51 protein-coding genes and 1 pseudogene are annotated in these 54942 nt (G+C 33.3%); 12 read left to right on the top strand and 40 right to left on the bottom strand.

Annotated features, from left to right (window positions below):
• The first annotated feature begins 89 nt into the window (after positions 1-89).
• Positions 90-2510, top strand: coding sequence for a phenylalanine--tRNA ligase subunit beta (gene pheT, locus B3L86_RS11555; RefSeq protein ID WP_291119227.1), 2421 nt, complete (start codon positions 90-92; stop codon positions 2508-2510).
• 262 nt (positions 2511-2772) lie between these two features.
• Here pheT and rpsA read toward each other — a convergent pair whose 3' ends face one another.
• Positions 2773-4551 (bottom strand): 30S ribosomal protein S1, encoded by a 1779-nt coding sequence (rpsA, locus tag B3L86_RS11550; RefSeq protein WP_291119224.1) that lies wholly within the window; start codon positions 4549-4551, stop codon positions 2773-2775.
• A 359-nt stretch (positions 4552-4910) separates the two neighbouring features.
• Here rpsA and B3L86_RS11545 point away from each other — a divergent pair, with 359 nt between their 5' ends.
• On the top strand, positions 4911-5792 hold the full coding sequence (locus B3L86_RS11545; protein WP_291119222.1) for a L,D-transpeptidase: 882 nt from the start codon (positions 4911-4913) through the stop codon (positions 5790-5792).
• A 2-nt stretch (positions 5793-5794) separates the two neighbouring features.
• Here B3L86_RS11545 and B3L86_RS11540 read toward each other — a convergent pair whose 3' ends face one another.
• The 22 genes from B3L86_RS11540 to B3L86_RS11435 form a co-directional block, all read right to left on the bottom strand.
• Positions 5795-6373 (bottom strand): porin family protein, encoded by a 579-nt coding sequence (locus B3L86_RS11540; protein ID WP_291119219.1) that lies wholly within the window; start codon positions 6371-6373, stop codon positions 5795-5797.
• A 111-nt stretch (positions 6374-6484) separates the two neighbouring features.
• The gene (locus B3L86_RS11535; protein ID WP_291119217.1) at positions 6485-8362 is read right to left on the bottom strand and encodes an alpha-amylase family protein; all 1878 of its coding nucleotides are present in this window, start codon (positions 8360-8362) and stop codon (positions 6485-6487) included.
• Positions 8363-8425: 63 nt separating this feature from the next.
• Entirely contained in the window at positions 8426-9022 is a 597-nt protein-coding gene (gene hisIE / locus B3L86_RS11530) for a bifunctional phosphoribosyl-AMP cyclohydrolase/phosphoribosyl-ATP diphosphatase HisIE (RefSeq protein WP_291119214.1), read from the bottom strand.
• 5 nt (positions 9023-9027) lie between these two features.
• Positions 9028-9783, bottom strand: a complete 756-nt coding sequence (gene hisF, locus B3L86_RS11525) for an imidazole glycerol phosphate synthase subunit HisF (RefSeq protein ID WP_291119210.1) — start codon at positions 9781-9783, stop codon at positions 9028-9030.
• A gap of 37 nt (positions 9784-9820) precedes the next feature.
• Positions 9821-10549 carry a 1-(5-phosphoribosyl)-5-[(5-phosphoribosylamino)methylideneamino]imidazole-4-carboxamide isomerase gene (hisA, locus tag B3L86_RS11520; RefSeq protein WP_291119207.1) on the bottom strand — a complete coding sequence of 243 codons (729 nt, stop codon included), beginning with the start codon at positions 10547-10549 and terminating at the stop codon, positions 9821-9823.
• A 32-nt stretch (positions 10550-10581) separates the two neighbouring features.
• Positions 10582-11163 carry an imidazole glycerol phosphate synthase subunit HisH gene (hisH, locus tag B3L86_RS11515; protein ID WP_291119204.1) on the bottom strand — a complete coding sequence of 194 codons (582 nt, stop codon included), beginning with the start codon at positions 11161-11163 and terminating at the stop codon, positions 10582-10584.
• Between the two features lie 83 nt (positions 11164-11246).
• Entirely contained in the window at positions 11247-12383 is a 1137-nt protein-coding gene (gene hisB / locus B3L86_RS11510; protein WP_291119201.1) for a bifunctional histidinol-phosphatase/imidazoleglycerol-phosphate dehydratase HisB, read from the bottom strand.
• A 1-nt stretch (position 12384) separates the two neighbouring features.
• The gene (gene hisC, locus B3L86_RS11505) at positions 12385-13446 is read right to left on the bottom strand and encodes a histidinol-phosphate transaminase (RefSeq protein ID WP_291119198.1); all 1062 of its coding nucleotides are present in this window, start codon (positions 13444-13446) and stop codon (positions 12385-12387) included.
• A complete protein-coding gene (gene hisD / locus B3L86_RS11500) occupies positions 13439-14728 on the bottom strand; it encodes a histidinol dehydrogenase (protein WP_291119195.1) in 1290 nt (429 codons plus the stop codon). The genes hisC and hisD overlap by 8 nt, the downstream gene beginning before the upstream one ends.
• A gap of 83 nt (positions 14729-14811) precedes the next feature.
• A complete protein-coding gene (hisG, locus tag B3L86_RS11495; protein ID WP_291119192.1) occupies positions 14812-15669 on the bottom strand; it encodes an ATP phosphoribosyltransferase in 858 nt (285 codons plus the stop codon).
• Between the two features lie 238 nt (positions 15670-15907).
• A complete protein-coding gene (locus B3L86_RS11490; RefSeq protein WP_291119190.1) occupies positions 15908-16726 on the bottom strand; it encodes a prohibitin family protein in 819 nt (272 codons plus the stop codon).
• Between the two features lie 57 nt (positions 16727-16783).
• Positions 16784-17284, bottom strand: a complete 501-nt coding sequence (locus B3L86_RS11485; RefSeq protein WP_291119188.1) for a hypothetical protein — start codon at positions 17282-17284, stop codon at positions 16784-16786.
• 32 nt (positions 17285-17316) lie between these two features.
• Positions 17317-18018: a VIT1/CCC1 transporter family protein gene (locus tag B3L86_RS11480; protein ID WP_291096003.1), complete on the bottom strand. Its 702-nt coding sequence runs from the start codon at positions 18016-18018 to the stop codon at positions 17317-17319.
• Between the two features lie 38 nt (positions 18019-18056).
• Positions 18057-19169, bottom strand: coding sequence for an efflux RND transporter periplasmic adaptor subunit (locus tag B3L86_RS11475; protein WP_291119186.1), 1113 nt, complete (start codon positions 19167-19169; stop codon positions 18057-18059).
• A 7-nt stretch (positions 19170-19176) separates the two neighbouring features.
• Positions 19177-23514 (bottom strand): CusA/CzcA family heavy metal efflux RND transporter, encoded by a 4338-nt coding sequence (locus B3L86_RS11470; protein WP_291119184.1) that lies wholly within the window; start codon positions 23512-23514, stop codon positions 19177-19179.
• A 73-nt stretch (positions 23515-23587) separates the two neighbouring features.
• Positions 23588-24967, bottom strand: a complete 1380-nt coding sequence (locus tag B3L86_RS11465; RefSeq protein ID WP_291119181.1) for a sensor histidine kinase — start codon at positions 24965-24967, stop codon at positions 23588-23590.
• A 14-nt stretch (positions 24968-24981) separates the two neighbouring features.
• On the bottom strand, positions 24982-25644 hold the full coding sequence (locus B3L86_RS11460) for a response regulator transcription factor (protein ID WP_291119179.1): 663 nt from the start codon (positions 25642-25644) through the stop codon (positions 24982-24984).
• Between the two features lie 40 nt (positions 25645-25684).
• Positions 25685-27283 (bottom strand): hypothetical protein, encoded by a 1599-nt coding sequence (locus B3L86_RS11455; RefSeq protein ID WP_291119177.1) that lies wholly within the window; start codon positions 27281-27283, stop codon positions 25685-25687.
• Positions 27284-27346: 63 nt separating this feature from the next.
• The gene (locus B3L86_RS11450; protein ID WP_291119174.1) at positions 27347-28657 is read right to left on the bottom strand and encodes a DUF3570 domain-containing protein; all 1311 of its coding nucleotides are present in this window, start codon (positions 28655-28657) and stop codon (positions 27347-27349) included.
• A gap of 15 nt (positions 28658-28672) precedes the next feature.
• Complete coding sequence (locus B3L86_RS11445; RefSeq protein ID WP_291119173.1) at positions 28673-28882, bottom strand: DUF4266 domain-containing protein; 210 nt, start codon at positions 28880-28882, stop codon at positions 28673-28675.
• Between the two features lie 6 nt (positions 28883-28888).
• Positions 28889-29878, bottom strand: a complete 990-nt coding sequence (locus B3L86_RS11440; RefSeq protein WP_291119170.1) for an FAD:protein FMN transferase — start codon at positions 29876-29878, stop codon at positions 28889-28891.
• A complete protein-coding gene (locus B3L86_RS11435) occupies positions 29879-30313 on the bottom strand; it encodes a thioredoxin family protein (protein WP_291119167.1) in 435 nt (144 codons plus the stop codon).
• A gap of 138 nt (positions 30314-30451) precedes the next feature.
• On the opposite strand from B3L86_RS11435, the gene B3L86_RS11430 reads away from it, so the two are divergent.
• Positions 30452-31186: a YoaK family protein gene (locus B3L86_RS11430; RefSeq protein ID WP_291119163.1), complete on the top strand. Its 735-nt coding sequence runs from the start codon at positions 30452-30454 to the stop codon at positions 31184-31186.
• Here B3L86_RS11430 and B3L86_RS11425 read toward each other — a convergent pair.
• The 15 genes from B3L86_RS11425 to B3L86_RS11355 form a co-directional block, all read right to left on the bottom strand.
• A complete protein-coding gene (locus B3L86_RS11425; protein WP_291119161.1) occupies positions 31183-33210 on the bottom strand; it encodes a hypothetical protein in 2028 nt (675 codons plus the stop codon). The genes B3L86_RS11430 and B3L86_RS11425 overlap by 4 nt on opposite strands.
• Positions 33211-33242: 32 nt before the next feature.
• On the bottom strand, positions 33243-33449 hold the full coding sequence (locus B3L86_RS11420) for a gliding motility protein GldL (protein ID WP_291119157.1): 207 nt from the start codon (positions 33447-33449) through the stop codon (positions 33243-33245).
• Between the two features lie 14 nt (positions 33450-33463).
• Positions 33464-34210, bottom strand: a complete 747-nt coding sequence (gene fabG, locus B3L86_RS11415; RefSeq protein ID WP_291119154.1) for a 3-oxoacyl-[acyl-carrier-protein] reductase — start codon at positions 34208-34210, stop codon at positions 33464-33466.
• A gap of 118 nt (positions 34211-34328) precedes the next feature.
• On the bottom strand, positions 34329-35477 hold the full coding sequence (locus B3L86_RS11410; protein WP_291119152.1) for a hypothetical protein: 1149 nt from the start codon (positions 35475-35477) through the stop codon (positions 34329-34331).
• A 14-nt stretch (positions 35478-35491) separates the two neighbouring features.
• Positions 35492-36370, bottom strand: a complete 879-nt coding sequence (locus tag B3L86_RS11405) for a pirin family protein (RefSeq protein WP_291119149.1) — start codon at positions 36368-36370, stop codon at positions 35492-35494.
• A 99-nt stretch (positions 36371-36469) separates the two neighbouring features.
• Positions 36470-37003 (bottom strand): DUF1697 domain-containing protein, encoded by a 534-nt coding sequence (locus B3L86_RS11400; protein ID WP_291119145.1) that lies wholly within the window; start codon positions 37001-37003, stop codon positions 36470-36472.
• A gap of 46 nt (positions 37004-37049) precedes the next feature.
• Positions 37050-37478, bottom strand: coding sequence for a hypothetical protein (locus tag B3L86_RS11395; protein ID WP_291119142.1), 429 nt, complete (start codon positions 37476-37478; stop codon positions 37050-37052).
• 79 nt (positions 37479-37557) lie between these two features.
• Positions 37558-38430 (bottom strand): succinate--CoA ligase subunit alpha, encoded by an 873-nt coding sequence (gene sucD / locus B3L86_RS11390; protein ID WP_188362207.1) that lies wholly within the window; start codon positions 38428-38430, stop codon positions 37558-37560.
• Between the two features lie 100 nt (positions 38431-38530).
• On the bottom strand, positions 38531-38893 hold the full coding sequence (locus B3L86_RS11385; RefSeq protein WP_291119139.1) for a nuclear transport factor 2 family protein: 363 nt from the start codon (positions 38891-38893) through the stop codon (positions 38531-38533).
• Position 38894: 1 nt separating this feature from the next.
• A complete protein-coding gene (locus B3L86_RS11380) occupies positions 38895-39824 on the bottom strand; it encodes a UDP-3-O-(3-hydroxymyristoyl)glucosamine N-acyltransferase (protein WP_291119137.1) in 930 nt (309 codons plus the stop codon).
• 56 nt (positions 39825-39880) lie between these two features.
• Complete coding sequence (efp, locus tag B3L86_RS11375) at positions 39881-40447, bottom strand: elongation factor P (protein ID WP_291119133.1); 567 nt, start codon at positions 40445-40447, stop codon at positions 39881-39883.
• Between the two features lie 88 nt (positions 40448-40535).
• Positions 40536-41321 carry an acyl-ACP--UDP-N-acetylglucosamine O-acyltransferase gene (gene lpxA, locus B3L86_RS11370; protein ID WP_188362203.1) on the bottom strand — a complete coding sequence of 262 codons (786 nt, stop codon included), beginning with the start codon at positions 41319-41321 and terminating at the stop codon, positions 40536-40538.
• A 10-nt stretch (positions 41322-41331) separates the two neighbouring features.
• Entirely contained in the window at positions 41332-42720 is a 1389-nt protein-coding gene (locus tag B3L86_RS11365; protein WP_291119128.1) for a bifunctional UDP-3-O-[3-hydroxymyristoyl] N-acetylglucosamine deacetylase/3-hydroxyacyl-ACP dehydratase, read from the bottom strand.
• 11 nt (positions 42721-42731) lie between these two features.
• Positions 42732-43751 (bottom strand): UDP-3-O-(3-hydroxymyristoyl)glucosamine N-acyltransferase, encoded by a 1020-nt coding sequence (lpxD, locus tag B3L86_RS11360; protein WP_291119125.1) that lies wholly within the window; start codon positions 43749-43751, stop codon positions 42732-42734.
• Positions 43752-43778: 27 nt separating this feature from the next.
• Positions 43779-45020: an HD domain-containing protein gene (locus tag B3L86_RS11355; protein WP_291119122.1), complete on the bottom strand. Its 1242-nt coding sequence runs from the start codon at positions 45018-45020 to the stop codon at positions 43779-43781.
• A gap of 232 nt (positions 45021-45252) precedes the next feature.
• Between B3L86_RS11355 and B3L86_RS11350 the strand changes: the two genes are divergently transcribed.
• The 4 genes from B3L86_RS11350 (at position 45253) to B3L86_RS11335 (ending at position 48963) form a co-directional block, all read left to right on the top strand.
• The gene (locus B3L86_RS11350; protein ID WP_291119119.1) at positions 45253-46806 is read left to right on the top strand and encodes a bifunctional response regulator/alkaline phosphatase family protein; all 1554 of its coding nucleotides are present in this window, start codon (positions 45253-45255) and stop codon (positions 46804-46806) included.
• A 23-nt stretch (positions 46807-46829) separates the two neighbouring features.
• Positions 46830-47234 (top strand): tRNA (adenosine(37)-N6)-threonylcarbamoyltransferase complex ATPase subunit type 1 TsaE, encoded by a 405-nt coding sequence (gene tsaE / locus B3L86_RS11345; RefSeq protein WP_291119116.1) that lies wholly within the window; start codon positions 46830-46832, stop codon positions 47232-47234.
• A gap of 86 nt (positions 47235-47320) precedes the next feature.
• Positions 47321-48514, top strand: coding sequence for an alanine dehydrogenase (locus B3L86_RS11340; RefSeq protein WP_291119113.1), 1194 nt, complete (start codon positions 47321-47323; stop codon positions 48512-48514).
• A gap of 62 nt (positions 48515-48576) precedes the next feature.
• A complete protein-coding gene (locus tag B3L86_RS11335; RefSeq protein ID WP_291119110.1) occupies positions 48577-48963 on the top strand; it encodes a DUF4258 domain-containing protein in 387 nt (128 codons plus the stop codon).
• 53 nt (positions 48964-49016) lie between these two features.
• On the opposite strand, the gene B3L86_RS11330 is transcribed toward B3L86_RS11335, so the two are convergent.
• Together B3L86_RS11330 and B3L86_RS11325 are read right to left on the bottom strand one after the other, a co-directional pair.
• Positions 49017-50189, bottom strand: coding sequence for a proline dehydrogenase family protein (locus tag B3L86_RS11330; RefSeq protein ID WP_291119107.1), 1173 nt, complete (start codon positions 50187-50189; stop codon positions 49017-49019).
• Between the two features lie 142 nt (positions 50190-50331).
• Positions 50332-50802, bottom strand: coding sequence for a DUF6252 family protein (locus B3L86_RS11325; RefSeq protein WP_291119103.1), 471 nt, complete (start codon positions 50800-50802; stop codon positions 50332-50334).
• A gap of 172 nt (positions 50803-50974) precedes the next feature.
• Here B3L86_RS11325 and aroB point away from each other — a divergent pair, with 172 nt between their 5' ends.
• From aroB to B3L86_RS11300, 5 genes and pseudogenes are all read left to right on the top strand, one after another.
• Complete coding sequence (gene aroB / locus B3L86_RS11320; RefSeq protein ID WP_291119101.1) at positions 50975-52042, top strand: 3-dehydroquinate synthase; 1068 nt, start codon at positions 50975-50977, stop codon at positions 52040-52042.
• A 57-nt stretch (positions 52043-52099) separates the two neighbouring features.
• A complete protein-coding gene (locus B3L86_RS11315; protein ID WP_291119099.1) occupies positions 52100-52279 on the top strand; it encodes a hypothetical protein in 180 nt (59 codons plus the stop codon).
• A 55-nt stretch (positions 52280-52334) separates the two neighbouring features.
• Positions 52335-53735 (top strand): arginine decarboxylase, encoded by a 1401-nt coding sequence (locus B3L86_RS11310; RefSeq protein ID WP_291119097.1) that lies wholly within the window; start codon positions 52335-52337, stop codon positions 53733-53735.
• A 90-nt stretch (positions 53736-53825) separates the two neighbouring features.
• Positions 53826-54800, top strand: coding sequence for a deoxyhypusine synthase family protein (locus B3L86_RS11305; protein WP_188362190.1), 975 nt, complete (start codon positions 53826-53828; stop codon positions 54798-54800).
• A gap of 11 nt (positions 54801-54811) precedes the next feature.
• A pseudogene (locus tag B3L86_RS11300) lies at positions 54812-54942 on the top strand (DNA primase); the annotation flags it as partial.

Raw genomic sequence — 54942 nt, 5'->3', positions numbered from 1 at the left:
TAGTATTGAGACGGCTTCTTTTTTTATGCCTTAGCTTTCGTTAACCAAAAGGCATTTCCTATATTTGCATCCTATAAATATAGATCCCTATGCGTATTTCCTATAATTGGTTAAAACAATTTATAAAAACTGAGTGGACATCTGAAGAAACAGCAACTTTATTAACCGATTTAGGTCTTGAAGTGGAAGGAATTGAAAAATTCCAATCCGTTAAAGGAGCACTTGAAGGTGTTGTAGTTGGTGAGGTGCTAACTTGTGAAAAACATCCTGATGCAGATCGGTTAAAAGTTACTATGGTTAACATAGGTGAAAGCACTCCTATTCAAATTGTTTGTGGTGCCAGTAATGTAGCTGCAGGACAAAAAGTACCCGTTGCAACAATTGGTACAAAACTTTATGATAAAGAAGGTGTTGAATTACTCATCAAAAAAGGAAAAATTAGAGGTCAGGAAAGCAACGGAATGATTTGTGCCGAAGACGAATTGGGATTAAGCGATAATCATGATGGTATTATGGTTTTGGAAGATAGCTTAGTTCCCGGAACGCCATTAGCAAAAATTCTGGAAATAGAAAATGACGAAATTTTTGAAATCGGATTAACACCCAATCGTGCTGATGCCATGTCGCATTTAGGTGTTGCTAGGGATTTACGAGCTGGAATGACTTTAAAAAATGTACACCCCGAACTCATCACTCCTTCTGTGACCAATTTTAGAGTGGACAAACGCACCTTAAAAATCGATGTTGAAGTAAAAGATACCAAATTGGCTCCACGATATTGCGGCGTTACCATTTCCGGAATTACTGTAAAACCATCGCCAAGTTGGCTACAAAATAGATTGAAAGCAATTGGAATCACACCAAAAAATAATATTGTTGACGTAACCAATTATGTGCTTCATGAATTAGGTCAACCTTTACATGCTTTTGATGCTTCAAAAATAAATGGTAAAATTGTAGTAAAAACAGTTGAATCAGGAACAAAATTCATCACTTTGGATGATATTGAACGTACTTTACATGAAGATGATTTAATGATTTGTGATGAAAAAGGACCGTTATGCATAGCCGGTGTTTTTGGTGGAAAAAATTCAGGAGTAAATGAAAACACATCTAGTATCTTTTTAGAAAGTGCTTATTTCAATCCGATTTCAATTAGAAAAACGGCAAAACGTCACGGTTTGAGTACAGACGCTTCATTTCGTTTTGAAAGAGGAATTGATCCAACAATTACAGAATATGCTTTAAAAAGAGCTACAATTTTAATTAAAGAATTAGCCGGAGGTGAAATAACTTCTGACATCATTGATATTTATCCCAAAAAAATTGAAGATTTTTCAGTTGTTTTGAATTATAACAATGTCAATAAAATTATTGGTCAGGAAATTCCAAAAGAAACCATTAAAAAGATTTTAGTTTCACTTGAAATTAAAGTAAATAGTGTTTCTGATGCCGGCTTAGGATTAACTATTCCTTCTTATCGCGTTGATGTTCAAAGGGAAATTGATGTTATTGAAGAAATCCTACGTATTTATGGCTATAACAACATTAATTTCAGTAAAAAATTAAACGCAACCGTTTTTAACTCTAGTAGAACCGAAGATTATAAAATTCAAAATAGTATTGCCACGCAATTGAACTCCTTTGGATTTCATGAAATGATGGCCAATTCATTAACTAAACCCGATTATGTTAAGCTTTCTGAAAACTTAAGAGAAGAATTTAATGTTTTGATGCTAAATCCATTAAGTTTGGATTTATCAGCAATGCGACAATCGCTTTTATTTTCAGGACTTGAGGCTGTTTCTTATAATATCAATAGAAGAAATTCCGATATAAAACTTTTTGAGTTTGGAAAGAGCTATCATAAAATGCCATCAGGTTATGAAGAAAACAAGCATTTATCGCTTTTTGTAACCGGAAATGACAAACTTGAAAGTTGGACATATTCTCAAAAACCTTCTGATTTCTTTCTATTTAAAGGATTGGTTGAAACAATCGTAAATCGATTAGGTATTCAAAAATTGGAAACAAAACCCGTAATCTCTGACGTTTTTGGCGAAGGAATTGCCTACTATTTCGGTAAAGATTTAATAGTAGAATTGGGAACCGTTAAAAAGCCCATTTTGAAATATTTTGATATAAAGCAAGACGTTTTTTATGCTGATTTTAATTGGAATTTTATTTTAAAATTGATTTCTAATAAAATTAAATTTCAAGAATTACCCAAATATCCTGAAGTTAGAAGGGATTTAGCACTTTTATTAGATGAAAATACCATGTTTGAAAGCATCTATAAAATTGCACGACAAACTGAAAAAACGTTAGTCAAAGAAATAAGTCTTTTTGATGTTTATCAAGGTAAAAATCTTCAAGAAGGAAAAAAATCATATGCTTTAAGTTTTATACTTCAAGATCAAGGAAAAACGTTAACCGACGAGCAAATTGATAAAATCATGACCAAACTACAATCTAATTTTGAAAAGGAATTAGGTGCTACTTTAAGATAAATTGAACACATACACAAATGAGAAAACCACGCCAATAAGCGTGGTTTTTTTTAAACAAACAAAATAACAACTAACATGAAATCATTAAATATAATCGGCATAATCTTATTTACGATTAAAAATGATTCATAGTTTTATTTCGTTTATTATTTTGAAAATCAATTTTGTAAAGAATAAAATCAACACGTTTTCATTTAATAAAAATGAATAAAAAAATCCCCTCAAAGATTTGAGGGGATTAGTATAATAGAGAAACAAAAGATTATTTCTTTTCTCCTTTTTCCATCTTAGCTTTTAAATCAGCTAAAATTTGGTTATTTTCTCCAAGAGTTTGAACAGGAGCATTTGTGTTATTATTAGCAGCAACAGATTCTGAAGCAGCTTTTACATTTTTCTCTTCTTCTTCTCTGAAAATAGCCGTGTGAGAAGCTACAACTCTTTTAAATTCTTTATTGAATTCAATTACTTTGAAGTCAGCTGTATCACCTTTTTTCAATTTTTTACCATCTTCTTTTTCTAAATGACGTGTTGGAATAAACGCAACTACATCATCACCAAAATCAACAGTAGCTCCTTTGTCAACAATCTCAGCAATAACACCGTTATGAACAGTTCCTACTGCATATGCATCTTCATGTTTGTCCCATGGATTTGCTGTAGTTTGTTTGTGACCCAAAGATAATTTACGTCCGTCAACATCCAATTCTAAAACAACAACCTCTAAGTTTTCGCCAACATTAACGAATTCAGATGGATGTTTGATTTTCTTAGTCCAAGATAAATCAGAAATATAAATTAAACCATCGATACCCTCTTCTAATTCTACGAAAATACCAAAGTTTGTAAAGTTTCTAACGATACCTGTGTGTTTTGAACCAACAGGATATTTAGCTGTAATATCAGTCCAAGGATCTTGAGTCATTTGTTTGATACCTAAAGACATTTTTCTTTCGTCTCTGTCTAAAGTTAACACAACTGCTTCAACCTCGTCTCCAATTTTCATGAAATCTTGAGCCGAACGTAAATGCGTTGACCAAGACATTTCAGAAACGTGAATCAAACCTTCAACACCTTCAGCAACTTCAATGAAAGCACCGTAATCAGCGATAACTACTACTTTACCTTTCACTTTGTCACCAACTTTCAAGTCTGCATTTAAGGCATCCCAAGGGTGAGCGTTTAATTGTTTTAAACCTAATTGGATTCTTGTTTTCTCATCATCAAAATCAAGAATTACAACGTTTAATTTTTGGTCTAATTCAAGAACTTCGCTTGGATGATTGATTCTTGACCAAGAAAGGTCAGTAATGTGGATTAATCCATCAACACCACCTAAATCAATAAACACACCATAAGAAGTAATGTTTTTAACAACACCTTCTAATACTTGTCCTTTTTCTAATTGACCAATGATTTCTTTTTTCTGAACTTCGATATCAGCTTCGATAAGAGCTTTGTGAGAAACAACCACGTTTTTGAATTCATGATTAATTTTTACCACTTTAAACTCCATCATTTTGTTTACATATTGATCGTAATCACGGATTGGTTTCACATCAATTTGTGATCCCGGTAAGAAAGCTTCGATTCCGAAAACATCTACAATCATACCACCTTTAGTTCTGCATTTAACAAAACCGTTTACAATCTCTCCTGTGTCATGAGCCGAAATAACACGATCCCATGCTTTGATAGTTCTTGCTTTTCTGTGAGATAATACCAATTGACCTGTTCTGTCTTCACGAACGTCAATTAATACTTCTACTTTGTCACCCACTTTTAAGTTTGGGTTGTAACGGAATTCGTTAAGAGAAATAACTCCTTCAGATTTCGCGTTGATGTCAACGATAGCGTCTCTGTCAGTAATACGAACAACTGTTCCCATAACTACTTCTTCGCTGTCAGTTGAAATGAAGGTCTTAGCAACTAACTCTTCAAATTCTCTTAGGTTTTTTTCATCTACTACATCAATTCCTTCTTGGAAGTTATGCCAGTTAAAGTTTGCTAAAAACGCTTCTTGTTCTTTTAAAATTTCAGACATGCTGATAAAAAATTTGTATTCTGTATTTTCTTGAGTTTCTGAAAGCGATAGAAAACAGCAGAAGTTGTTTACATAAATTGTTTATACCCAATGGAAACTCTTCTTCGCCAAAAGGTGTGCAAAATTACGAAGCTTTTTTGTAATTACAAAACTATTTTTGAGGGAATTACAACAAAAATGGGTTGTCTTTTAAATCTGTTTAAAATAAAATGAATTTTTTAAAATAGAAATAGAAAATTTCCAATGAGATTTTCATGATAAAAGTTAAAGTATGTTTAAAAGAAAGGTGATAAAAATAATTTCAAATTCAAATTAACTACATTTATAATTATTCAAAATTCCCCAAAAAATTAAAACCTATGAATAGTTTAAAACATACAGTATTCCTTATAATCATTTCACTTTTTATCTCTTGTCAAAACGAAAAAGCAGTCAAAAAAGAACACCCTGTTCCTGAGAGAAAGTATACTAAATCTCAAGAATTTACGTATTCCATTTGGTCTTTAAAAAACGATTCCATTCGTAAAATTTTTAAATCTAAATTTTCAGGAAGTGAAATAACAACCATTGTCTCTTTAAACCGAATTGATAAATCAAGATTGTCAAAAGCCGACAGTTTAATTGTACCCAATAAATTTGACGATGATTTTTTGGCCTATTCCCCTTTTCCATATACCATAAAAAATCTATTTGATGTGCCGAAAATTGCTATTTTCTCCTATCCCATTCAAGCCTATGGTTTGTATGAATATGGGGAATTAGTAAAATGGGGACCCACGAGCTTAGGCACAAAAGCAAATAAAACCCCAACAGGATTGTTTTTTACCAATTGGAAAGGTGAAGAAGTGCAAAGCACCGTGGATGATGAATGGATTTTGCGTTGGAATTTCAACATCGAAAATCATGATGGTGTGGGTTGGCATCAATACGAATTGCCGGGTTATCCTGCTTCACACTCTTGTTTGCGATTATTGGAAAACGATGCCAAATGGATGTATGATTGGGCGGAAGAATGGATTTTGAAAGATGCCAACACAGTTTCGGCAAAAGGAACTCCGGTTATTGTTTTTGGCGACTATGATTTTGAAGGAAAATCGCCTTGGTTGAATTTAATTGATAAACCAAAAGCGAATGATATTTCGGAAAAAGAATTGGAAAATTTAGTTGAAAAACACCTTGCTGAAATTATAAAAGAGCAAGAAAACAGAGAAAAAGTGTTAAACGAAAAAACAATCAAATAAAACTACTTTTTAAAGAAATATCCAACAGATAAATTGATGGTAGAATTTTTATAATCACTTCCATCAACTAGTTTGGAGAGTCCATACGTATATCGAGTTTGAATGACTAAACCACTGTAAAATTGAAAACTAAAACCCGCTGAAGCTCCTAAATCCAATGACTTAATTTTATCCAAATCTTCAAAATTACCTATAGTATTGGTTGATTTTGAAAGTAAAAAACCAATTTCGGGGCCCAATTCAAAGGTAACATTATTGCTCAAATAGGTTTTTCCCATAAGCGGAATGCTCAAATAATTCAATTTAACTTCTGGATTAGAATCTGAAAAAGGTATTTCGAAAATTCCTCCTTTTTGATTAAACACTACTTCAACTTGAGCTGCAAAATTTCGATTAAAATTTATCACTCCAATAGCTCCAACTTGTAGTCCAAAAACGTCGGTGTTCAAAAAGTCATTGGTAGTAAATCCACTTAAGTTTCCTCCCGCCTTTAAACCAACGTAGAAATCTTTTTGAGCAAAACCGGTAGTTGCTACTAACAAAAAAAATAGAATTGAAAATTGGGTGATGGTATTTTTCATAGTTTTCTTTTGATGATGATTTTTTCAAAGATACAATCCTATCTTTTCTTAAGAATATTTAAACTAAAAATAAACCTGACAGGTTTCAAAAACCGGTCAGGTGTTTTAAATTTAAATTTTAAAAATAAAACTTTCGTTTGGAGTAATCTTCAAAACAAACTTCCCTACTCCTTTTACAACTTGCATTTTGGTTGTAGTTTTCCCGTATAATTGATCTTTTAAGGAATAACTACCATCTTTAAGATTCATTTTTTTTATTAGATCAGATGGCACAATAACCATGCATTCTACTGGAGTATTTTGATTGAAATTCGCGATAATAATTAGTCGTTCGTCATCACTCCATCTGGCATACGAGTACAATCCAAAATCGTAACCTAAACCTGCTTCGAGGTTTGCATCGTGAATTTGCTCGAATTCACCCATTAAAGCACTGCTTTTTAAAGTAAAATTCAACAAGCGTTTGTAAAAATCACGCAATTCTTTTTCTTCCGGATTTAATTGTCCACCATCAAATTTTCCGTCATTCATCCAACGTTGATGATGCGGAACGCCCACATAATCAAAAATTGAGGTTCGTGAATTTTTTCCAAAACCGGCATCAAGAGCACCCGGTTCTCCTACTTCTTGACCAAAATAAATCATCGTTGGCGACGAACTGATTGTTGCCGAAACGACCATTAATGGTTTTCCTTTTTTCGGGTCTCCTGCAAACTGCGGACTCGCCAAACGTTGTTCGTCGTGGTTATCCAAAAAGTGTAACATGTGGTGTTCGATGTCTTTCAAATCTTCTCGAATACCTGAGATATTTTTAGGTAAACCGCGACCTTGCACGATGTTTTTTAACGTGTCATACATTTGCACTTTATCATACAAATAATCCATTTTTCCGAAGTTGATATAGTTTCTATATTCAGCCGGATTATACACTTCTGCCAACAAAAACGCATTTGGATTTTTTATTTTGATGGATGAATTCATATAACTCCAAAATTCTACCGGAACCATTTCGGCCATATCATATCGGAAACCATCCACACCTTTATCTATCCAATAATGGGTGATGTCTTTAAACTTTTTCCAAGAATCCGGCACGTCTTTTTCTTTCCAAAAATCGGCGTGTGCTTTGTAATCTTTTTTATCAAAACCTTCTGGTAATGATGGAAAATCTTTGCTTCCATCCGGTTTTACGCCATAATTAATTTTGACAGTTTCATACCAATCATTAATGTCCGGTTTAGCTAAACGAGAGCCATTTCCGGTCCATTTTGCTGGGATTTCTTCAAATTTCCCATCAGCTAATAGATGTTTTTCTCCACCTAAAGGTTTGTAATTGGCATCGGTTGGAACTTCAAATTTTGAATTTGGAATGTAATAGAAATTATTATTTCGTTTGTATTCAACCGATTTATCATCATCCGAACCAAAATCTTTCACACCTTTCGGATTCGTTTTTCCTTCATATTTTCTGGCGATGTGATTGGGAACAATATCGATTACGACTTTCAAACCGTTTTTATGTGTTCGTTCAATCAACGCTTCAAATTCTTCCAATCGTTTTGCGGGATCAACAGCCAAATCAGGGTTTACATTATAATAATCTTTTACAGCATATGGCGAACCGGCACGACCTTTCACAACATCCGGATCATCGTTAGAAATGTCATATCTTTTGTAATCATTTATTAATGCGTGATGCGGAACACCAGTGTACCAAATGTGCGTCACGCCCAAATCCTTTATTTCCTGAAGAGCTTTATCAGTAAAATCATTGAACTTTCCAACGCCATTTTCTTCGATTGTTCCCCACGGTTTATTAGTAGTATTTGTGTTTCCAAATAATCGTGTAAAAACTTGATATACAACAATTTTATGTTCTGAATTGGATTCAGTTACCGTTTCTGTTTGGGCCTTCATATTTTTTTGTTCGCAGGATAAAGTTGAGAATAAGACGATGGTGCTAAGAGCAACTGCTGATTTTTTGAGCATAGAATTTACTTTTTAAAGGTCTAAATATACAAAAAATAGTGAATAGCGATTAGTAATTAGTGATTAGCCTCTTTCTTTCAAAATTTCCACAACATCATTCAATTCAAAACCTTTTGCGTTCAATAAAATTAAATAATGAAACAGCAAATCGGCACTTTCATTCAAAAATAAATCATCGTTAGAATCTTTGGCTTCAATGACCATTTCGATTGCTTCCTCGCCTACTTTCTGGGCAATTTTATTGATTCCTTTCGCAAATAAAGATGCAACATAACTTGTTTCAGTTTCGCCATTTTCTTTACGAAGTTGGATCGTATTTTCTAAATCTGATAAAAAACCAAACTTTGTTTTATTTGGTTGTTGCCAACAAGTATCGGCTCCCGTATGGCAAACCGAACCGATTGGGTTGACTTGAATTAAAAGTGTATCGTTATCACAATCAGCTTCCATTGAAACGAGATTGAGAAAGTTTCCGCTTTCTTCTCCTTTTGTCCATAACCGATTTTTTGTTCGACTGAAGAACGTGACTTTTTGCGAAGAAATGGTTTGTTGATAGGCTTCTTCGTTCATATAACCCAACATTAAAACGGTTTTAGTTGTTTCATCTTGAATGATGACTGGGATTAATCCGTCGCTATTTTTTGTAAAATCAAGTTTCATAAGTATTAAATTCTTACCGGAATTCCGGCTGTTTTTAAATATTTTTTTAATTCCGGAATTGAAATTTCATTGTAATGAAAAACACTAGCTGCCAAAGCTGCATCAGCATTTCCGATGGAAAAAGCTTCTTCAAAATGTTGCATTGTTCCTGCTCCACCCGAGGCAATTATGGGAAGATTAACTGTTTTGGATAATTGAGCCAAGGCTTCATTTGCAAAACCATTTTTTGTTCCATCATTGTTCATTGAAGTAAATAAAATTTCGCCGGCTCCAAGTTGTTCAACTTCTTTTACCCAATCAAATAAATCCAATTCTGTGGCGACTTTTCCGCCAACTAAATGAACTTTCCAATTTTCATTAATTAATTTCGCATCAATGGCAACCACAACGCATTGACTTCCGAAGTTTTTAGCAATTTCTGAGATTAATTTGGGATTCTTAACTGCAGAAGAATTAACGGAAATTTTATCTGCTCCGTTTTTCAACAATAATTCGACATCTTCAACAGATGAAATTCCGCCACCAACAGTAAACGGAATGTTGATGGTTTGAGCCACTTTTTGAACCAGTTGAACCAATGTTTTTCGGCGTTCTTCCGTGGCAGAAATGTCTAAAAAAACCAATTCATCGGCACCTTCCAAACTATATTTCAAAGCTAATTCTACCGGATCTCCGGCATCTTTCAATTCTAAAAAATTGATGCCTTTTACGGTTCTTCCGTTTTTGATGTCGAGGCAGGGGATTATTCTTTTTGTTAGCATGTTTTTTGTTTTAAACCTGACAGGTTTCAAAAACCTGTCAGGTTTGTTGTGTAATAAATTTTTCTATCTGTTTTAGAGAAATTCGGTTTTCATAAATCGCTTTTCCGATGATAACGCCTTGACAACCTAACTCAGCTAACTTTGGTAATTCATCAAAAATTGAAATTCCGCCGGAAGCGATTAATTTTATGTTTTTAATTTCGTTTAAAATTGTTTTATACAATTCAAAACTTGGTCCTTGCAACATACCGTCTTTTGCAATATCAGTGCAGATGACGGACTGAATTCCTTTGGTTTGATAGTTTTTTATAAATGGAATTAGCTCTTCCGAACTTTCTTCCTGCCAACCGGAAACAGCAATTTTTCCATTGGAAACATCGGCACCGAGAATGATTTTTTCATTGCCAAAACGCTGAATCCATTCTTCAAATAAACTAGGGTTTTTTACTGCAATGCTTCCTCCGGTAATTTGATTCGCTCCACATTCAAAAGCGATATCGACATCTTTATTGGTTTTTAATCCACCACCAAAATCGATTTTTAAATTAGTATTTGAAGCAATTTTTTCTAAGACTTTATAATTAATAATTCGTCCGGATTTGGCACCATCTAAATCAACCAAGTGCAAATATTGAATACCGTGAGCTTCAAATGATTTGGCAACTTCTAACGGATTTTCGTTGTATATTTTTTTGGTATCATAATTTCCTTTGGAAAGTCGAACGCACTTTCCGTCGATGATATCTATTGCTGGGATTATTTTCATTCGTAATATGGTAAAAGGTTATGGGTAATGGTTTATAGATTGAGGAAATTTTGCAATAGTTTTTCACCGACAAGTCCACTTTTTTCAGGGTGAAATTGAACGCCATAAAAATTATCTTTTTGCAAAGCCGCTGAAAAATCAGTTAAATAATGTGTCGTGGCGATGGTTTCTTCGCAGATTTCAGCATAAAAACTGTGCACGAAATACACAAAACCTGTTGAAGTTCGGCAGAAAAACTGCTTTTCGTCGGCAGTTTTTATGTCATTCCATCCCATATGTGGCACTTTGACTTGGTTTGAAAATTGAACAACATTCGTATCAAAAATCCCTAAACCTTTGGTATCGCCTTCTTCTGTGTGATTGCACATTAATTGCATTCCTAAACAAATTCCTAAAACCGGTTGGGTTAACGTGGGAATTAATTCATCTAAACCTGAGCTTTTCAATTTTTTCATCGCGGAACTTGCTTCTCCAACACCGGGAAAAATAACTTTATCCGCAGAACGAATTTCGTATGGATTGTTTGTCAAAACGCCATCAAAACCTAATCGATTTAGAGCAAATTGAATACTTTTTATATTTCCGGCACCGTAGTCTATTATGGCTATTTTCATTTATTTTTTGTTTCAGGTTTCAGGTTTAAAGTTTCAGGTTGTTCAACAAAAACAACTTGAAACTTTAAACTTGAAACAAATAATTACAACATTCCTTTTGTGCTTGGTAAAATCATTTTCTCCGAATCTCTTTTAACCGCAGCTTTAATTGCTTTAGCGAAAGCTTTAAAAATCGCTTCAATTTTATGGTGTTCGTTAAAACCTTCTGCTTTGATGTTTAGGTTGGCTTTGGCACCATCGGCAAAAGATTTGAAAAAATGAAAAAACATTTCTGTTGGCATATCACCAATTTTTTCACGTTTAAAAGGAGCTTGCCACATCAACCACGAACGTCCGCCAAAATCAATGGCTACTTGAGCCAAACAATCATCCATCGGGAGACAAAATCCGTAACGTTCGATGCCTAATTTGTTTCCTAAAGCTTTCGCAAAAACTTCGCCTAATGCAATGGCCGTGTCTTCAATGGTGTGGTGTTCATCCACTTGTAAATCGCCTTTTACCTGGATATCCAAATCCATTTGACCGTGTCTGGATAGTTGATCGAGCATATGATCAAAAAATGCTAATCCGGTTCGAATGTTGCTATTTCCGATTCCATCTAAATTTAAAGTGATGGCAATTTCAGTTTCATTCGTTTTTCGATAAATTGAAGCCGTTCTGTTTTCCAATTTCAAAAACTCATAAATTTGCTTCCAATCATTTGTTTCTAATGAAATAATTGAATTTAATTCTTCCCGTTTAACTGAAATTTCATTCGTTCCCAAATTGGTATTATCATTAATAAAAATTGCTTTTGAGCCTAAGTTTTTTGCCAATTCAGCATCAGTCAAACGATCACCAATTACAAATGAATTTTCTAAATCATAGTCAGCCGAAAAATACTTTTTCAACAAACCAATTCCAGGTTTTCGAGTAGGAGCATTTTCGTGAGGAAACGTTTTATCAATTAAAACTTCATCAAAAACAACCCCTTCATTTTCAAATGTTTTCATAATAAAATTATGAACCGGCCAAAATGTTTCTTCAGGAAAAGAAGCAGTTCCCAAACCATCTTGATTGGTTATCATCACTAATTCAAAATCTAATTCTGAGGCAATTTTACTCAAATAAACTAACGATTTTGGATAAAAAGTCACTTTTTCAAACGCATCAATTTGTTCATCAGCAGGTTCTTTGATGATGGTTCCGTCACGATCAATAAATAGAATTCTTTGTGCCATTTTACAGTGATTTTAAAGTGGTAATTAACTGATTGTTTTCTTCTTTTGTGCCAATAGTAATGCGAAGACAGTTTTCACATAATGGCTGATTACTTCGGTTTCGAACCACAATTCCGGCTTGAATTAGTTGGTTGTATCGCAACGTTGCATCATCTACTTTTAATAAAATAAAATTCGCATCAGAAAGAAAAACTTTCTCAATAAATGCAATTGATTTTAAAGAATTGATTACGATTTCCCTCTCCGAAATAAGCTTTTTCAACTGAGCAGTTAAGGTATTTTGATTTAATTTTTTGAGAGCAATTTCTTGTGAAGCTGTATTCAAATTGTAAGGGGGTTTGATTTTGTTTAGAATTGAAATAATTTCCTCAGAAGCATAGGCAATTCCAACTCGAAGTCCGGCCAATCCGTATGCTTTTGATAAGGTTTGAATGATGACTAAATTGGGAAAATCACTCAACTCCGACAACCAACTTTCTTTGGAAGAAAAGTCGATATACGCTTCATCCAAGACTACCAAACCATTGAAATTCTTCAGCAAATACAAAATACTTTCATCTGAAAATGAATTACCGGTTGGGTTATTTGGTGAACATAAAAAGATGATTTTTGTGTTTTCTGAAACAGCACTCAAAATTTCATCCACATTAGGTTCAAAATCAATGGTTAACAAAATTTCTCTGTTTTCAATGGCATTCAAATCGGCTAGAACGCCATACATTCCATACGTTGGTGGCAACGTGACGATGTTGTCTTGATTGGGTTCGCAAAACGCACGAAAAAGTAAATCGAGTACTTCATCACTTCCATTTCCTAGTAAAATTTGGTTTAAAGAAACCTTTTTCTGTTTCGCCAAAAGTGTTTTCAATAGCTTTTGTTGCGGATCTGGATAACGATTATAACCATTGGAAAACGGATTTTCATTCGCATCCAAAAAAATCAAGTTGGTTTCAAATTCCTTGAATTCATCGCGAGCAGACGAATAGGATTTCATATTCAAAATAGTCTTTCTAACTAAATTTTGAATTGAAAACGAGCTGTTTATTTCTATATTTTTATTCATTTTGTAAAGCATTTAGTCGTAATGTAACTGCGTTTTTGTGCCCTTGTAATCCTTCGGCTTCCGACATAATTTCAATTGCATTTCCGATGTTTTTTAAACCTTGTTCAGAAATTTTTTGAAACGTAATAGCTTTTGAAAAACTATCGAGGTTTACACCGGAATAATTCTTTGAGAATCCGTTTGTTGGTAAGGTGTGATTGGTTCCTGAGGCATAATCACCGGCACTTTCAGGAGTGAAATTTCCAATAAAAACAGAACCTGCATTTTGAATTCCGTTTACAAAATAGGCTTCGTTTTTGGAACAAATAATGAAATGTTCAGGAGCATATTCGTTGATAAAATCCAATGCATCGCTCTCCTTTTCAATAAAAATTAATTTCGAATTATCGATAGCTTTTTGAGCAATTTCTTTGCGAGTTAAAACTTGAATTTGGTCGTCAATTTCCTTTTCTACTTCGTCAATTAATTTTTGAGAATTGGAAACCAAAATTACTTGACTATCGGTTCCGTGTTCGGCTTGACTCAATAAATCAGAAGCAACAAAAGCCGGATTGGCTGAATCATCGGCATAAATCAATAACTCACTTGGTCCTGCCGGCATATCGATGGCTGTTCCGAATTGCGTTGCTACTTGCTTCGCCACCGTGACAAATTGATTTCCGGGACCGAAAATTTTATAAACTTTCGAAATTGTTTCAGTTCCAAAAGTCAATGCCGCAACGGCTTGAATTCCGCCCACTTTAAAGATTTTTGTCACACCACACAAATTGGCAGCGTACAAAATAGCGGGATTTACTTTTCCGATTTTATCCGGTGGTGAACATAAAATAATTTCTTCGCAACCTGCAATTTGAGCGGGAATGGCCAACATCAAAACTGTTGAAAATAGCGGAGCTGTTCCTCCCGGAATGTATAATCCTACTTTTTGAATGGGTCGTTTTTCTTGCCAACAAAAAACGCCTTTGGTCGTTTCAACTTCAATTTTACTTGTTTTTTGAGCGGAATGAAATTTGTAGATATTTGATTTTGCTAAAGCAATCGCTTCTTTTAATTCGGATGGAACTTGTTTTTCTGCTTCTTTGATTTCATCATCTGTGACGAGAAAGTTATCCAATTTTATTCCGTCAAACAACGAAGTATATTTTGCAACTGCGGTATCGCCTTTGGTTTGGATTTCATTAAAAATTGCCTTTACCGTTTGTTCGATTTCGTCGAATGATTGGGTTGGTCGTTGGGTTAACATTGACCATTGGGATTGGGGTGGATTTTTATATTTTTTCATTTTTTTGTTTTTTTGACATTAAGGTATTAAGGGGAATCTCATTAAGGTTCATTAAGACTATTCACTAATTACTAATCACTTTTTCACAAAACCATCTTTTCAATCGGGCAAACCAAAATTCCTTCGGCTCCGGCGGATTTAAGTTGATCGATGACTTCCCAAAAAGTGTCTTCTTCGATGACGGAATGAAGGCTACTCCAACCCGATTCTGCTAACGGCATGATGGTTGGACTTTTTAATACCGGAAGAATTTGGCTGACTTCTTGAATTTTATCATTCGGAACATTCATTAAAATGTATTTTGATTTTCTGGCTTTGAGTACGGATTGAATTCGGAATTGAAGCTTGTTTAAAATTTCTTGATTTTCAGTTGAAATGGTAGGAGAAACAGCTAAAACTGCTTCGCTTTTCAGAATAACTTCTACTTCTTTCAGGTTATTTTTGAATAAAGTACTTCCACTGGAAACGATATCTACAATTGCATCTGAAAGTCCAATATTCGGGGCAATTTCAACCGAACCGGAGATTTGGTGAATGTCGATTGAAACATTTTTCGACTTAAAAAAGTTTAAAACCGTTGTAGGATAAGATGTCGCCACTCGCAAATTATTCAAATCTTGAATGGAATTGTATTGAAACGTTTTGGGAACCGCCACTGAAACGCGGCATTTTGAAAAACCCAATTTCTCAGCAACGGTGATGTTCTGACCTTTTTCAACCAAAAGATTGTCGCCTACAATTGCCGCATCTACCACTCCATCGATGAGATATTGCGGAATATCGGAATTACGAAGAAACAAAATTTCTAATGGAAAATTAGAAGCTTCGGCTTTGAGTTGATCATTTCCGTTGTTGATGGAAATACCGCAATCTTTGAGAATTTGAAGACTTTCTTCATTAAGTCTTCCTGATTTTTGAATCGCAATTTTTAAGGTGTTCATTTTTTGTTTTTTTTAAATGAGTACACCAAAGCGGATAACAACAAAAAACCCGTTTGATGTACTCAAACGGGTTTTAGATATATGAAATACTTACATAGCATCATTACTTCGCTTGAGCGGAGGTGTGATGATGATGATGTAATTGAATTGAAAACATTTTATTATTTTATGATGTTGCAAATGTAATGACTTAAATTTTTAGAAAACAAAAAATTTAGAAACTTTGTGATTTGTTGAACTACTGATTCCCCAAAATAATCGGCATTCCATCCTTACCTGAACCAATAACAATTACTTTTGAATTAGCTGATTTAGACAATTCAATGGTGGCTTGAATGCCTTTTTCTTGTAAAATTTTATCAGTTAATGAGGCACTTAAAATTTGATTAGCACGGGCTTTACCTTCGGCTTCAATACGTTGACGTTCCGCTTCTTTTTGAGCTTTTTCTAAACGGAATTCATATTCTAAACTTTCTTGTTCTTGTTTTAATTTGGTTTCAATGGCCGTTTTGATTGTAGAAGGCAACGTAACATCACGTACTAAAATTTCGTTCAATTGAATGTATTGATTGGCTAAAATCTTCTTGGTTTCCGTGAAAATCTCATCTTGAATAGCATCTCTTTTGGTGGAATACAGTTGTTCAGGCGTATATCTTCCCACCACACTTCTAGCGGCAGAACGAATGGCAGGACGAATCACTCTTTCGATATAATTTTCACCTTTTTCCTGATGTAATTTTCCTGTAAATTCATATTGCGGATGAAACCAAGCCGTAGCATCTAATTTGATTTCCAAACCATTAGAAGACAACACTTGCATTTGCTCCGACAATTCTTGCTGACGAACTTCATAAATAAACACTTTATTCCAAGGAGCTACAATGTGAAAACCTTCACCCAATGGTGGTTCATCGGTTACAACTCCTTTATCAAAAGTTTTGTATAAAACTCCGGCTTCTCCCGATCCAATCGTAACAGTTGATTTAAAAAGAAAAATAAGTAAGACGATTATTCCAATAATCATTGGAATCATTTTAGGATTGAATTCTTTGTTCATAATATTTTTTTGATTTTGATAAAGATACAAAATCAAACTCAATCCTAAAAGTCTTGCTTAATCATCATCTGATTTAATTTCTTTTTCAACAGAAATTAGATCATTTTGAAATGTAGTATTTTCTCTAATCTCTGTATGACGAATTTCGCCTCCGGTTGTTCCGGTTTGTTGAGCAAAATATAGAGCTATGATTGCTACTAATAATGTGAAATAACCAACATATTTTTCTTGAGGTTTTTTAAATACCGCTAATAATAAGGATATTAAAGAAAAACCGCCAAGAAAATACATAATAAGTGAAAATTTTTCAGCCATTTCTTCATGTGTTTCAATAATTTGATCGGTTACTCCCGGCAATTTTTCTGCAATTTCTTCTGCTCCTTCTCCAGTGTTCATACTTATTGCAGCAAAAATGGCAGAAATGATAAAAAGAAAATAAGCAATATTTCGAGCTGAATTATTTTTCAATACTATTCCAGCAATTAGAATTCCTACTCCAAAAATCGTCCCGATAATTGGAAAGTGGTTTACTACCATGTGTAAATGTGCGTCGTTCATATATAAATGTTTTAAAAGTTTATTAGTTTTTGTTATACTCTAACCCCAAAAAGATAGCCAACAAGTGCTGATAAAACCATTGCAATTGTTCCCCAAATTGTTATTCTTAAAATTGCTGTTTTAATACTTGAGCCTCCTGTTTTTGCAGCAATACTTCCTAATACTATTAGAAAAATAATTGTAAAAGCATACAACCAATATTCCATGTTTTTTATTGGTGTAAAAAGTATCACTAGTAATGGCAAAACACCACCAACGGTAAATGCTGCACCAGATGAAATAGCTGCTTGTATTGGATTTGCTTGGCTTATTTCATTAATTCCTAATTCATCTCTAATATGAGCGGCTAATGCATCTTTTTCTGTTAATTCAATGGCAACTTGCATTGCTGTTTCCTTTTTTAAACCTCTTTTTTCATATATTTGAGCTAATATTCTTAGCTCTTCTTCAGGCATTTCTGCTAATTCTTTAATTTCTCTTTCAATATCTGCTTTTTCTGTATCTGTTTGCGAACTAACCGAAACATACTCGCCAGCAGCCATTGATAATGCTCCTGCAACTAGTCCGGCAACTGTTGCTAATAAAATTGGTTCTCTAGTTGAACTTGCAGCTGCAACACCAATTGCTAAACTGGAAATAGAAATTATTCCATCGTTTGCTCCCAAAACTGCAGCTCGTAACCAATTGCTTCTGTGTATGTAATGATTGTCTAAATAATTATCTATTGTTATCATTTGATTTGATTTTAAAATTTATAATATAAATTGAAATTTTAATTAATTATATCAAAAACACCTTTTGTGAGTAATTTTGTTTCAGCATTAACATTATCATTAGGCATAATTTCAATGAATTTTTCTGATTTTTCTCCTACCGTAACAGCAACTTTTTTGAATTTATATTCAGTTGTTTTATTGCTTAAAACCAATACATAATGTTTGTCATTTTCTGTAATGATAGCATCAGAAGGAACTCCAAATCCTTTTTTAGTATCTGTAATTATGTTAGCCTCTACAAACATTCCAGATAACAATTTTCCTTTTATTTCTGGTGATAGTGTACCAAAAACCGAAATGGTTCTGTCTTTACTTTCTATCGATTTTCCAACTAATTGTACGTTAGAGCTGAAACTTTCTTTACTTGCTTCTGGTACTTTAAAAGTGATTTTTTGACCTTGTTTTACATGTAAAATATCTTTTTCAAAAATGCTTAAATTCAGGTGTAAATAATTAGTGTCGACAATTTCTAAAATTACATCTGAAGGCGACATAAACATGCCAACATTTGCATTCATTACTGTTACATCACCAGAAATTGGTGCCGAAATTGTAATTTGTGAGGTAAATTTTCCACGCTCAACATTAGTTGGATTGATGTTTAATAACACTAATTTTTCACGTAAACCTTGATACATTCCTTTCGCTTGGCGGTAATCGCTTTCTGCTTTTAAATAGTTTTTTTGTGAAGTAATTTTTTCATTGTACAACGTTTTCTGGCGTTCATATTCTGATTTCAAATAGTTAATTTGTTCAGCAACTTCTACATAATCCTTTTGTAAATCAAGATAATCGGTGTTTTCTAAGGTAATTAGAGCTTGTCCTTTTGCAACTTTATCGCCAACTAATAATTTGGTGGCTTTTACATAACCGCCTAAAAACGTAGTTACTTTAGCTCGATATTGTGGTGGAACATCAATTTTTCCGGATGATTTGACTATAACTTCAAAATCTTGTTCTATAGGTGAACCTATTTCCATTTTTGAAGATTGAAATTGAGCTTCTGTTACTGTAATCAATCCGTCATCAATTACTTTTTCTTCAGCAACTTCTTGTTTGCATGAAAATAAAAGTGATGCTATTGTTGCTATGTAAAATAGTTTTTTCATTTGTAAATTATTGTATATTAACATATTGTAAGTCTAATTGTGTTTTGTTGTATTGGTTTACGGCATCTAAATAATCAACTTGAATAGTGGTTGCATTTTCTAAACTTTGTATGAATTGAAAAAAATCAATTTCACCATGTTTGTAACTCATGTTGGCTACTTTAATAATCTCTTGAGAAACTTTTTTCCCATATTGATTATAGTAATCAATTGCTTGGTTATATTGCTCTAATTCACTGTTTTTCTGGTTGATATGTGCATCTATTTTAATTAGTTCATGTTGTTTTTGTTGTTCCCATGCTTGTGTTTCTAATTTGGCAACTTTAGATTTTGCAACATTCCCATTAAACAATATTGGAACAGCAACACCTACTTGAAATCCATATAAAGATTGCGAAATTCCGCTATTTCTTCCTTGAAAATATTCCATGTTTAAATCAGGTAGCCAGTTCTGCTTTTGGAGTTTTTCATTCGATTTATATTTATTTGTAACACTTTCTAAATAAGAACTATAAAGTTCTTTACTTGAAGTATTTAATGTATTGTTGATAGGTTTAATTTCATTCGATTTTATACTGATTTTTTCCTCCGATTGTACTAAAGCCTGTAATACTTCTAATTGTGCTTTTTTCTCTTTATCTAATTGCGAAAGTTTGGTTCTAATTTGTCTAAATTTAGCTTCAGCGGTTATTTTTTCCAAGTAATTGGTTTCGCCTAATTCAAATCTTCGGTCGCTTGCTTTAGAGAAATTTTGGTACAAACTATCTAAATATTTATATAACTTTTCCTGATGTTGCACATAAACAATTTGATGATATACTTTTGAAACTTCCAATTTGAGTTTGTTTTTCTGCAATTCGAAAGAAGCCTTTTGACTTTCTAATTCGGCTTTATAGACCTTTTTTTGAGCACCATAAACCGTGGGGAAAGCAAATGATTGTTGCACTCCAAATACTTTTAAAGGTACGTTATTTAGGGCTAAGTTATTTTGGTCATAACTGTAATACACACTTGTTTTATCAAAAGAATATGCCGTTTTTATTGTTTCATTTGCTTTGTCGATTTGCAATTGCCCAGCTTTTACTAATTTATTGTTTTGCAAAGCTTTAGACATAATTGAATCTAATTCAGCATTATTCTCTTGTGCAAAACCAAAGCTTGTACCCAATAAAAATATCAAAATATAAGTTCCGCTTGCATGTTTTTTGAATTTTGGTTTTTTGAATTCTTTCTCATCAAAAACTTTGAATAAAATTGGCAATACAATCATGGTTAAGAGTGTTGCCGTGAACAATCCGCCAATAACTACGGTAGCTAACGGGCGTTGAACCTCTGCTCCTGCCGATGATGAAATTGCCATTGGTAAAAATCCTAAAGCGGCGGCGGCGGCGGTTAATAAAACTGGTCGAAGTCTATCGGTGGTTCCTTTTAAAATTAGTTCGTTCATATCTTTCATGCCACTGTGTTTCAATTCTTTAAAATGTTCAATTAGTACGATTCCGTTTAGCACTGCAATTCCGAATAATGCAATAAATCCAACGCCTGCTGAAATACTAAATGGTAAATCTCGCATCCATAAAAATAACACACCACCAACTGCTGATAAAGGAATTGCAGAATACACCATTAAAGCTTCTTTGATGGAACCAAAAGCAAAATGCAACAAGATAAATATCAAAAATAATGCAATTGGCACGGCAATTAACAATCGGGCTTTTGCACTTTGTAAGTTTTCAAATTGACCACCATAAGTAACACGATAGCCTGTTGGTAAATCGATTTTAGTTTCAATAATTTGCTGAACATCATCAACAACACTTTGTAAATCACGGTTTCTTACGTTGATTCCCACAATAATTCTTCGATTGGTATTGTCTCTTGAAATTTTAGCCGGACCTTCTGTATATTCGATAGACGCTAATTCTCTTAGCGGAATTTGCTCGCCATTTGGAGTGGAAACATATAAATTTCGTAAGTCTTCAATATCGGTTCTGTTGGTTTTATCTAATCGAATGACCATATCAAAACGTTTTTCACCTTCAAATACGTTCCCAACGGTTTTTCCAGCGAATCCTAAAGCAATCATTTCGTTTAAATCGGCAATATTTAAGCCATAACGAGCAATTTTACTTCGGTCGTATTGGACGAACATTTGAGGTAAACCTTCCGTTTTTTCGATGATAATATCCGATGCACCTTCCACATTTTTAATTGCTTTTTCGATTTCGTGTGCTTTTTTGGCTAAAATATCTAAATCTTCACCAAAAATTTTAATGGCCACATCGGAACGAGAACCTGAAATTAATTCGTTGAAACGCATTTCAATAGGTTGTGTAAATTCGATTTCCATGTTTGGAATTTTCTCTTCTAAAGCCGCTTTTATTTTATCTGCTAATTCATCTTTGGAATCGGCAGAAACCCATTCTGATTTTGGTTTTAATTTTACGATAATATCACTTTCTTCCATACTCATTGGATCGGTTGGCACTTCCGCAGCACCAATTCTACTGACTACTTGAGAAACTTCTGGGAAATTTTTAAGAATTATTTTTTCAATTTTAGTCGTAGTTTCAATGGTTTTAGAAAGTGATGTTCCTGTTTTTAGAACGGGTTGAATTACAAAATCACCTTCGTCTAATGTTGGAATAAATTCTCCTCCCATAGTTGCAAACAATCCAATAGCTAAAAACAATAAACCAACAGCTCCATAAAGTACTTTTTTAGTATTGCCTAAAGCCCAAGTAATCACAGGTAAATACCATGAATTCAATTTATTAATTAAACGATTTGAAATTGATTTTGGGTTTTCTTCTTGCGGTTTTAAAAACAATGAAGCCGCAACAGGAACGTAAGTAAAACAGAATAACATCGCACCAACTAAAGCAAAACTAAATGTCATTGCCATAGGTTTGAACATTTTTCCTTCCACACCCGATAAAGAAAGAATTGGAATAAATACAATAAGAATGATTAACTGACCAAAAATAGCCGAATTCATCATTTTAGAGGCACTTTTATAGGTAATTTGGTCAATTTCTAACTGACGTTCCTCTTTAGTTAAACCTACTAAATGTCTTGATTTATGAGCAATTTGAAAAGCGATGAACTCGACTATAATTACGGCTCCGTCGATGATGATTCCAAAATCTATCGCCCCTAAACTCATTAAATTGGCATCAATTCCGAAAATATTCATAAATGAAATCGCAAATAACAAACAAAGCGGAATTACGGAAGCCACAACCAATCCTGAACGCCAATTTCCGAGTAATAAAACCACCACAAAAATTACGATTAAACAACCTAAAATAAGGTTTTCTGCAACGGTAAACGTTGTTTTTCCTACTAATTCACTTCGTTCTAAAAATCCGTTGATATAAACGCCTTCTGGTAATGTTTTTTCAATTTCGGTAACTCTATGTTTTACATCGTCAATTACTTGTTTTGAGTTGCCCCCTTTTAGCATCATAACTTGACCCAAAACCTTCTCGCCTTCTCCATTTCCAGTAATCGCACCAAAACGGTTGGCATGACCAAATTGTACTTTGGCGATGTCTTTAATGTATATTGGCAAACCAGAATCGTTTTTAACGACAATATTTTCGATATCTTCAATTGAATTTACTTTTCCTTCGCCACGAATGAAATAACTTTGATTGGTTTTTTCAATATACGAACCACCTGCAATGCTATTATTTTTTTCTAACGCTGTAAAAATAGCAGCAGTAGAAATATTCATTGCCTTTAAACTTGATGGATTGATAGCGATTTCATATTGTTTTAAATAGCCACCCCAAGTATTGATTTCCACCACACCTTTGATACCGGATAATTGTCTTTTTACGACCCAATCTTGAATCGTTCGCAAATCGGTAACCGAATATTGATTTTTGAATTCGGGTTTTACTTCTAAAGTATATTGATAAATTTCGCCTAAACCAGTAGTAATGGGTCCCATTTCCGGTGTTCCAAAACCTTCTGGAATTTTTTCGGTAGCGGTTTTAATTTTTTCAGCGATCAGTTGTCTAGGCAAATACGTTCCTATTTCATCCTCAAAAACTATGGTTACAACAGATAAACCAAATTTAGAAATTGAACGAATTTCGGTTACACCAGGCAAATTCGCCATTTCAATTTCTACAGGATAGGTAATATATTGTTCGATATCTTGAGTAGATAGATTTCGAGACGTTGTAATTACTTGTACTTGATTATTAGTAACATCAGGCACTGCTCCAATTGAAATTTGGAAAACTGAGAACAAACCAAATCCTACAACACCAAGTGTAAACAAAAGGATTATAAGTTTATTTTTTAAACTAAAGGCAATGATTTTCTCAAGCATTTTGGCAACTTTTAATTTCAGTAAAATTAATCTGAAAATAAAGAAATTGCCTTAAGATTGACTTAGGAATACATTAGTTAAACCTTAATTCTACTATAGTTTCAACGTTTAATTTACTGTTTATCTTAAAGTCAATATTCAATAAATCAGTAAGTCGTTTTACGATAGATAAACCTAAGCCTGTGCCTTTTGTATTGGTTTGAAGAACGGATTGAGAACGATAAAACCGATTTCCTATTTTGTTCAATTCTTCCGAAGAAATACCAATTCCGTTGTCTTGAATTTTACAAATAATTTGGTTGTTTTCTTTCCATAAAGCAATAGAAATTTTACCATTTGGATTGGAATATTTAATTGCATTGGATACTAGATTACTAATGATGATAGAAACCAAATAATTATCAGAATCAATGGTAAAATCATCTGCAAATGAATTTTCAATTTTAATATTCTTATCATTTATTTTTTGCGAAAATCGAGCTAATACATCTAAAATCAATGCGTTGAGAAAAACAGGCTCTTTTTTAGTATTTTGTTTTTGATTTTCAAAACGAGCCAATAACAATAATTCGTCAACTAATTGATTTAATCGGTCTACTTCTTTGATGCTGTAATTGATTTTTTCTTCATATTCCGATTGATTGCGAGGTTTACGCACTAAAACTTCTAACGTACCTTTGATTACAGCCAAAGGTGTTCGCAATTCATGAGAAGCATCAGATGTGAATTGTTTTTCGCGTTCTACGGCATTTTCAATTCGGTCTAACAAGTCATTAATTGTTTTTGAAAGTACGAATAATTCGTCTTTATTATGTGGTAAATTTATTCGCGAACTTAGGTTTTCGCGACTAATTTGTTTAGATGTTTCAATAATTGTTTTGATTGGTTTGATGCTTCTTCCCACAATAAATCGAGCGATGAGAAATAAACTTATTAAAATTAATGGAAATGCAATCGCTAAAATGTTTCGCAAATTCGACAAAACCATAATAGCATCATCCAACGACATAGCTACGACGAGATGACCAATTACTTTTTGATTATCATAAAGCGGAACCTGAATCTGACGAATAGGTTTTTTGTTTAAATACGTATCAATAAATTCGTTTTTTCTATTTTCCGGATAAAGCTTTAAATTGAGTTTTTTTAAATTGGGTGATTTATCAATTAGTTCGTTGTTGCTATCAAAAAATTGAACAAATACAGGGTTAACATCCACTGTATTATGTTCTCTTTCACGCCATTCATCTACTTGAATGAGATAAGTGTTATTATGATCTATTTCAATTTCTTGTAAATGTTTTTCAACTTCATTTTGAATATCATCATTAATGTGGTTGTAAACGCTTAGACTCACCATTTGATAAATTACTAAAAAAACTATGGTTATCAGCAAAGCAGTGCTAATAATATAGTAAAAAGCAATTCTATTTCTAAAAGAGAATTTAAGCATAAATTGTAACTACCTTAATCATTAGCAATATAACCAACACCTCGAATGGTTTTAATACTTTCATCTTCTTTAGAAAGATTGAGTTTTTTCCTGATAGCATTCATAAACACATCAATTACACCGGTATCATATTCAAAATGAATATCCCAAACATCTTCAATAATTTGATTTCGAGTGCATACTTTTCCTTTGTTTTTGATTAAATATATCAAAAGTTCGTATTCTCTTTGCGTCAATGAAATTTCATTATTTTCTGAAAAAACCTGGTGTTTTGATTGGATAATTTTAATCTTTCCTAAGGTCAAAACATCAACTTCCTTGGTGGCTCTAAAATGAATTTTTATTCGTTCTAACAATTCATCAAAACTAAAAGGTTTTTTGATGTAATCATTGGCTCCAGCCTTTAAACCTTCAATAGTATCCTGAACGGTATCTTTGGCTGTTAAAAAAATAATTGGCGTTGTAGTATTGGTTTTTCTAAAGGATTCACAAACCTTTAACCCAGAGAGTTTAGGCAACATCCAGTCTAATAAAATTAAATCGGGTTTATGGCTAATTGCCATTTCTAATCCTGATTGACCATCATTAGCAACCAACACTTCATAGCCTTCTTCTTCTAAACCTTGTTTTAAAAAGGAAGCTATTCCAATTTCGTCTTCTACAATAAGTATTTTCATTGTCTAATTATCACAAAACTGAAATAGTTTTATGAAGATATTACTGTGTTAGTATTTTGTGCGAACTATAAAATCGATTATCAAAAATGAAAGTTAAAATAAAAGGTTCTTTCATTGTTTGGTTTAATTGAAAAGTAAAGATATTATCACCTATTTGAAAATCAACCACCTCACCTTCAGTCACAATTTTTCCATCTAAAGTTGTTATAAAATAACTGATATCTCCAGAATATGGGATATAAAATTCTACTTTAATTTTTCTTCCTTTTATGGGATTTGGAGCAACTTTAACTACAAAAGGGTTACTGTTTGTAATAACAGAAACGGATAATGATTCTTGTTTGATTAATTTAACTTCATAAACCGTAGGACTTGCCGAAGTTGTATTGGATTGATTAGCAGAAAATGGATTTAGAGTAGGACTATGAATACCTCCTACCAAATGACCAATAACAAATTCATTCTCAATAATATCATCCAATTTTATCACTTCGTTTGAATAATGAGGTAAACTTAAATTTGGAATAAATTCTGCTCCAGCACCACTTAGTAAAGGCATTTCAATAGGCAACTGAAATTCGTTTAAACTACCGTTTGCTTGACGCGTAACTCTACTAATAGTTTTTACAAAAGGCACTAGATTATCTTGAATTAAAATGGTGCCATTAAAATAATATTGGCTCATCCCTCCAAAAAATAAACTGTGCATTTTATTATTCACTTCTTCATACAAACCTACTTTTCCACTGTGATAATTGCTTAGGTATTGATTGAATCCTGTTTGAGGAAAATGGCCTGTTGACTTAATATCAACAGGATACAAAAAAGGTAAATCTTGATTGATTTGGAAAACACCTGAAGAAATGGTATAACCTAACTCGCCATTAGGAAAAACCTGTGGTACTAAATTATAATCTCTTCGATGTAAATGAATGGGATCCGTAATTTGCTCAACCAAAGTATAACTGAGTTGACTCCCTGAATTATCAACTGTAAATTTTCGAATTTGATTGCTATAGGTTTGAGTAAAAGTTGGATTCCCAACGGGATTGTATCGACCATCAAAACGATGACCACCAACCAAATAAAACACATCACCAATTTTACCTAATTGACCACCTGTAATAGCAAAAACGGGACTACTAATTTGTTTAAAATAAGAAGTAATAGGAGAATTACTCACAATTGCATTTATTAATCCAGGTACATCAACAGCTGTAAATTTATCAAAAGAGATATGATCATCAGCCGTTGCTGAAAAAGCATACCCCCCAATGATATACAAGCTAAATCCATCCTGATAAAAGTTCATATTAGTTGACTGTAATTGTTCTTTTATTCCTGTTGGAAGTGAATTGAGTGACACCGACCAACTCTGAAGCGTCACTTTATCAACTACAAAAATAGAAGTGTTATTGTTTGAAGCCGGAAAAGCATTAAATGGTTGTCTGGCATGAAGTCCATCTAATCGTCCACCAATTATTAACCATTTATCGTTAGCTTGACCAAAAGCAAAGGAATGCAATCCCGGTAATCCTGATACTGTTACAGGATTCAATTCCAAAGTATAATTAAATTCACTTTGAGAAAAAATCAATTGAGAATAAACGAATACTAGAGATAAAATAAAGGTTTTCATGATGTTAATTTTATCCAAAAATAATCAAGTAACTACTAATTCTTAGTAACATTTGTTACACAATTATTGCATTACAAATTTAATTCCGAAAGATACAATATTTGCTTCTAATCCATCACTTCTGGAATAATGATTATATCTGAAATCGATGTTTTTTATGCCAAATTTCCAGATTTTAGCGGCTGTAAAAATATCGGTGTAATTCACTCCAAATCCATATTGATGAGCATCAAATGTTGACAAATCATAATCGGATGTATAATATTTTTCTGTTGAAAGATGCTGTTCGTGTGGAGCAAAATACTTCGATTCAGATTGCGTATAAAAACGATACATTGGAAAAATGGTAAAACGATCTGTTATTTTATAAGGTAATTCAATACTTGCCGTGTGCGAACTAATTCCCCAATTATCTGTATAAAAACGATAATAGGTTCTGAACACAAATTTTTCATTGATATAATAATTCAAACGAGCTCCAATTGGCAATTTAAATCGACTATCCGGTAATCGTTCAATATCATCCGCTAGCTGAAATTCGTTTATAAATGAGTCATTTACATCAGCAAAATAAACCCGTTGATACGGTGCTGAAAGTAAGCCTTGTTGATGTAAAATATCTGCAAAAATGGATAATTGTGTTTTCTTATTCAGCACTTGCGAAAAACTGAAAGAAAGAGCAAAAGAATTTCTATTTTTTTCCGATTGAAAAACAAAATTGGTGGGGTTGTAATTAGTATTTCCTGTGATTGAAAAATCATCAAAAATTCCACCATTCAGAGTATTTCCATTATCAGCAAAATCTTGTAATTCTTTAGGATAAATGGGCTTCCAAGTATCTAAATAAACATTGGCGGCAATGCCAACTTCGGTATTTTTATCGTTAAATAATTTGGTTAAACCACCACCAAAACCAATGGAAGAATAATCATATTCTACTGATCCGGAAATGTGTGCATTCCAAATCGTATTTCGATCATCGGAACTATGACTGTAATTGATTACTAACGTAGTTAAAACATCTTGAGCAGAAGCACCGGAACTCGCTTGCCACGGACTGGGAGTTGCACTATCAAACGGATTTATGTTTCCTGAAGAAGCCGAGGAATAGGCAGAAATTCCCATATCCACCGTTAAAACATCGTCGTCGTTTAGTGGAACGGCTACAACAATAGTTGGTGTAATATCTGTTAATTCTTCCATTCCTTTTCCACCAGAAACCGCCGAATGAATTCCGTCTTGTTTATAATAGCTCATTAAAAAATCAACTTCAGTTGATTCTAGTACTCGTTTTTTGAATACGAGTGTAGAATCTTGCTCTTGAGCAAAAAGCGAGAAAGAACAAAGAAAGAGTAAAAGAAAATAATTTTTCATTTTTGATTTGAGTAATTAGTTACAACCGCAACCACCACCCGTTTTGCCACCATTGGCTCCGGCTGCTGCTTCGCGATAGACTTGAAAATTGGTTTCAAAACGTTCGGAAGAACGAGATGCTAATTTCATATCAGGATCATTGATTTTTTCTTTTTCGTATTCTTTTACGGAGTTGCAGGATTGAAGTGCGAAGAGAATTAGGGCAAGAATTGTTATATTTTTCATTTCAAATTATTGTTTATCAAATTTCTTTAAGTTAATATTTTTAGAGTTGTGCACTACTCCTTTGTCATCCACAATAATGCATTCGATTCCTTTGATTTGGTTTACTAAATCGAGTCCGACGTCAATGCCGAGAACGAAAATTCCGGTAGCCAGTGCATCGGCAAGCTCTGTGGTTTTTGCAAAAACCGATACACTAACAATTCCGGTGGCAGGATAACCTGTTCTTGGATCTATAATATGTGAATATCTCTTTCCGTTGAAAGTGACAAATTTTTCATAACTACCGGAAGTTTCTACTGCACTGTCTTCTAAAGGAAAAGTGGCAAATACTTTATTTTTATTAATCGGATTCACGATGGCTACTGTCCACGGTTTTCCATCAGGTTGTTTACCCCAAGCAAAGATGTCACCGGAGACGTTGACAATTCCGGATTTACAACCGTTTTCGATTAATAACGTTTTGACTTTATCTGCAATATAGCCTTGACCAATGCCGCCTAAACCGAGTTTCATACCTTTATTTTTCAAAAAAATGGTTGTTTCATTTTCGTTTAGGATAATATTTTGATAACCTACTTTGGCAACTGAATTTTTGATAGCTTCTTCTGTTGGCATTTCTTTCATACTACCGTCGAATTTCCAAATTTTATCCATGGATGCATAGGAAATATCAAAAGCTCCGTTTGTTAGTTTAGAAATTTTAATGGCTCTTTCAATCAATTCAAAAACTTCTTTATCCACTTTTACAGGAGCAATTCCTGCATTTTGATTGACTTTAGAAATTTGTGTGGTTGGAATCCAATCAGAAATTAAATTTTCAATGCGTTTAACTTCATCAATAGCTTGGTTGATAAACTGATTTCCTTGAACGGTATCAGTTGCAACTACAGTCATCTCAAAAGGACTACCAAGCATAAATGTCTTTTTGGTATGAACAATTTGTGCGGAAGAATTCCATAAAAAGAAAAGACTACAATATAGAAGAATCGATTTCATTTACTTTTCGAATTTTTTAATCATCGCTATGTATTCTGCAGGTGAAACATTTTTGAATCCAGTCATTCCGAGTACTTTTCCGTTTTTATCTAACAGAACTACCAAAGGAAAACTTCCTCCTTTGTTATACTTTTCAGCTAAATTTTTGTTTTGTTCTGTTAGTTCAGGAGTCAATTGATTGGCTTTTTTCTTTGGGAAATCGGCTTTATAAGTGACCCAACTTTTATTTATTTCAGCTTTAAACTCATCTGACATCCAAATGTTCTTTTCTAATTTCATACATGGAGCACACCAATCTGAACCGGAAAAAACCAATACAATATTTTTGTCTTCCTTTATAGCAATAGATTTTGCTTCTTCAAAATTAGTTTGCCAGTTTTGGGCTTGTAAAAATGGACCTGTTATAAAAAAAATAATTAAAACTAACCTTTTCATATCTTGAAATTTATACAAAAATAACAGCACAATTTTGAATAAATTACATGGTAAGTCACATCTTAAGCAAATCTTAAATTACTAAAAAGGTTAATGCTATACGTTTTTACACTTATACATTTTATCTTTGTTAAAAAAATGTTCCGACACCTGGGAAATAGCCGAACTTTTAAACACAACTTGCGATTAGCCACAACCCTCTCTATGGTTGCAGGAATTGTAAACGTTTGTGGATTATTGGCTTTTGGTGTGTTGACAACGAATGTTACAGGACATTTTGCTTTTTTTTCTGAAGAATTATCAAGGAAGGATTATGCTACCGGATTTGTATTTTTGCTATTCACATTGTGCTTTTTAGTTGGTGCTTTTATATCCAATTTTTTGACAGAATTAGCTTTAAAAAAGAAAAGTAAAAATCCGCACTTTTATCCATTATTGCTAGAAATTTTACTGATTACGTTAGTAGGTTTGGCCTTTTTTGAAAAAAATTTAACCGTCTTGAATAGTCAATTTTTTACGTATGCCTTACTATTAGCTATGGGAATTCAAAATGCTTTGGTTACCAATGTTTCCAAATCTGTTGTAAGAACAACGCACCTTACGGGACTTTTTACTGATTTAGGAATAGATTTGTCGCAACTTATTTTTAGAAAAAGTGAAGGTGAAAAAGTAGTTTTAGAAAAGAATATTACACTACGAATTTCTATTATTACTTTCTTTTTTGCAGGATGTCTGATTGGTGGAATCTTATTTCACTACTTCCAATTAAAAACGCTTTTAGTAGCTAGTGTTTTATTGATTATGGCACTTTATTTTGACTTTTTACGCTTTAGATACTATATATTGAAACGAAAAATTTTCAGAAGAAATTAAAGCAATCCGTTATATTTTCGAATAAACCACTCTGAAGCTAAGGCTAAGGCAATGATGATTAACAACCAAATCCAATCAATGATTGGCGTTTTTTTGACTATTTCTTTTTGGATGGGTTTGTAGTTTTCGTTCGCTAAAAGTGATTTAATTAATTCATCAACTTGATTGGCTAGATACGTTTTTCCGCTAGTTTGATTTGCTAATTGATTTAATTTAGCATAATTCGGATTGACAAATTGCTTTTCGATGTCAAAATCTAAGACTTCAAAAAAACCGGAATAAGAAGTTTTAGAATTATTTTCGGTTACGGTAAACGAGTAATTTCCGGCAGAGAGTCCGTCTAAATTTACTTTATACGAATTGGTTGATTTCAGTAAATCATAAGATTTTGTTTGATTGGTTGCTTTGTTTTTTACAGTAATGGATAAACGAGCATTGTCGTCAAACTCATAGTTTTTATTGAAATATTGAGCATTAATTTCGATGGCATCACCGGAATTATAAAAGTTTTCGTGAGTAACAACCAATGATTTTCGAGCATTGTTAGAAGCTAAAAACTGAATCGTTTTATCAATAAAAACATCAAATTTTTCAAAACTTTGTTGGTCGATATGACTTTGTAAACGCCATTTCCAAATATTTTCACCTAATAAAAAAGCGGATCGTTTTCCTTGATTTTCGGTGTAGGCTAATAAAGGTGAATCGAGTTCTACGTTTCGAATTCTGGCTCCAAGTAATTCTTCAAAAGCCGACTTAGAAGTAATTGTTCCAAATGGATTTTGCAATGGTGGAAAATTATCAATGCCGATATTATCGGTTGCAAACAGATTAAATTGCGAAGAAAAAGTTGCCAAATAATCCTCGGGTTGCCCACTCATTTTGAATTCAAAAGCGAGCTGGTTTTGATTCAAGAAATTAAAATCAGTATGCAATCCTGTTATAATCCAAGTGTTTAAATTGGCTAAATTATTCTTTTCGAAAACTGATTTGAATTCGGAGGTAGGTTGGTATAAAATCAATACATTAAAATCTTGTAACGAATTGATTTGATTGGGCTTTACTAGCGTTACCTTACGTTGTTGATTAGATTCAATCGCTCGTTTTAAAGCTCCAATGTCAGGATGATTAATCGAAGAAACTATGGCAATTTCCGATTTTTGATCGATGATTTCTACTGCAAAATTCTTAGTGTTGTTGTATGTGTTTTTTTCCGGTTCTGAGGATGAAATGGTTGCTTTAAAAACTTGAACACCAACTTTTTCGGCAGGCAATAAAACAGTGATTAGTTGTGATCTTTGACTATTGGAAAAACTAACATTCTGTTTACTTAAAACCGTACTTCCCTGAGAAATAGAGAAAGTGGCATTAACATTTTTGTTTCCGGAATAATTAACAAAAACTTCTACAGGAAATTTATTTTTGAGAAACGCATATTTATTAACGTTGAGCTGACTGATTTTTAAATCCAGAACTGAAGTCGTGTCGCCCAAAACGATTGGGTAAACGGCTTTATTCTCGTCAAAGGAATAAATATAATCGCTTCCTTGGGTTTGGTTACCGTCTGTTATTATTACTGTGGGATGATTGACACTTTTGTGAATGCTTTTCAGCCCTTTTCCTACTCCATCGATTCGAGTTTGCATTCCTTTGAAATCATAGGATTCAGAGGACTCCAATTCGCTTGAAAATTGATAGGATTGTACTTCATATTTTTCTTGCAATTCAGAATTAGAAGTCAGTTTTTTGTAAACTTCTAAAGCAGATTCGTTAGAGTTTAATTCGATTACAGAAGACGAATTATCGACTACAATTGGCAATGGAATTTTGATGGTTTCAAATGATTTTCGGGTGAGAATCGGGTTAATTAACAATACCAATAACCCGAAAATAGCAATGAAACGCAGAAAAGCCAAGAACCAATTTATTTTGGAATTGGAATTGGCTTTGTAAAAATAGTGATAATACGAAATAAAACCAGCTATTAAAACTGACAAGAGCAAAAGCAATACGGTGGAATTATTCATATTATTGTAGAAAATTATTATCTACCGGTTAACTATTTATTCAAAAAATCATTGCCATTATTACTGAGAAGCTTAACTATAAAAATAATTCCAGCTATAATTTTTGTAAACATTCCAATTGTCAAAATGAGATTTCCCGTTAATGGACCAATTTCAAAATGAATTATTTTAAGTAATGCACCAAAAATGGTTATGATTACACCGATGACGAAAAGAATTATAATATATTTATACTTCATTTTTTATAAACTCCCTAAGTCAACATTCCACCATCCACATTCATCACTTGTCCGGTTACGTAGGCACTCAAATCTGAGGCTAGGAAAAGACAAGCGTTTGCAACGTCTTCCGGTGTTCCGCCACGTTTTAGAGGAATGGAATCTCTCCAACCTTGCACTACATCTTCGTTTAATTTTCCGGTCATTTCGGTTTCGATAAATCCGGGAGCAATGGCGTTACAACGGATGTTTCGCGAACCCAATTCTAACGCAATTGACTTAGTAAAACCAATCATACCAGCCTTTGAAGCGGCGTAATTAGCTTGACCGGCATTACCTTTCACACCTACTACCGAACTCATGTTTACGATGGAACCTTTACGGTTTTTCAACATGATTTTTTGAACCGCTTTGGTCATATTGAAAACCGATTTTAAGTTGATTTCGATTACTTTATCAAAATCTTCTTCAGACATTCTCATCAAGAGGTTGTCTTTGGTGATTCCGGCATTGTTGATTAATATATCGATGGTGCCGAACTCAGCAATTACATCTTCGGCTAATTTTTGAGCATCGTTAAAATCGGCTGCGTTTGATTTGTATCCTTTGGCTTTGATTCCTAAAGCATTTAATTCGTTTTCTAAAACCAAAGCAGATTCTGCAGACGAACTGTAAGTGAAAGCCACATTTGCTCCATGTTGAGCAAAAACTTTAGCAATTCCGCTACCAATTCCACGACTGGCTCCGGTGATGATGGCTACTTTTCCTTCTAATAATTTCATACAATGTGAGTTTGTTTTGTTAGATTTAAACCACAAATATAGGTAATTCTATTGGCAGAATAGAAAGCTATAAGCGAGTTTTGTTGTTAAATGTAATTTAAAGTTTCTAGTAATGATACTACTCAGATGTACTATTAGTAATGTTTTGAGTGATTAAATAAAAAACAGTTACATTCTTGCCCGACCTTTCTGAAATTTTCTGGATTACATATTTCTCATTTTCATATTGAGCCAAAAGCATACCTTGATTTTCAACAACTCTTCTAAATTTATTTTTACGTATATCATGATCCAGAGACATAATAAGTTCTCGCTTAGGAATATAGAAAATTGCTCCTTCAGATTTTTTTATAAAACATTGTCTGCTCGCATTAATCCAACCCTGTTGTTGTTTATCATAAACCCATCCTGTTGAAACTTTATTTAAATTGTCTTGAATTTGTTTATCTGACAATTCTAAAAATGTGAATAAATCTTTAAAAATGACTTCACGTTCTTCTGTTTTATAAACTTGTTTTAAACTTTCTTTTGAATTGAGAAGCTTGATGTTATTTGGGTTTTCACTTGAATAAATAATGTCAATTTGCTGTCCTTTATAAAAATATTTAAATTGATACGAAGGAATCTCGATTGTTCTGCTAATGATTAAATTCTCTTTTGTTCTAAATTTTATCGTTATTTCAGCATCATCGGGGCGTTTTCGTCTTATTCCGCCTCCTTCATAATAATTTCCGTTTACCACTATTGCTTTTGTTTCTACTTTAGTGGCAATTAATTTTTTTTCGGCACCACTTTCGATGAGCCAAGAGATTAAAAAATAGAAAATTACAGCCGGAATAGCTGCTAATAAACCAAAAAAGGAAAAGAAATTTCCTAAGTCGAAATCCAAAGTAGGGTTTTCATCAATTTTTTCGGGTTTCCATGAATTGTAAAAAAACAGCATGCAATAGAGTCCTAAACACAATAAAAGTGCTCCTAAAACGGAAAGAATGCCCACATTTAGAACTATATTTTGAGTTGGAAGTAAGAAAAAGAAAATAAAAATCGTTAGCACAGTTAGTATTGTTGCGGAAATAAACGCAATTTTATTTCTTTTGATGATGAATTCTCTTTTGTATTGAGCATATAACTTATTGGCTTCTTGTTTGATATGTATTATTTCCTCTTCTGTTAAATTACTGGAATTTAATAATTTATCAATTTGATAGTTTAGGGTTTTACTTTTTTGTAGTTCGAAAACCTTTTGGATAAGTTGCTTGTTGTTCATTTAATTTATATGTTTTAAAATCCTTCTGGTAAAGAAACATAGGTTTCATCATTTTGCACCATGGGAAACGTTTTATTTCTCCAATTTTCTTTTGCTTTTTCGATGGTTGATGGATCAGATGCCACAAAATTCCAAAAAATTTGACGTTCTTGTTCAAACGGTTGTCCGCCAAAAAGAATGATATGCGAATTGGGATGGATGGTGAGCGAACACGCATCTTCTGCTTTGGAAACTAGCATATTTCCTTTTTCTACGTGATTGTCGCAGGCTTGAATGGAACCTTCAACGATGCAAATTCCTATTTCACCACGCACTTGTGCGTTGATTTGAAGTTGGTATTCTTCCTCAGTTTTAATTTCCACCATAAACATATCTGAAAATACGGGAACGGGCGAAGTTTTTCTGAAAGCGGTTCCGGCAACGAGTTTAAAATGGGTACTTCCCTCCTGCCAATGTGGTAATTCGTTGGCATCAAAATGATGGAATTCGGGTTGCATAAATTCTTTTTCTTTTGGAAGAGCGACCCAAATTTGATAGCCGTGCATCGTAAAAACGTTTCCGTTTCTGAGTTCTTGTGGTGTTCTTTCTGTGTGTGTGACGCCGCTTCCCGCAACCATCCAATTCACTGATCCGGGTTGGATTTTGACTTTCGTTCCTAAGCTATCCTCGTGCATAACGGCTCCTTCTAACAAAAATGTCAGTGTTGCGAGACCGATGTGTGGATGCTGATCAACATCCATATATTTTTCGGGACCTAACTCTGTTGGCCCCATGTGGTCGATAAAAATAAACGGGCCGACCATTCTCTTTTTACGAAAAGGGAGAATTCTGCCAACTAAAAAGTCGCCTATATCACGGCTACGTTCTTCTATAATTAAATCGATGTTTGACATGATACAAGTTTTTTATAAAAATAAAGAAAAGTTATGAGATAAAAAAAGCTCTAGCAACGCAGAACTTTTAAACCTATAAACTCTTAAACTTTTAAACCCCTAAAATAGTTCAATCAACTTATTCACCGTATTCCAATTTCGACTTGTAGCCGTTACATTTAACTTTTTTTCGATGTATTTTTGAGTCAATTTTGTATTTCCTGCACCGGTTTCTAATTTCATATAGATTCTGTTTCCATCTATGAAGGCTTCGTCGGGTTTAAATTGACTTATTTTTAATTCGTTCAATGCAGAATTGTTTAATTCTTTTGAGATAAAGGCAACATATAGTTTTTTAGTATCAACTCCTTTTTCATTAAAAAAAGGATTATTAGTCAGGCATTTTTCTAAGTCAGTTTTACTGATTACAATAATAGGAACATCTAAACCTAATTGTTTTGCAATTTCTTGTTTAATAGTAAAACCAACACTTTGTGGGTTTTCATCCTCCGTTTCTAAAAAAACATTTCCGGATTGAACGTAGGTTTCCACATTTTGAAATCCACTATTTTCAAGGATGATTTTTAAAGTATCCATTTTAATCATATTGTGACCGGATACGTTGATGCCTCTTAATAGTGCTAGGTGTTTCATTTTGTTGTTTGTAGATTTATTAAAAATAGTAATTTACTTAATCTTTTTAAAAAGCCACATTCCACCTCGGCAACTTTCCATTCTCCTTTAAAAACAATTGCAAAATTTGTCCTTCAACAAACGTTGGAATTACTTTGGTTTTGCTGTTATAAGTTTCATACCAAAAAACCTCAACCGCTTCAATTTTTTCTAGTTTTAATTGTGTTTTCCAAGAATATTTTCGAGCGGTTTTAGCAAACTGCTGTCCGTTAACGATTTTATCATACAAGCCACCATTTTTGGCTTTTAACGTACCGTCATTTTGAACAGTTCCGGTAGATCCTACCATAATTAATTCTTTATTATCTTCTTCAACATTATAAACCAAAAATACACCACTGGCATCATTTGGTGCATTACAAACCACTTCCAAGTCATCGTTTGACGAAAATTGAAAATTTCCACTATTTTTAAATTTGCTACCTTCTTTATACATTTCTATTCTTCTATTTTATATTTAAAAAAAATAAGCCCTGACTAATCAAGGCTTATCATAACTTTATATTTTTGGATGATTATCCTAAAACTTCTTTTACTTTTTTACCAATTTCAGCTGGTGAATCAACAACGTGAATTCCGCTTTCTCTCATAATTCTTTTCTTCGCTTCTGCTGTGTCATCTGCACCACCAACGATAGCACCTGCGTGACCCATTGTTCTTCCTTTTGGAGCCGTTTCACCTGCGATAAAACCAACAACCGGCTTTCGATTTCCGTCAGCTTTAATCCATTTTGCAGCATCGGCTTCTAATTGTCCTCCAATTTCACCAATCATTACAATACAATGCGTTTCAGGATCATTCATTAATAATTCTACTGCTTCTTTGGTTGTGGTTCCAATGATTGGATCACCACCAATCCCGATAGCTGTAGTAATTCCTAATCCTTGTTTTACAACTTGGTCTGCCGCTTCATAGGTTAACGTTCCTGATTTTGAAACGATTCCAACATTTCCTTTTTTGAAAACAAAGCCTGGCATAATACCTACTTTCGCTTCTTCAGGCGTGATAACACCCGGACAGTTTGGACCAATTAAACGACAACCTTTAGTTTTTATATAAGCATATGCTTTAATCATATCAGCTACAGGAATTCCTTCTGTGATTGTAATAATTACTTTAATTCCCGCATCAGCAGCTTCCATAATGGCATCAGCAGCAAAGGCAGGTGGTACAAAAATAATAGTGGTGTCAGCACCGGCTTGTTCTACAGCATCTTTCACTGTATTAAAAACAGGACGGTCTAAATGGGTTGACCCACCTTTTCCGGGAGTAACTCCTCCAACAACATTGGTACCATATTCAATCATTTGTGAGGCGTGAAATGTTCCTTCACTACCTGTAAAACCTTGAACAATTATTTTGGAATCTTTATTAACTAAAACGCTCATGATATTTTTATTAAATTATATTTAAAATGGTGATGCAAAAGTAGGTTTTTGACGCGAAATTCTCAAGTAAATTTTTATTAATTAAACATTTAATTTCAACTTAAGGTAATTGACTCATTTGATAACCTTTAAAAAGTTTACCGTCTTGAACTTCCCATACAACAAAAAAATTAGCTAAGACATTGATGTGATTTGGATTTTCAATGGTTGTGGCAAAATGAGTATATCGAACCGCCACCTCATTGTTTTCTGCTATAATATGATGAATTTGTACAATGGAAGAAACATAAGCAATTTTTAATTCTTCAGCCAATGCAAGTAAATCCTCTCGTGATTTTTTTACAAAACCTTTACTACTATTCCATTCTAAAACTACATCAGGATGCAAGAAAGAATCCATTAATTCGGGATTAGATAAAGCATCTGAATTATAAAAATCTAATACAATTTCTTTAGCATTCATCTTATTTCAATTTTTCTAAAATTTCTGGTATCCTTTTTACGTAAGCCAATTCTTTTAACTTTTCTCTGGATTCTTCAATTGGTGTTCCAAAATATGTTTTCCCTCCGGGAATCGATTTAGTTACACCGGTTTGCCCCATAATTACAGCTTTGGTTCCTATAGTTATTCCACTTGTAGTACCAACTTGTCCCCAAAGTGTTACCTCATCTTCAATTATTACGCAACCGGCAATTCCGGTTTGAGCAGCAATTAGACACTTATTTCCGATAACAGTATCATGACCAACATGCACTTGGTTGTCAATTTTTGTTCCGGCTCCAATTGTAGTGTCACCTGTAACACCTCTGTCTATGGTACACAAAGCTCCTATTCCAACATTATCCTCCACCACTACTCTTCCTCCGGATAACAATTGATCAAAGCCTTCAGGACGTTTTTTATAATAAAAAGCATCAGCTCCGATGATGGTTCCGGCTTGAATAATTACGTTATCACCAATTATACAATGGTCATAAATAGTAACATTAGCATGTATAAGACAATTAGACCCGATTTTCACATGATTTCCAATGAAACAATTGGGTTGAATTATTGTTTCCGCACCAATTTGAGCTGAAGGTGCAATGGATACATTAGAATAAGTAAACGGTCTGAAATGATTGGTCAATTTATTAAAATCACGAAAAGGATCATCAGAAATCAACAATGCTTTTCCCTCCGGACAATCAACTTGTTTGTTAATTAAAACGATTGTTGCCGCAGATTTTAAAGCTTTATCATAATATTTAGGATGATCAACAAAAACAATATCACCGGGCTCCACCACATGAATTTCATTCATACCTTGAACCGGAAAATTTTCATCTCCAACAAATTCACTACCAATAATTTGAGCTATTTCTTTAAGCGAATGTGTTTTTGGAAATTTCATAAAACTTGAAATTTGTTATTGAAATTGATTTTTGTAATTGAAATTGATTTTTGAAATTATTCTTTTACACGCTCCATGTAATTACCCGATGCAGTATCTATTTTAATTTTATCTCCTTCATTGATGAACAAAGGCACATTTACAGAAGCTCCTGTTTCTACTTTTGCTGGTTTTGTAGCATTGGTAGCTGTATTTCCTTTAACTCCAGGTTCTGTATAAGTTACTTCTAAAATAATTGAAGCCGGCATATCAACAGATAATGGTAAATCAGTTTCTGTATTGATTTGAACCATTACGTTGGTTCCTTCTTTCAATAAATCCGGTGCATCTAAAACATCTTTATTAAGAGTAATTTGTTCAAAACTTTCGGTATTCATAAAATAAAACTCATTTCCTTCTGAATAAAGAAATTGAAAAGTATGCGTCTCAACACGAACTACATCAATTTTATGACCGGCAGAAAAAGTATTGTCTAACACTTTTCCGTTGGTTAAACTTTTTAATTTTGTTCTAACAAATGCAGGACCTTTACCCGGTTTTACGTGAAGAAATTCAATGATTTTATAAATATCGTGGTTGTGTTTGATGCATAATCCGTTTCTAATATCTGATGTACTTGCCATTACTTTTTTATTTTGAATTTTAAATTTTATTTTTTTTGAACGTAGAAAAAACGTTCCTATTACCCATTGCCTTTTACCAATTAACTCATTAATAAACCCCGGTATATCCTTTCATAACTCCTCTTGATGAGTTTCGGATAAATTGAAGAATCTCATCACGCTCAGGAGAAGCTGCCATTTCGGCTTCTATAATGCTTACCGCTTGTGATGTGTTATAATTTTTTTGGTATAATATTCTATAAATTTCTTGAATCTCTCTAATTTTTTCAGAGGTAAAACCTCTTCTTCTCAAACCAACTGAATTGATTCCCACATAAGAAAGTGGTTCTTTTGCTGCTTTTGTAAAAGGTGGAACGTCTTTTCTGACTAAGGAACCTCCCGAAATCATAGCATGATCACCAATATTTATAAACTGATGCACTGCTGCTAAACCGCCGATGATTGCAAAATTTCCAACGGTAACGTGACCTGCCAAAGCAACTCCATTTACAATTATAGCATTATCACCAATGTGACAATCATGAGCAACGTGAGCCGTTGCCATAATTAAACAATTCTTCCCGATGGTTGTTTGACCGGAAGCGACTGTTCCTCTATTGATGGTAACACATTCTCTAATTGTTGTATTGTCGCCAATTATGGCCAGTGAATCTTCACCACCAAATTTTAAATCTTGAGGCACCGCAGAGATTACGGCACCTGGAAATATATTGCAATTCTTTCCAATTCTTGCACCTTCCATGATGGTAACATTGGAGCCAATCCATGTGCCTTCGCCAATTATTACATTATTATTGATAGTAGTAAAAGGTTCGATTACTACATTTTTTGCAATTTTTGCTCCTGGATGGACGTATGCTAAAGGTTGATTCATACTTACTTTATTAGTTCTTTTTTGCTATTTGTGCCATCAATTCTGCTTCAGCAACTAATTTTCCGTTCGCATAAGCATTGGCTTGCATGTGACAAATACCTCTACGAATAGGTGATATTAAATCACATTTAAAAATTAAGGTATCACCGGGTAATACTTTATGTTTGAATTTCACATTATCAATTTTCATGAAATAGGTCAAGTAATTCTCCGGATCCGGTACTGTGCTTAACACCAAAATTCCACCGGTTTGAGCCATCGCTTCAACAATCAAAACGCCAGGCATTACTGGAGCATCCGGAAAGTGGCCTATAAAAAACGGCTCATTCATTGTTACATTCTTCAAACCTACAACATGTTTATCTGATAATTCAAATATTTTATCAATCAATAAAAATGGTGGTCTGTGAGGAAGCATTGCCATGATTTTATGAATATCCATCAAAGGTTCTTGATGTAAATCATAGGTTGGCACTTGATTGCGTTGTTCTATTTTAATAATCTTAGATAGTTTTTTTGCAAACTGTGTATTGACAAAATGTCCGGGTTTGTTTGCAATTACCTTCCCTTGAATTCGGGTTCCAATCAAAGCTAAATCACCAACCACATCCAATAGTTTATGACGAGCGGCTTCGTTTGGATAATGTAAAGTTAAATTATCTAAAATTCCATTTGGCTTGACCGATATTTTATCTTTTCCAAAAGCAACTCTTAAGTTTTCCATTGTTGATGGCGATATTTCTTTATCCACATAAACAATAGCGTTATTTAAGTCACCACCTTTAATTAGTCCGTTTTCTAAAAGGGTTTCCAATTCATGCAAAAAACTAAACGTTCTGGCATTGGCAATTTCTTTTTTGAAATCAGAGACACATTTCAAATTAGCATTTTGTGTACCTAATACTTTCGTGCCAAAATCTACCATTGTAGTAACTTGATAAGTATCGCAAGGCATCACTAAAATTTCACTTCCTGTAGATTCATCGGTATAAGAAATAACTTCTTTTACTACATACACACTTCGTTCGGCATCTTGTTCAACAACTCCGGCTGTTTCTAATGCTTCTACAAAATATTTTGAAGAACCATCCATGATTGGTGGCTCAGATGCGTTTAATTCAATTATCAAATTGTCAATATCACAACCCACACAAGCAGCAAGAACGTGTTCGGAGGTTTGAATTTTAACCGCATTTTTTTCTAAATTAGTTCCTCGTTGTGTATTTACAACATAATTAGCATCAGCCTCAATGATTGGACTTCCTTCTAAATCAACACGAACAAAAGTAAAGCCGTTATTTACTGGTGCCGGTTTGAATGTCATAGTAACTTCTTTACCCGTATGTAAACCAACACCTTTTAAAGTGATTTCGTTTTGAATGGTTTTTTGCTTAACCATAATTTTAAATTTTATTTTATATCTTTTTTAATTTGTTCTAAGTCATTAATCAGTTTTGGTAAGTTCTTAAAATGAACATAAGACTTGGAAAAGTCACCATAATTGAATGCCGGAGAACCTTGTACTGTTTCTCCTTCTTTTAAATTTTTACCAATTCCCGATTGAGCTTGTATCCTTACACTATCACCGATAACAAGATGACCTGCAATTCCTACTTGTCCGCCAATTAAGCAATTCTTACCAATTTTTGTAGAACCTGCAATACCGGTTTGAGCAGCTATCACTGTATTCTCCCCTATTTCAACATTATGAGCCACTTGAATTTGATTGTCTAATTTCACTCCTTTTCTAATGATGGTTGACCCTAAAGTTGCTCTGTCTATTGTGGAACAAGAACCAATCTCTACATTATCTTCAATGATAACATTACCTATTTGTGGCACTTTATCATAAGTCCCATCAGGTTTTGGTGCAAAACCAAATCCATCAGAACCAATAATTGTTCCCGAATGAATGGTGCAATTGTTTCCTATTTCGCTTTCTGAATAAATTCGAACACCTGCAAAAAATATACAATTATCACCAATAGTAACATTATCACCAATAAAACTATTGGGGTAAATTTTTACATTTTTACCAATTTTTACATTTTTACCTATATAACTGAAGCTACCCAGATACAAACCATCACCATAAGTCACTTCATCAGAAATAACAGTGGGTTGCTCAATTCCTGACTTCATTAGTTTTACCTGATTGTAATATTCTAACAATTTAGAGAAGGATTTATAAGCATCTTCTACCCTGATTAAAGTAACCGATAAATCAAACTCAGGAATAAATGTTTTATTTACAATAGCAATGGAAGCATTTGTAGAATAGATGTAGTTATTATATTTTGGATTAGCCAAAAAAGTCAACGAACCTTCTGAGCCTTCTTCAATTTTTGACAGTTTATAGACTTCTGCGTTGGGGTTGCCAACGACATCGCCTTCTAAAATGCTTGCTATTTGAGTTGCAGTAAATTTCATCTTGACAAAAATATAAAAATCTACCTATTATTTACTACTTTCTGTAAGTACTTTTGGAAAACAACTGTAGAATTTAGTCACAGGCTTAGAAAAAGCCTTTGAATTTAATTGATCCGAAGCGACAACAACATCTTCAACTTTTCTATCTTTCTTCACAATTTTAATTGGTTCAATTGCTTTATTATAACCCAATGTTTTAATCTTTCCCTTAAAAATAAAATAATCAGTCTCAGCCAATGAAATAGGATAAATACTTACAAGTTGTTGTTTTAAAGTGGTAAGTGATTCTTTTTCGAACTTATCATTACTCACCTTTATTTTTAATAAATCACGATGAAGTAGCATTCTACTCAATGAGCTTAAAATAAAATCCGATTCATGTTGCCAAACTTTAATGGCACTTATGATATCAAAATCGTCCAGTTGAGCAAATTGATCTAATGTATCATTATTAAAATCAGAATATTCAATTCTATTTTGCAAAAAGAATTTTAACGGTTTGCTACACGATAAATCTGTCCCCTTCTGTAAAAGTTCCTTGGCTCGTTTAAAGACTCTAATCAACATGAGTTCTGCTACCAAACTGGTTTTATGAAGATAGGCTTGCCAATACATCAAACGTCTGGCCATCAAAAACTTTTCAATAGAATAAATTGCTTTTTCTTCCAAAACCAATTCGTCATTTACTACATTTAGCATTTGTATCAATCGGTCTGAATTGATATTTCCCTCGGCAACACCTGAATAAAAACTGTCTCGTTTGAGATAATCCATTCGATCCATATCTAACTGACTTGATATCAATTGAAGCATAAACTTTCTGTGATAATCTCCTTTAAAAATTTGAATTGCCAATGATAATTTTCCTTCAAATTCAACATTCAAACGATTCATAAACAACAACGAAAGTGCTTCGTGGTGTAAATTTTCAACAATACTTTGTTCTAAAGCATGTGAAAAAGGGCCATGTCCAATATCATGTAACAAAATCGCACAATACAATGCCGTTTCTTCGTCTTTGGAAAGTGCAACACCTTTAAATCGTAGTACCTCAACCGCTTTTTGCATAAGATGCATGGCACCTAAAGCATGATGAAATCGTGTATGATGAGCTCCTGGATATACCAAATAAGACAATCCCATTTGAGACACACGCCGCAATCGTTGAAAATAAGGATGTTGTACCAAATCAAAAATAAATTCATTTGGAATGGTTATGAAACCATATATTGGGTCGTTAAAAATTTTAAGTTTATTGGTGTGACTCAAAGTGTAAGTAATTTGATTGCAAATATAATGAAAATTTAAAGGGTTGTAATTTCAATTCCTGAGGTGTTAATCTGTATTAAAATTTTACAAAATAGTTGTCATTTTAAAAATGGTAGAATTCAATAATTGTACACACACTTTTTTTACTAATTTATAGCAACATTTACAATAACTTTGTAATTTCTTTCGTTGGTGAATACCTAACTTGCCGTCATAAATAGATATCAAAACTATGAACAACATAAAAATACTTTGGGTGGATGATGAAATTGATTTATTAAAACCACATATTCTTTTTTTAGAATCAAAAAACTACAAGGTAACTACTTGTAACAACGGTAGAGATGCCATTGATGTTTTTGAAAATGACAATTTTGATATTGTTTTTTTGGATGAAAACATGCCCGGAATGAGTGGCTTGGAAACCTTATCAGAAATGAAAGAATTAAAATCTTCCATTCCCATGATTATGATTACTAAAAGTGAAGAGGAATATATCATGGAAGAAGCTATCGGTTCTAAAATTGCCGACTATTTGATTAAACCTGTAAATCCCAATCAAATCTTATTGAGTTTAAAAAAGAACTTAGATCATTCCAGATTAATCACCGAAAAGACCACACTAGATTATCAAAAAGAGTTTCGCAAAATTGCCATGGATATGGCGATGGTCAACTCATTTGAAGATTGGACTGATTTGTACAAACGGCTATTGTTTTGGGAATTGGAATTAGAAAACATTGAAGACCAAGGGTTGATTTCTATTCTAGAATCACAAAAGACAGAAGCAAACATGCAGTTTGGGAAATTTATTGAAAAAAACTACGAAGATTGGTTTGATGAAAAGGCCGACAAACCCGTCTTGTCGCATAAATTATTCAGGGAATATGTGGTTCCGGAACTTGTAAAGAAAGACAAGCCTATTTTGTTTGTTGTTATTGACAATTTGCGTTACGATCAATGGAAAGCGTTTGAAAGTGTAATAAACAACCACTACAAATTAGAAAAAGAATATGCTTATTATGCGATGCTTCCCACAGCAACACAATATGCCAGAAATGCCATTTTTTCGGGTTTAACACCTCTTGAAATGGAAAAACAATTTCCGCAATATTGGAAAAACGATGTGGAAGACGGCGGAAAAAACCTTTATGAAGGCGAATTTTTAGAAGCTCAACTCAAACGATTAGGTTTGAACATTAAGAGTGATTATTTTAAAATAACCAATTTTAAAGATGGAAAAAAATTAGTTGAAAATTTCAAAGGACTAAAAAACAACGATTTAACCACGATTGTTTATAATTTTGTAGACATGCTTTCACATGCCAAAACTGAAATGGATGTGGTAAAAGAATTGGCTTCTAATGACAAAGCCTATCGTTCATTGACTTTAAGCTGGTTTAAAAACTCCCCTCTTTTAGAAATGATTCAACTGGCACAACAAATGGGTTTCAAACTCATCCTGACAACCGATCATGGCACCATTAATGTTAAAAACCCATCCAAAGTTATTGGTGACAAAAACACAAGTTTAAACCTTCGATACAAAACCGGAAGAAGTTTGACTTATGAAGATAAAGATGTTTTTGTAATCAAAGACCCAAAAAAAGTAGGATTACCGGCTATCAATATGAGTAGTTCGTTTATTTTTGCAAAAAATGATTTGTTCTTGGCCTATGTAAACAATTACAATCATTATGTGAGTTATTATAGAAATACCTATCAACACGGTGGTATTTCTTTAGAAGAAATGATTGTGCCTTTTTTGGTTTTCAATCCAAAATAACATAAAAAATACATGTTTAAAAAATGACATATTGTTTTGATTTAACCACTATCCATGAGGCGGTTCAATTTTTTTTAGATGCAAAACCCCAACGGGTGGTTGTATTACATGGCGAAATGGGTGCCGGAAAAACCACTTTCATAAAAGAAGTAGCTAAGGCACTTGGCGTTAAAAACACAACATCCAGTCCTACTTTCTCTCTAGTAAATGAATATGAAACGGCTGATGGATTCATATACCATTTTGATGTATATCGATTAAAAAACGAATTAGAAGCTTTGGATTTTGGCATTGAAGACTATTTGTATTCCGGACATTGGTGTTTTATTGAGTGGGCAGAAAAAATTCCGAATTTAATTCCTGAGAACCATACCGTTCTTTCCATTGAAACTTTAGAGGATGGAATAAGACAACTCACCATTACTTAATTTTAAATTAGTTGACTTAGAAAAATAAAATTATTTACGTATAAAAAAATTGCCTAAATTAGTCGTTAATTTCCATAACATTACCTATGCCAATTACACCCTTTTCCAAACAACAATTACTTCCACAGGAAGAGAAGCTTGAAATAGCCCGACACAAGAGTGAATTGTTTATTGGCATTCCAAAAGAAACGTCATATCAGGAACGTAGAATCTGTTTAACTCCTGATGCGGTAAGTTCGTTAGCCAATCACGGTCATAGAGTAATGTTGGAATCAGGTGCCGGAGAAAGTTCGAGTTATTCCGACAAAGAATACAGTGATGCGGGAGCGGAAGTTACACAAGACCCAAAAAAGGTTTTTAGTTGTCCGATGATTTTAAAGGTTGAACCGCTTACGATGGCAGAAATTGAAATGGTAAATCAAGGTACCATTGTTATCTCGGCTATTCAGTTAAAAACACGAAAAAAAGAATATTTTACAGCTTTAGCCAAAAAGAAAATTACGGCTTTGGCCTTTGAATTTATAAAAGATGAAGATGGTTCTTATCCTGCGGTAAAGTCGTTGAGTGAAATTGCGGGAACTGCCTCTGTATTGATCGCGGCAGAATTAATGATCAATCAACAAGTTGGGAAAGGCTTGTTGTTTGGAAATATCACTGGAGTTCCTCCCACAGAAGTTGTTATTATTGGTTCCGGAACCGTAGCTGAATTTGCTGCAAAAACAGCAATCGGACTGGGTGCCAATGTGAAAGTATTCGATAACTCTATTACAAAATTGCGTCGACTGCAAAACAACTTGAGCCAACGTATTTTTACTTCCACCATCCAACAAAAAAGTCTTTTGAAAGCTTTACGTCGTTGCGATGTTGCCATTGGAGCTATGAAAGGAGAAGACCGAACGCCGGTAGTTGTCTCAGAAACTATGGTAGAACACATGAAAAGAGGTGCCGTTATTGTTGATGTTTGCATCGATACAGGTGGCTGTTTTGAAACTTCTGAAATTACTACACATGAAAAACCAACTTTTGTAAAAAACAACATTATCCATTATTGCGTTCCTAACATTCCTTCACGATATTCTAAAACTGCCTCGTTATCAATTAGTAATATTTTGAGCCCCTATTTAATTCAAATTGCAGAAGACGGCGGACTAGAAAGTGCCATCCGATGCAATCGTGGATTAAAAAACGGGGTCTATTTTTATCATGGAATTTTAACTAACAAAGCCATTGGTGATTGGTTTGATTTACCCAATAGTGATATTAATTTAATTGTTTTTTAAGACCAAATAAAGTTAGGTGACTTCAAGAATTGTAGTTATTTTTGCAGTCAAATTACACGAAAATGAAATTTTATCAACGATTGTCCTTTTTCCTCTTCGGATTATTATTGGGCGTTATCTTTTTAGTTTACTTTTTAGGAGCCAAAGCAGAGTCGAGAGGAGTTACTTTTTGCTATTTGCCAAATTGTAGGGTTTTAAAAGACATTAGAAGTAAACCCTTTCAATATTCTGATGAAGTAAAATTAATACTTTCAGAAAAATGGGTTGATTCCACCGATATAAAAAATACTTTAACTTATGGTGATGTAGATTTTGGAAAAAGCAATATTAAAGTTGGTAACGGAAAATTATATGTTGTTGAAGGAAAAACAAAAGACAATACACCTATTATTTTAACGGTTATCAATTATGAAAGCAAAGCCGTATTAAAGGAAATTGAAAAAAAATAAACTAATCAAAAAGCCAATCTAAAGTCTATTCCTTGATTGGCTTTTTTTTTCAATTAATCTTCTATTTTTCTGCGTTTTCGCTCTTTGGTAATCAACATTAATTCCCGACTGGTTTGTCCTGCAACAGATGTATTTTCTTCGGCACGTCTTATCAAATAAGGCATCACATCTCGAACAGGCCCGAAAGGTAAATATTTGGCAATGTTGTAACCTTTTGCTGCTAAATTAAAGCTAATGTTATCACTCATACCAAACAATTGACCAAACCAAATTCTGGAATCATTTTTGGCAATTCCTTTTGATTCCATCAATTGCATTAATTTATACGAACTTAATTCGTTGTGCGTTCCCGCAAAAATGGCCATTTTGTCAAGATGTTCAATCATATAGTGAACTGTGGCATCATAATTATCGTCTGATTTTTGTTTGGTTGCACAAATCGGAGAGCGATAGCCTTTTTCTTCTGCACGACTGTTTTCTTTTTCCATGTAGGCTCCGCGAACCAATTTCATACCAATATAAAAACCTTCTTCTTGTGCCTGGGCATGTAATTTTTTCAAATAATCCAAACGATCCCAACGATACAATTGCAAGGTATTGAAAACAATAGCTTTTTCTTTGTTGTATTTTTGCATCATTTGTGTTACCAAATCATCTGCAGCATCTTGCATCCAACTCTCTTCTGCATCAATTAATAAAGGTAAATTTTTTTCGTGAGCCAATTTACAAACCGCATCATATCGTGCTACTACTCTACTCCATTCTGCTTGTTCTGCATCAGTAAGCGTTTTTTGGGCTCCTACTTTTTCATACAAATCAATCCTGCCAAATCCTGTTGGCTTAAAAACACCAAACGGAATGGCTTCTTTTTCTGCAGCAAACTCAATGATTTTTAAAATCTTTTGAGTAGCAGAATCAAATTGTGCTTCATCTTCCTTGCCTTCCACAGAATAATCCAACACGGAAGAAACGCCTTTTGAATACATTTTATCCATCACAGGAATACAATCTTCTTCACTCACACCGCCACAAAAATGATCAAAAACAGATGCTCTTATCAACCCTTCAACAGGTAAATGTGCTTTCAAAGCAAAATTAGTAACCGCTGTTCCTATCCGAACAAGTGGTTCATTGTTAATCATCTTAAAAAGAAAATAAGCTCTATCAAGTTCGGTATCGCTTTTTAAAGAAAAGGCAACTTGGGTATTGTCAAATAATTTATCCATTTTTTCAAAATAATAATACAAAGATAAGTAGTGTAGTAAAATTAAAATAGCAACTTGCTATAATAATTTAAATAAAAAATTAGCATATAAAAAAAGGCTCAACTATAACTGTTAAGCCTTTTTTATTTACTAATTAATATAATTAATCTTGAATATTATAAGCTCTAAATGAACCGTTTGTAACTACAACCTCTTCTCCTTCAAAAGAAGTTCCGGAAAAAGTAAAAGTACCTTGGATGTATTCTGAACTCACACTAGTAATAGTAATACTTCCTGAAGTAGCATCAAGGTTAAGATCTTGTCCCAAACTAAAACTTGCATTGTAAGATTCTACATCAGAAGGAGTGTCTGTTACTACAAATGTTCCCACTTGAGAAACTAATGGCATCCACAAAGAGATATCAACAAATGAATCATCAGAACCTTCAAAATATCGGATGTTTTTTGATAAGGAAGTTGAAGTATAAGGATCAATAAAATTATATTGTACTCCGTTGTGTGTAAATTTGATAAAAAGATTATCAGCACTTTTTGAGTCGTCACTGCTACAACCGGCAAATAAAACAAGTAACGCTAAAAAAGGCAATGCAAAGAATTTAATTTTTGTTTTCATGATAGTAGGTTTGTATTTTTAAATTAGCTGTAAATATAGGAGAAAACAACCACATTGTCTAATGATAATATAGTAATCACAAAATTTAGAAGCATTACAGCTTATAAAACTCCATTAATTTTAGTTATTTTGTAATGGCTTTAGTTAAGAACATCAAATCATATTCGTTTCCATGGAAAACATACAAGCGTCAGATTACTACATTTATTTCAACCATTTAGGATATCAATTTCTAAATCAATTTTTAGAGGAAAATAATTATTCCAAACATTTCATTTTAGTGGATACCAATACCAATGAGAATTGTTTGGCTCATTTTCTATCACAAATTTCAGCTGAACTAAATATGGAAATCATTGAAATTGAACCTGGAGAAGAATTTAAAACCATTGAAACTTGTGTTCAATTATGGAATAGTTTGACTGAGTTGGGTGGTGATAGAAAATCTATAGTATTAAATTTAGGTGGAGGTGTCATTTCTGATATTGGTGGATTTATTGCATCTACATTCAAAAGAGGAATCGACTTTATTAATATTCCCACTACCCTTTTGGCTATGGTTGATGCTTCAATTGGCGGAAAAAACGGTGTTGATTTGGATCATTTAAAAAATCAAATTGGCGTCATCAACAATCCAAAAGCGGTTGTGATTGATACTTCATTTTTAGAAACATTACCACAAAATCAAATGCGATCCGGATTGGCAGAAATGATGAAACACGGTTTGATTTATGATAAATTGTATTGGGAAAAGTTCACCCAATTGAACCAACAAAATGCTGAAGATTTAGATACTTTGATTTATGAATCAGTGCTCATAAAAAATGCCATAGTTTTGCAAGATCCAACTGAAAACGGAATTAGAAAAGCCTTAAATTTCGGACACACGCTGGGTCATGCTATTGAAAGTTACTTTCTTGAAAACATCAAAAAAACTACATTGTTACACGGTGAAGCCATTGCCGTTGGTATGATTTTAGAAAGCTATATTTCGCTACAAAAAGAATTAATTCAAAAAGAAGATTACTTACAAATCAAAAAAACCATTTTATCCCTTTTTGATAAAGTAATTTTTGATGAAACAGACATCCAACCCATTGTTGATTTATTGATTCACGATAAGAAAAATGAATACGGAACGGTTCAATTTGTATTACTGAATGGAATTGGTACAATAAAAATTAATCAAAATACTGAAAAAGAATGGATTATAGGTTCTTTTGAAGATTATAAAAGATAACATTTTTTTTAAGTAAAGGTTTGTAATACCGTTATAATATTTTTTACATTTGCCACAATGAAAAACAATCAAAATAGAAATGTATTTTCCAAAGAAACCTTTGGACTTCATTGGACTTTTCAACGTTTTATGAAAAATTCTGTGACGCATAAAAACTCCATCAATTTTGATACTTCAGAAAGTTTGATACAATTACACGAAAAACTGCAAATTGTTTTTGCAAATATTCGAGTTTGAAATTTAGATTGCATCTTTTTTTACATTACTTTTAATCTAAATTATTGACATCTAAATGAACACAAAATACTTCGACTTAATCAATCAAACCTTCTACTTTCCACAAGAAGAATTTACTTTAAATAAAGATAACCTACAGTTTCACAACATCGATTTAATGAAAATTGTAGAGCAATATGGAACTCCGTTAAAGTTCACTTATTTACCACAAATTTCTAATAACATCAACCGTGCAAAAGGTTGGTTTAGAAAAGCAATGGAGAAAAATAAGTACGATGCCAAGTACTATTACTGCTATTGTACCAAAAGTTCACATTTCAGTTTCATTATGAATGAAGCCTTCAAAAACAACATCCACATTGAAACTTCTTCTGCTTTTGACATTGACATTGTAGAAAACTTGATGGCGGAAGGTAAAATCAATAAAAACACCTATGTAGTTTGCAATGGTTTTAAACGTGAACAATATATTGATAACATTGCCCGATTGATCAATAACGGTCATAACAAAACCATACCTGTTATTGATAATTACGAAGAATTGGATTTACTGCAAGAAAAAATTGACGGTAAATTCAAAATCGGAATTAGAATTGCTGCTGAAGAAGAACCTAAATTTGAGTTTTATACTTCCCGTTTAGGTATAGGGTACAAAAACATTGTTCCTTTCTACAGAAAACAAATAGAGGAAAATAAAAATGTGGAACTAAAAATGCTGCATTTTTTCATCAATACAGGCATTCGTGACACAGCTTATTATTGGAATGAGTTGTTAAAATGTATGAAAGTATATGTGGCATTGAAAAAAGAATGTCCAACCCTAGACAGTTTGAATATAGGTGGCGGTTTCCCTATTAAAAATTCGCTCGCTTTTGAATACGATTACCAATACATGATTGACGAAATTATCAATCAAATAAAAATCTCCTGTGAAGAAGCCGATGTAGATGTACCAAACATATTTACTGAATTTGGTTCGTTTACGGTTGGTGAAAGCGGCGGTGCTATTTATCAAGTACTGTATCAAAAACAACAAAATGATCGTGAAAAATGGAACATGATTGATTCCTCTTTTATCACTACATTACCGGACACTTGGGCAATCAACAAGCGTTTTGTAATGTTGGCTATCAACCGTTGGAACGACACTTACGAACGGGTTTTGTTGGGAGGATTGACTTGTGATAGTGATGATTATTACAACTCGGAACAAAATATGAATGCGGTTTATTTACCAAAATACAATAAAGAAAAACCGTTATATATTGGATTTTTCAACACAGGAGCTTATCAAGAAACCATTGGAGGTTTTGGCGGATTACACCATTGTTTGATTCCGCAACCCAAACATATTTTAATTGATCGAGATGAAAACGGAATTTTGGCAACGGAAGTTTTTTCAGAACAACAGAGTGCCGAACAAGTATTATCGATATTAGGATACGAGAAAAAATAACATTTTTGACACAAAAAAGTGTTTGTCTTTTAAGAAAAAAAAGTTTTTCTTTGGACAACGATTAATTGCATACAAACTAAGAAATAGAAAATGAGTAAAGGTCCTATTAGTCAATTTATTGAAAAAAATTATCTTCATTTCAACGCTGCAGCTCTTGTTGATGCCGCAAAAGGATATGAACAACATTTGCTTGAAAACGGGAAAATGATGATTACCCTTGCCGGAGCGATGAGTACGGCTGAGTTAGGAAAATCATTAGCTGAAATGATTCGTCAAGATAAAGTACACATCATTTCTTGCACCGGAGCCAATTTGGAAGAAGATATTATGAACCTTGTTGCTCATAACTCCTATAAAAGAGTTCCTAATTACAGAGATTTAAGTCCACAAGACGAATGGGACTTATTAGAAAATCATTATAATAGAGTTACCGACACCTGCATTCCCGAGGAAGAAGCTTTCCGTAGATTACAATCACATTTGTTCGACATATGGAATAATGCGGATTCTAAAGGTGAGCGTTATTTTCCACATGAATTCATGTATCAAATGATCAACTCGGGTGTTTTAAAACAATACTACGAAATTGATCCAAAAGATTCTTGGATGGTTGCTGCAGCTGAAAAAAACCTTCCAATAGTTGTTCCCGGATGGGAAGACAGTACAATGGGTAACATTTTTGCCTCCTATTGTATCAAAGGTGAGTTCAAACCCACTACTATGAAAAGTGGTATTGAATACATGATGTGGTTAGCCGATTGGTATCCTAAAAACTCTGAAGGAAAAGGCGTTGGCTTTTTTCAAATTGGAGGAGGAATTGCCGGCGACTTCCCTATTTGTGTAGTACCAATGTTATACCAAGACATGGAGATGCACAACATTCCGTTTTGGAGTTATTTTTGCCAAATATCTGATTCAACCACTAGTTATGGTTCCTATTCAGGAGCAGTACCTAACGAAAAAATTACGTGGGGAAAATTAGATATTAACACCCCCAAATTTATTATTGAATCGGATGCAACCATTGTTGCACCCTTAATTTTTGCTTACTTACTTGATTTATAACAGATTTTTTTATGAGAAGAATTATTGTTGACTATGCCAAACTTACGAATGATATCTTATCCATGCTAGTGGAGAAATTTCCTGATGGTTATGAAGATACGGATATTATCCGTTTTAGAAATGCCCAAAACGAATTGATTGA

Origin of the sequence: Flavobacterium sp. UBA6135, assembly GCF_002428305.1 — a bacterium.
Classification (GTDB): Bacteria; Bacteroidota; Bacteroidia; order Flavobacteriales; family Flavobacteriaceae; genus Flavobacterium.
Note: the sequence above shows the minus strand (reverse complement) of the source record. Positions and strands in the feature narration are given on the sequence as shown.

What these genes read in the sequence shown, in the direction of transcription:
- B3L86_RS11420 (WP_291119157.1), bottom strand. Translation starts at nt 33,449, where the DNA reads ATGAAGTATAAATATATTATAATTCTTTTCGTCATCGGTGTAATCATA.
- B3L86_RS11350 (WP_291119119.1), top strand. Translation starts at nt 45,253, where the DNA reads ATGAACAACATAAAAATACTTTGGGTGGATGATGAAATTGATTTATTA.
- B3L86_RS11310 (WP_291119097.1), top strand. Translation starts at nt 52,335, where the DNA reads ATGAACACAAAATACTTCGACTTAATCAATCAAACCTTCTACTTTCCA.
- B3L86_RS11535 (WP_291119217.1), bottom strand. Translation starts at nt 8,362, where the DNA reads ATGCTCAAAAAATCAGCAGTTGCTCTTAGCACCATCGTCTTATTCTCA.
- B3L86_RS11395 (WP_291119142.1), bottom strand. Translation starts at nt 37,478, where the DNA reads ATGTATAAAGAAGGTAGCAAATTTAAAAATAGTGGAAATTTTCAATTT.
- B3L86_RS11425 (WP_291119161.1), bottom strand. Translation starts at nt 33,210, where the DNA reads ATGAATAATTCCACCGTATTGCTTTTGCTCTTGTCAGTTTTAATAGCT.
- B3L86_RS11540 (WP_291119219.1), bottom strand. Translation starts at nt 6,373, where the DNA reads ATGAAAAATACCATCACCCAATTTTCAATTCTATTTTTTTTGTTAGTA.
- B3L86_RS11460 (WP_291119179.1), bottom strand. Translation starts at nt 25,644, where the DNA reads ATGAAAATACTTATTGTAGAAGACGAAATTGGAATAGCTTCCTTTTTA.
- aroB (WP_291119101.1), top strand. Translation starts at nt 50,975, where the DNA reads ATGGAAAACATACAAGCGTCAGATTACTACATTTATTTCAACCATTTA.
- hisB (WP_291119201.1), bottom strand. Translation starts at nt 12,383, where the DNA reads ATGGCACAAAGAATTCTATTTATTGATCGTGACGGAACCATCATCAAA.
- B3L86_RS11405 (WP_291119149.1), bottom strand. Translation starts at nt 36,370, where the DNA reads ATGTCAAACATCGATTTAATTATAGAAGAACGTAGCCGTGATATAGGC.
- B3L86_RS11485 (WP_291119188.1), bottom strand. Translation starts at nt 17,284, where the DNA reads ATGAACGACGCACATTTACACATGGTAGTAAACCACTTTCCAATTATC.
- B3L86_RS11450 (WP_291119174.1), bottom strand. Translation starts at nt 28,657, where the DNA reads ATGAAAAATTATTTTCTTTTACTCTTTCTTTGTTCTTTCTCGCTTTTT.
- B3L86_RS11365 (WP_291119128.1), bottom strand. Translation starts at nt 42,720, where the DNA reads ATGGTTAAGCAAAAAACCATTCAAAACGAAATCACTTTAAAAGGTGTT.
- sucD (WP_188362207.1), bottom strand. Translation starts at nt 38,430, where the DNA reads ATGAGCGTTTTAGTTAATAAAGATTCCAAAATAATTGTTCAAGGTTTT.
- efp (WP_291119133.1), bottom strand. Translation starts at nt 40,447, where the DNA reads ATGGCAAGTACATCAGATATTAGAAACGGATTATGCATCAAACACAAC.
- B3L86_RS11315 (WP_291119099.1), top strand. Translation starts at nt 52,100, where the DNA reads ATGAAAAACAATCAAAATAGAAATGTATTTTCCAAAGAAACCTTTGGA.
- B3L86_RS11470 (WP_291119184.1), bottom strand. Translation starts at nt 23,514, where the DNA reads ATGCTTGAGAAAATCATTGCCTTTAGTTTAAAAAATAAACTTATAATC.
- B3L86_RS11335 (WP_291119110.1), top strand. Translation starts at nt 48,577, where the DNA reads ATGAAATTTTATCAACGATTGTCCTTTTTCCTCTTCGGATTATTATTG.
- lpxD (WP_291119125.1), bottom strand. Translation starts at nt 43,751, where the DNA reads ATGAAATTTACTGCAACTCAAATAGCAAGCATTTTAGAAGGCGATGTC.
- B3L86_RS11330 (WP_291119107.1), bottom strand. Translation starts at nt 50,189, where the DNA reads ATGGATAAATTATTTGACAATACCCAAGTTGCCTTTTCTTTAAAAAGC.
- B3L86_RS11480 (WP_291096003.1), bottom strand. Translation starts at nt 18,018, where the DNA reads ATGATAACAATAGATAATTATTTAGACAATCATTACATACACAGAAGC.
- B3L86_RS11305 (WP_188362190.1), top strand. Translation starts at nt 53,826, where the DNA reads ATGAGTAAAGGTCCTATTAGTCAATTTATTGAAAAAAATTATCTTCAT.
- B3L86_RS11410 (WP_291119152.1), bottom strand. Translation starts at nt 35,477, where the DNA reads ATGAACAACAAGCAACTTATCCAAAAGGTTTTCGAACTACAAAAAAGT.
- B3L86_RS11545 (WP_291119222.1), top strand. Translation starts at nt 4,911, where the DNA reads ATGAATAGTTTAAAACATACAGTATTCCTTATAATCATTTCACTTTTT.
- hisA (WP_291119207.1), bottom strand. Translation starts at nt 10,549, where the DNA reads ATGAAAATAATCCCAGCAATAGATATCATCGACGGAAAGTGCGTTCGA.
- pheT (WP_291119227.1), top strand. Translation starts at nt 90, where the DNA reads ATGCGTATTTCCTATAATTGGTTAAAACAATTTATAAAAACTGAGTGG.
- B3L86_RS11465 (WP_291119181.1), bottom strand. Translation starts at nt 24,967, where the DNA reads ATGCTTAAATTCTCTTTTAGAAATAGAATTGCTTTTTACTATATTATT.
- lpxA (WP_188362203.1), bottom strand. Translation starts at nt 41,321, where the DNA reads ATGAATCAACCTTTAGCATACGTCCATCCAGGAGCAAAAATTGCAAAA.
- B3L86_RS11340 (WP_291119113.1), top strand. Translation starts at nt 47,321, where the DNA reads ATGCCAATTACACCCTTTTCCAAACAACAATTACTTCCACAGGAAGAG.
- B3L86_RS11385 (WP_291119139.1), bottom strand. Translation starts at nt 38,893, where the DNA reads ATGAATGCTAAAGAAATTGTATTAGATTTTTATAATTCAGATGCTTTA.
- B3L86_RS11490 (WP_291119190.1), bottom strand. Translation starts at nt 16,726, where the DNA reads ATGAACAAAGAATTCAATCCTAAAATGATTCCAATGATTATTGGAATA.
- B3L86_RS11325 (WP_291119103.1), bottom strand. Translation starts at nt 50,802, where the DNA reads ATGAAAACAAAAATTAAATTCTTTGCATTGCCTTTTTTAGCGTTACTT.
- B3L86_RS11430 (WP_291119163.1), top strand. Translation starts at nt 30,452, where the DNA reads ATGTTCCGACACCTGGGAAATAGCCGAACTTTTAAACACAACTTGCGA.
- B3L86_RS11440 (WP_291119170.1), bottom strand. Translation starts at nt 29,878, where the DNA reads ATGAAATCGATTCTTCTATATTGTAGTCTTTTCTTTTTATGGAATTCT.
- tsaE (WP_291119116.1), top strand. Translation starts at nt 46,830, where the DNA reads ATGACATATTGTTTTGATTTAACCACTATCCATGAGGCGGTTCAATTT.
- B3L86_RS11455 (WP_291119177.1), bottom strand. Translation starts at nt 27,283, where the DNA reads ATGAAAACCTTTATTTTATCTCTAGTATTCGTTTATTCTCAATTGATT.
- B3L86_RS11435 (WP_291119167.1), bottom strand. Translation starts at nt 30,313, where the DNA reads ATGAAAAGGTTAGTTTTAATTATTTTTTTTATAACAGGTCCATTTTTA.
- hisD (WP_291119195.1), bottom strand. Translation starts at nt 14,728, where the DNA reads ATGAAAAAATATAAAAATCCACCCCAATCCCAATGGTCAATGTTAACC.
- fabG (WP_291119154.1), bottom strand. Translation starts at nt 34,210, where the DNA reads ATGAAATTATTAGAAGGAAAAGTAGCCATCATCACCGGAGCCAGTCGT.
- hisIE (WP_291119214.1), bottom strand. Translation starts at nt 9,022, where the DNA reads ATGAAACTTGATTTTACAAAAAATAGCGACGGATTAATCCCAGTCATC.
- hisH (WP_291119204.1), bottom strand. Translation starts at nt 11,163, where the DNA reads ATGAAAATAGCCATAATAGACTACGGTGCCGGAAATATAAAAAGTATT.
- B3L86_RS11380 (WP_291119137.1), bottom strand. Translation starts at nt 39,824, where the DNA reads ATGAAATTTCCAAAAACACATTCGCTTAAAGAAATAGCTCAAATTATT.
- rpsA (WP_291119224.1), bottom strand. Translation starts at nt 4,551, where the DNA reads ATGTCTGAAATTTTAAAAGAACAAGAAGCGTTTTTAGCAAACTTTAAC.
- hisG (WP_291119192.1), bottom strand. Translation starts at nt 15,669, where the DNA reads ATGAACACCTTAAAAATTGCGATTCAAAAATCAGGAAGACTTAATGAA.
- hisF (WP_291119210.1), bottom strand. Translation starts at nt 9,783, where the DNA reads ATGCTAACAAAAAGAATAATCCCCTGCCTCGACATCAAAAACGGAAGA.
- B3L86_RS11400 (WP_291119145.1), bottom strand. Translation starts at nt 37,003, where the DNA reads ATGAAACACCTAGCACTATTAAGAGGCATCAACGTATCCGGTCACAAT.
- hisC (WP_291119198.1), bottom strand. Translation starts at nt 13,446, where the DNA reads ATGAATAAAAATATAGAAATAAACAGCTCGTTTTCAATTCAAAATTTA.
- B3L86_RS11475 (WP_291119186.1), bottom strand. Translation starts at nt 19,169, where the DNA reads ATGAAAAAACTATTTTACATAGCAACAATAGCATCACTTTTATTTTCA.
- B3L86_RS11445 (WP_291119173.1), bottom strand. Translation starts at nt 28,882, where the DNA reads ATGAAAAATATAACAATTCTTGCCCTAATTCTCTTCGCACTTCAATCC.